The sequence below is a fragment of the Streptomyces sp. NPDC045695 genome (genome assembly GCF_056432025.1).
This window is the reverse complement of sequence record NZ_JBWKJU010000015.1, coordinates 57281-114951: the sequence shown is the minus strand read 5'-3', so window position 1 is coordinate 114951 and position 57671 is coordinate 57281. Positions and strand designations below refer to the sequence as shown.

The window sequence follows — 57671 nt, the reverse complement described above, 5'->3', positions numbered from 1 at the left end:
ACCGCCTTCTGCCAGGAGCCGTCCTCGACCATCTTCTTCAGCGCGGCGTTGACCTTGGTCTGGAGGTCCTTGTCGCCCTTTTTCAGACCGATGCCGTAGGGCTCGTCGCTCAGCTTCAGGCCGACCAGCTTGAACTTGCCCTTGTTCTTCTCCTGTGCCGCGTAGCCGGCCAGGATCGAGCCGTCGGTGGTCAGCGCGTCCACGGCCTTGTTCTCCAGGCCGGTGAGGCACTCGCTGTAGCCCGGGTACTCGCGCAGGTCGGCGTCGGGAGCAAGCTTGGTCTTGACGTTCTGCGCCGAGGTGGATCCGGCGACCGAGCACAGCTTCTTGCTGTTCAGATCGTCGGCCTTGGTGATCGAGTTGTCGTCGGCGCGGACCAGCAGGTCCTGGTGGGCCAGGAAGTACGGCCCGGCGAAGTCGACCTTGGCCTTGCGCTTTTCGTTGATGGTGTAGGTGGCGACGACCAGCTTCACGTCACCGTTCGCGAGCAGGTTCTCGCGCTCGGCGCTGACCGCCTGCTTGAACTCGATCTGGTCGGGCTCGTAGCCGAGCTCCTTGGCCACGTACGTGGCGACGTCGACGTCGAAGCCCGTGTACTTGCCGTCCGGGGTCTTCAGGCCCAGACCCGGCTGGTCGAACTTGATACCGACGACGATCTTGTCCTTGCCGCCACCGGTCGAGCCGGTGCCGCTGCTGTTGTCGCTGCTGCCGCCGCAGGCGGTCGCGGTCAGGGCAAGGGCGACGGCGACGGCCGCGGCCGCAGCGGCCTTGGAGATCTTCATGGTGAACTTCCCTCGGATGAGACGTTGTTGAACGACGAGCGACGCTTACGGCGCATGCACGGCCGACAGAAACGATTCCGGCGGTGATCCGCTTACGGATGACTACCAGACGAGACCCTCAGTGGTGCAGGATCTTCGACAGGAAGTCCTTGGCGCGGTCACTGCGCGGGTTGCTGAAGAACTGCTCGGGGGTGGCCTCTTCGACGATCTTTCCGTCGGCCATGAAGACGACCCGGTTGGCCGCGGAGCGGGCGAAGCCCATCTCGTGCGTGACGACCACCATCGTCATTCCCTCCCGGGCGAGCTGCTGCATGACCTCCAGCACCTCGTTGATCATTTCCGGGTCGAGAGCCGAGGTCGGCTCGTCGAACAGCATCACCTTCGGCTCCATGGCCAGCGCGCGGGCGATCGCCACGCGCTGCTGCTGGCCGCCGGAGAGCTGCGCCGGGTACTTGTCGGCCTGAGAGGCGACGCCCACCCGCTCCAGCAGGGCCACCGCCTTCGCGTGGGCGGCGGCCGAGTCGGTCTTGCGGACCTTGAGCTGGCCCAGCATGACGTTCTGCAGCACCGTCTTGTGCGCGAAGAGGTTGAACGACTGGAAGACCATGCCGACGTCGGCGCGCAGCCGGGCCAGCTCCCTGCCCTCCGAGGGCAGTTCCTTGCCGTCGAGCGTGATGGTGCCCGAGTCGATCGTCTCCAGCCGGTTGATGGTCCGGCACAGCGTGGACTTGCCCGACCCCGAGGGGCCGATCACCACGACCACCTCACCGCGGGCAATGCTCAGATCGATGTCCTGAAGCACGTGCAGCGCGCCGAAGTGCTTGTTGACGTTGCTCAGTACGACCAGGTCGTCCGCGGTACCGGCCGCGTCCTGTACGTCCTTGGTCACTGATACTCCGCTCATCGGCTTCTAGCTCCGTCCTCCTCGGTTGGGAGGACAGTAGTGACGAGATGCGCACAGCGTCATCACATCTGAGGGAGAATTGAGCATAACGATCCGGCTTCCCCCGGATACGCTCCGTACGCGGTGCGGCGTGGTCGACTATGAACGTGTACCGGGTCCATAACGGAAAGCGCGCCGGAGCGGAACCCGCTTGACGTGGCAGTCCGCATCGGCGTGGATGCAGGGTGGCCCTGCTCGGGCAGCCGCGGAGCGCGCCCGACGAGTGGGCCGGCCGGACGGCCGAGAACCACGACAGCACCAGAGCGAGAAGGGGAGAGGGGGACGACATGAGACTGCTGCTCGTCGAGGACGACGACCACGTCGCCGCCGCCCTGTCCGCGATCCTCGCGCGGCACGGCTTCCAGGTCACCCACGCCCGCAGCGGCGAAGAGGCCCTGCAGGCGCTGCTTCCCGCCGGCGCCCCGCCCAGTGCCGCCTCGCCCTACGGGGTGATCCTGCTCGACCTCGGCCTGCCCGACCAGGACGGCTACGAGGTGTGCGGCAGGATCCGCAAGCGCACCGCCACCCCCGTGATCATGGTGACCGCGCGGGCCGACGTGCGCTCCCGCATCCACGGCCTGAACATGGGCGCCGACGACTACGTCACCAAGCCGTACGACACCGGCGAACTCCTCGCCCGCATCCACGCGGTCGCCCGGCGCACCGGCGCCTCCGAGGAGGCGGCCAGCGGTACGTCCGACACGGTCCGCCTCGGCCCCGTCAGCATCGAGCTGCCCACCCGCCGGGTCAGCGTGGACGGCACCGACGTACCGCTCACCCGCAAGGAGTTCGACCTGCTGGCCCTGCTCGCGCAGCGGCCCGGCGTCGTCTTCCGCCGCGAACAGATCATCAGTGAGGTGTGGCGCACCAGCTGGGAGGGGACCGGGCGGACCCTGGAGGTCCACGTCGCCTCGCTGCGCTCCAAGCTGCGCATGCCCGCCCTCATCGAGACCGTCCGCGGGGTGGGCTACCGGCTCGTCGCCCCGGCGGCCCCCTAGGGGCCCTCCGCCGTGCGCGCCCGCCTGCTCCCCCTCCTCGTCGTCCTGATGGCGGGCACGCTGCTCGCACTCGGCTTCCCGCTCGCCGTGAGCCTGGCCGCCGGACAGCAGCAGCGCGTGGTGGTCGACCGCATCGACGACACCGCCCGCTTCGCCGCCCTCGCCCAGTTCGTCATCGACGCCGAGGGCTCCGGATCCACCGGCGCCGGCGAGCGCCGCGAGATGCTCCAGCTCGAACTCGCCCGCTACCAGGAGCTGTACGGCATCCGCGTCGGCATCTTCCTGCGCGACGACAACGCCATGGCCCGGTCCCCCAGCTGGTGGGAGCTCCCCCAGGCGGGAGAGGGCCGCCGCGCCTTCGAGGAGGCGCTGGCCGGGCGGCGCAGCCACGATCCGCCGCAGGTGTGGCCGTGGCAGACCCACGGCAGGCTGCTCGTCGCCTCGCCGGTCGTCCTCGACGGCGACGTGGTCGCGGTCGTCGCCACCGAATCGCCGACCGACCTCATGCGCGGCCGGATCCTGCAGGGCTGGCTGCTCATCGCGGGCGGGCTCTCCGCCGCGATGCTGGTCGCCTTCGGCGCCGCACTGCGGCTCACCAGCTGGGTGCTCAAGCCCGTGCGGACCCTGGACGCGGCCGCCCACGGCATCGCCACCGGGCGGATGAACTCGCGCGTCGCCGCCGCCGGTGGGCCGCCGGAACTCCAGCGCCTGGCCGCTTCGTTCAACGAGATGGCCGACAACGTCGAAGAGGTGCTGGAGCAGCAGCGGGCGTTCGTCGCCGACGCCTCCCACCAGCTGCGCAACCCGCTCGCCGCGCTGCTCCTGCGCATCGAGCTGCTCGCCCTCGAACTGCCCGAGGGGAACGCGGAGATCGCCTCCGTCCGCACCGAGGGCAAGCGCCTGACCCAGGTCCTGGACGACCTGCTGGACCTGGCGCTGGCCGAGCACGCCTCCGCCGAGATCAGCCTCACCGACATCGGGGCGCTGGCCGACGAACGGGTCGCGGCCTGGCGGCCGTACGCCGAGGAGAAGGGCGTACGGCTCACCCGGACGGGCCGCGCCGCCGCCACCGGCTGGGCCGACCCCATCGCCCTGTCCAGCGCGCTCGACGCCGTCATCGACAACGCCCTGAAGTTCACTCCGACGGGCGAGGAGGTCGAGGTGTCGGTCTCCGCGTCCGGGCGCAGCGTCCAGGTGGTCGTCGCCGACCGCGGTCCCGGCCTCACCCAGGACGAGCTGCTCCGCGTCGGCGACCGGTTCTGGCGCAGCGGCCGCCACCAGAACGTCAAGGGCTCCGGCCTCGGCCTGTCGATCTCCCGTGCGCTGCTCGCCGCGGGCGGCGGGTCCCTCTCGTACGAGACGAACCCGCCGCACGGGCTGCGGGTGACGGTGGCCGTGCCGCGCACCGAACCCCACGGGCCCTGACCGCTCCGGGCCGCTACCAGGCGAGGCGGGCGCGGGCCGGGGCCGAGAGGGCGTACAGCTCGTCGACGGCCCGCACCTCGAAGACGGCCTCGCGTTCCCGCCCGGCGCGCGCGACGGCGGGGAGGTAGAGCGCGGCCGCGCAGGTGCCGCCGAGGAAGCGGCGGGTGCCGTCGGGAAGGACGCGGGACACCTCGTAGTGCCGGACCGGCCCGGCCGCCCGCCGCCACGACAGCCGCAGCCAGGCCAGGTCCTCGCGCCGGGCCGAGGCGGCCACGGCCAGGGCCAGGGGCGGGGCGGGGCGGCGGGTGCGGGTCTCGTCGCGCACCGACAGGGCCCCCAGCCGCCACGCCACCGGCTCGCCGCCGAGCGCGGTGATCCGTACGGCCAAGGCGTACGCGGTGCGCCCCGCCAGGGACGCGAGGCCGGCCCGCGCCCTGTCCCAGCCCCGCCCGGTATCGGCGCCCATGGGCGTGGTCTTGAGCCAGGTGTACGGCACCGGCTCGCCGGGGGCGTCGGGCTCGCGGGTGGCCACCCCGACCTCCACCGCGACCGGGCCCGACGCGGTGGCGTGGACCAGCTCCACGACCGTACGGCGGGTCAGCGGCAGCCGCGTGCAGTGCAGGCCGATGACCGCGGGAGCGGTCAGGGCGCCCGCGACGAGCAGACTGGAGCCGCCGCGCCAGGCGTCCGCGAAGTCCAGGCCGACGTGCGGGCGCCGCCCGGCGGTGTCCACGGCCCAGCGGCGGCCCGGGAGCCGGTCCTGGAGGCCGAGGTGGTTCCACGGCGCGTCGGAGACGACTTCGCCCTCCTCGTGCCAGCGCAGCCCGTGCCCGGTGTTGAAGGAGCAGGCGAAGGGCAGCCCGGCCACGGTGGACCGGTCGGGGACGGCGGTGGCGGGGGCCCGCCAGCGGGACTCCGGCGCGGGCCGGGCCGGGTCCAGGGACTCACCCGTCCAGAACCGGTCGTCCGCGCGGTGGAAGGCGCCGGGGGAGCGGTCGGTGAGGTGGTTGCGGGTCCACTCGGGCCGGTAGAAGCCGTAGCTGACGACGTGGCCCCGGTCCCGCGGGACGATCGCGTCCCAGCGGACCGCCGAATCCCAGCCGTGGGACTCGGTGTCCACGGCCGCCCACAGCTCGTGCCGGGAGCGGCCCAGCCGGTCGGCGAGCGCGCCCGAGGCGGCCAGGGTGTCCGGGGTCCAGCGGAAGTCCACGAACACGCTGTCCGCGACCTTCCCGGTCCGGTCTTCGAAGAACTCCTGGTTGAGCGCGTTGAGGGCGCCCTGCCAGCCCACCCGGCCGGTGCAGTTCATGGCGTCGTACCAGGTGATCCGCAGGCCGTGCGGGGCGCCCGCCGCCCGCAGGGCCCGCAGGAACTCCCGCATCCGGGTGGCGAGCGCGCTGTCCCCTCCGTCCGTCTCGGCGTTGACGAACCAGCCGTCGAATCCGTATGTCCGAGCCACCCGCACGAGCCTGTCGGCGATCGGGAAGCCGCCGTCGGCGTCCCGTTGGACCAGGTCGCGCGTCCACTGGAGGTCGCCGCCGTAGGCGACGGGCGGCAGGAACACGTTGCCCAGCACCCGCACCCCGTGACGGTGCGCCGCGTCGACCACGGGCGCGTTCGGGGCGAGCACGATCCCCTCGCCGGCGGAGCCGCCCCAGAAGACGAGCTCGTCGATGTACGCCCAGTGCGTGAGCGCGTAGTAGTCGGCCGTCGCCGAGCCCTGGGCCGGATTGCCGGCGGTGGGGCCGAAGGAGACGAGGGAGGCGATCCGGGCCTGGCCGGCGCGGGCGTCCCGGTTCGCCGGGACCGGCGTGAACCGCTGCGCCAGGGGCACGGTCGCGGTGTTGTGGGCGAGGTCGGGGTCGCTCTCGGGAGTCCACTGCTTGAGCGAGCGCCACACGATCCCGGCGCCGGGGGTCCCCTGCGGGAGGGAGTCCGGGAACCAGTAGGAGGCGTACGGGGCCAGGTCGGCCGGGGTCGCGGGGGTGGGCGCGGCCTGCGCGGCGGAGGCGGGCGGGACGAGGCCGGGCGCGCCCAGCAGGGCGGCGGCCCCGGCACCGGCCCCGGCGGCCAGCACCGTACGCCGGGCCGGTGGCCGTATCGCGGTCGAAGGGTGCGGGGTACGAGCGTCGACGCCGTCGTCGTTCTCGGACATGCGGGCTCCTGCGGAGGAGAGGCGGTCGGGACGGGTGGCCTGGTTCAGCTGACGTCGTGCACGCGCAGCACCTCCGTGATGCCGCGCGCGGCAAGGTGCGCCGGGTCCTCGGCGAGCTCGGCCAGGACCACCGCGGGCCGGACCCCGTCCGCGGTGAGCGCCGCCCAGGCCTCGAAGAACGCGCCGCCCGGAGCGCACACCGACCGGCCGGGCGCCTCCTCGGCCGGCCCCACGTCCACCGCCAGCGCGGTGGACCGTACGGCGGGCCGGTGCGCGCGCCCCCGCCACTCCTCGGCGATCCGGGCGACGGCGGCGCCCGCCGGCTTGGTCCGGCGGTCGTTGGTGAGCAGGCCGAGGCCGTACTCCAGCGCCGGGAAGTCCGCGAGCTCCCGGGACACGTCATGCGAGCACCACCAGGTCACGCCCCACAGGTCCGGGCAGTCCAGGGCCGCCGCGAGCGTGGCCTCGGTGAACCGGACCGCGTGCCGAGGCCCGATCAGCGGCGCCGGGACGCCGACCTCCTGGAGCCACACCGGGCGGTGCGGGTCCGCGGCCCAGGCCTTGGAGAGCTCGATCAGATACGCGGCGTGGTGCTCGGTGGCCGTCCCGGCCGGGCCGTGGCGCTGCGCGGTGCCGTTGAACACCCAGGAGTGCACGGCAGTGGCCGCACCCAGCCGGGCCGCCTGGGCCGGGGTGAAGGGGTGCCCGTCCTGGTACCAGGCGGCGTCGTACTCGGCGTGTACGTGGAACCGTCCGGGCGCACCCCGCTCGCACGCGGCGAGCATCCGGCCCAGCCAGCGGGCGGCCTGGTCCCGCGTGACCGGCTCGGGGTCGGGGTGCGGGGTGCCGGAGAACTGGTTGATCTCGTTGCCCACCGTCATGCCCAGGAAGTTGGGCCGGCCGGTGAGGGCCGCGGCCAGCGTGCCCAGGTACGCCTCCTGTCCGGCGACCACGTCCGGGGCGGTGAAGATGTTGCGCCGGTGCCAGGTCCGGGTCCAGGCGGGGAGGAAGTCGAAGCTCGACAGGTGCCCCTGCAACCCGTCCACGGCGACGTCCAGTCCGCGTTCGGCGGCCGCGTCGACGAGCGCGACGAGCTGTTCGACGGCGCGCGGCCGGATCAGGGTCCGGTTCGGCTGGAAGAGCGGCCACAGCGGGAAGACGCGGACGTGGTCCAGCCCGAGGGCGGCGATCGAGTCGAGGTCGGCCCTGACCTCGTCGAGGTCGAAGTCCAGCCAGTGGTGGAACCAGCCGCGGGTCGGCGTGTAGTTGGCACCGAAGCGGAGCGCGTCAACGGGCACAGGACGTCCTGGAGTTCTGGGGCTCTGGAGGAATGCACCGGGCGGGCACAACCTGCCGGGGCGCCCGGGGAAAGTCAACAGGGCCTCCAGCGCACCTACTTATGCGCTTCAGTCCAGTTGACACAAGGGTTCTTCCCGTCAGATGCTGCGTGACTAATGCGCTTTAGCCGTGCCGTGCGCCTTCGCAGAGAAGTGCAGGGAAATGCGGGAAGCCCAGGGAAAGGGGCAGCGGAATTTTGGCCGCGGGGAGCCGCGGGTGGCCGCTCCGAGCTGGCGCCGGATCACGTACGGTCCGGCCGTCGCAGTCCGCATCGAAGGATGAATGAGGCAGGCCATGGCCCGCAGACCCACCATCAAGGACATCGCCCGTCGGGCGGGGGTGTCGCAGAGCGCCGTGTCCTTCGCGCTCAACGACCGGCCGGGCGTCTCGCAGGACACCCGGGCCCGGATCCGCCGCGTCGCCGAGGAACTCGGCTGGCAGCCCAACAGCGCGGCCCGCGCCCTGTCCGGCGAACGCTCCGGAGCGGTGGGGCTCGTCCTCGCCCGGCCCGCGCACACCCTGGGCGTCGAGTCCTTCTTCCTCCAGCTCGTCTCCGGCATCCAGGAGGTGCTCTCGGCCGCCCGAACCGCGCTGCTGTTCCAGGTCGTCGAGGACATCGACGCCGAGTGCGCGCTCTACCGCCGCTGGTGGGCGGAGCGGCGGGTGGACGGCGTGCTGGTCGTCGATCCCCGGACCCAGGACCCCCGCCCGGCACTCCTCGGACAGCTGGGCCTGCCCGCGGTCAGCGTCGGCGAGTGCGCGGCCTCCCCGGACCCGGCCCTCTCCGCGGACCCGGCCCTCTCCGCGGTGCGGGCCGACGACGCCGGGGCCATGGTCCAGGTCCTGGACCACCTGTACGGGCTGGGCCACCGCCGGATCGTCCACGTCGCCGGGCTGCCCGGCCTCGCCCACACGGCCCGCCGCAGGGAGTCCCTGCGCACCGAGGCCGCACGGCGCGGGCTCGGCCCCGACCGGGTGCGCTCGGTGGTCACCGACTACTCCGACGCCGAGGGCGCCGCGGCCACCCGCCGGGTCCTGGCCGAGCCGCAGCCGCCCACCGCGCTCGTCTACGACAACGACGTGATGGCCGTAGCGGGCAGCGCGGTCGCCGCCGAGCTCGGCATCCCCGTGCCGGGCCGGCTGTCGATCGTGGCCTGGGACGACTCCGCGCTCTGCCGGGTCACCCACCCCCGCCTCACCGCCCTGGTGCGCGACACCGCGGGCTTCGGACGGCTCGCCGCCGAGGAACTCCTCGCCGTCCTCGCGGGAAGCCCCGCCGGGGTCCGCACGAGCGAGCGGCCGCGACTGGAGCCTCGCGAGAGCACGGCGCCGCCCCCGGCGCATACTGAATCCTGAACCCCTCCTGGAGCCGCCACCGTGATCACCCCCACCGCCCCGTTCCCCGCACCCCGGGCCGTCGCCGCGCCCGCCGGCCTGACGGTGGCGATCGACATCGGCGGTACGAAGATCGCGGGTGCGCTGGTGCACCCCGACGGCACGATGACGGCCACGACCCGCCGCCCGACTCCCCGCGGGGTGGACGCGGACGCGGTCATGGCCGCCGTCGGGGAGGTCGTCGCCGACCTGGCGGCCTCACCGCTGTGGCCTTCGGCGGTCCGCTGCGGGATCGGCAGCGCCGGCCCGGTGGACACCTCGCGGGGCACGGTCAGCCCGGTGAACATCGGCGCGTGGCGGGCCTTTCCGGTCCAGGAGCGGGTCGCGGCGGAGCTCGCCGCGCACGGGGCCGAGCTGCCGACCGTGCTGGCCGGTGACGGCGTGGCGATGACCGCGGCCGAGCACTGGCTGGGCGCGGCCCGGGGCCATGCGAACGCGCTCTGCATGGTGGTCTCCACGGGCGTCGGAGGCGGCCTCATCCTGAACAACCAGCTCCACCCGGGCCCCACGGGCAACGCCGGGCACATCGGCCACATCAGCGTGGCCTTCGACGGCGAAGGCGAACCGTGCGCCTGCGGCGGCCGCGGCTGCGTCGAGTCGATCGCCTCCGGCACGGCGATCGCCCGCTGGGCCCTGGCCCAGGGCTGGACCCCGGCGCCGGGACCGGAGGGCTCCGGCAACGGCCGTACCCCCGACAGCGCCCGGACCCCCGCCGCAGCCCGCAACCCCTCCGGCACGCGGGACGCGACCGCCGCGGGCGTGGCCGCGGCGGCCAGCGCCGGCGACCCGATCGCCCTCGCCGCCTTCGACCGCGCGGGCCGCGCCCTCGCCGCCGCCATCGCGGCCACCGCCACCCTCGTCGAGACGGACATCGCGGTCATCGGCGGCGGGGTCGCCGCCGCCGGCGACACCCTCTTCACCCCGATCCGCACCCACCTCGCGGACTACGCCAGGCTCTCCTTCGTCGAGGAGCTCCGGGTGGTACCGGCCACCCTGGGCACCGACGCGGGACTGATCGGGGCGGCCGCGGCGGCGACGATGCTGCTGGCGCACACCCCTTCGTCGTGACCGTCAGGGCTTGACGGACCGGTAGTACCGGCGCGCGCCCTCGTGCAGGTCCAGCGGCTGGGTGTAGATCGCCGTCCGCAGGTCGACCAGCTGCGCGGCGTGCACCTCGCGCCCGACGCGGTCGCGGCTGAGGATCACCGTCCGCGTGAGCAGCTCCGTCAGCCCGGCGTCGGTCCCCTCGGTGGTCACCAGCAGGTTCGGCACGGCCACGGTCGTCACGGCGCTGGTGTTGCGCGCCCGCGCGTACGCGTCCTGCGGCATCACCGCCGTGCGGTAGTAGCCCGCGGCGCTGCCGCCCCGCTGCAGCGGCTCCACCAGGTCGCCGAGCTGCACGAGCCGGATCTGGAACCGCTCCGACAGCTCGCGCACCGCGTTGGTGGGCAGCCCGCCCGACCAGAAGAACGCGTCGATCCGGCCCGCCTCCAGCTCGCCCGGCATGGTGTCGATGCCGATGGAGACCGGCGTGATGTCCAGGGTCGGGTCCAGTCCGGCCGCGACCAGCAGCCGCTCGGAGACGAGCCGCACCCCGGATCCCGGCTGCCCGATGGCGACCCGCTTGCCCCGCAGGTCACGCGCCGACTGCACCGGGGACCCGGCCGCCGCCACCAGCTGCACGTAGTCGTCGTAGAGCCGGGCGCAGCCGCGCAGCCGCTCCGCGCCGGGCTTCTTGTCGTGCTGGTACTGGGCGACCGCGTCCGCCGTCGCCACCGTGAAGTCGGCCTCCCCCGAGGCGACCCGCTGCAGGTTCTCCCGCGAGCCCTCACTCGTCTTCAGCCGTACGTCCACCCCGGGCACGTCCCGCTTGAGCGCCTGCTCCAGCAGCTGTCCGTACCGGTGGTAGACCCCGGTCCGCGCCCCGGTGCTGAAGGTCAGCTCGCCCCGCAGCTCCTGGTCCCCGAAGGGCCCCAGCCACCAGGTCAGCAGACCGAGCAGGGCGAGTACGGCCGCCAGGACCCGCAGGGCGTGGCGCCTGCTGACACGGGGCGGTACGAGAGGCATGGCCGCGATCCTGCCACCCGCCCGCCGTCCTGTCACGGCGTGAGCCGCCCGGGGGACCGGAGGCCTTCCGCGCACCGCCTACCCTTGTTGCATGACCAGCAGCGACCGGAGCCAGGCAGTGGACGTGAAGCGAAGCTACGAGGTGCGCACCTACGGGTGCCAGATGAACGTGCACGACTCGGAGCGGCTCTCCGGTCTGCTGGAGGACGCCGGCTACGTCCGGGCGCCCGAGGGCTCCGACGGCGACGCCGACGTCGTGGTCTTCAACACCTGCGCCGTCCGCGAGAACGCCGACAACAAGCTGTACGGCAACCTCGGCCGGCTCGCCCCGATGAAGACCAAGCGCCCCGGCATGCAGATCGCCGTCGGCGGCTGCCTCGCGCAGAAGGACCGCGACACGATCGTCAAGAAGGCCCCCTGGGTCGACGTCGTCTTCGGTACGCACAACATCGGCAAGCTCCCCGTGCTGCTGGAGCGCGCCCGCGTGCAGGAGGAGGCGCAGGTCGAGATCGCCGAGTCGCTGGAGGCGTTCCCCTCGACGCTGCCGACCCGCCGCGAGTCCGCGTACGCCGCCTGGGTCTCCATCTCCGTCGGCTGCAACAACACCTGCACCTTCTGCATCGTCCCGGCGCTGCGCGGCAAGGAGGAGGACCGCCGCCCCGGCGACATCCTCGCCGAGGTGGAGGCCCTGGTCGCCGAGGGTGTTTCCGAGATCACCCTGCTCGGCCAGAACGTGAACGCGTACGGCTCCGACCTGGGCGACCGCGAGGCCTTCAGCAAGCTGCTGCGCGCCTGCGGCCAGATCGAGGGCCTGGAGCGGGTCCGCTTCACCTCCCCGCACCCGCGCGACTTCACGGACGACGTGATCGCGGCGATGGCCGAGACCCCGAACGTGATGCCGCAGCTGCACATGCCGCTGCAGTCCGGCTCGGACCCGATCCTCAAGGCGATGCGCCGCTCGTACCGCCAGGAGCGCTTCCTCGGCATCATCGAGAAGGTCCGCGCGGCGATCCCGCACGCCGCGATCTCCACCGACATCATCATCGGCTTCCCCGGCGAGACCGAGGAGGACTTCCAGCAGACCATGCACGTGGTGCGCGAGGCCCGCTTCGCGAACGCCTTCACCTTCCAGTACTCCAAGCGCCCCGGCACCCCCGCGGCCGACATGGACGGGCAGATCCCCAAGGAGGTCGTGCAGGACCGCTACATGCGCCTGGTCGCCCTCCAGGAGGAGATCTCCTGGGAGGAGAACAAGAAGCAGGTCGGCCGCACCCTGGAGGTCATGGTCGCGGAGGGCGAGGGCCGCAAGGACGGCGCCACGCACCGCCTGTCCGGCCGGGCCCCGGACAACCGCCTGGTCCACTTCACGAAGCCGCAGGCGCAGGTCCGACCGGGTGACGTGGTCACCGTGGACATCACCTACGCCGCCCCGCACCACCTGCTGGCCGAGGGCCCGACCCTGACCGTACGCCGCACCCGCGCCGGTGACGCCTGGGAGAAGCGCAACGCCGCCCCGGCCCAGCCCGCCGGTGTCATGCTCGGCATCCCGACGCTGGGCGTCCCGGCCCCCCTGCCGGCGACGACCTCGGGCTGCGCGGCGCCCCGGTAACCCGGCCGCACGCATGCGGCCGGGCGCGGGGGCGTCCTCGAGCGCCGTGGCCCCCTCGCCCGCGGCGCGCTGGCGTTAGGCTGCGGATCATGCTCGTAGCCGCTGCCGTCTGTCCCGCCCCGCCCCTGCTCGTGCCGGAGGTCGCCGCGGGGGCCGCCGCCGAACTCGGCGACGCCCGCACCGCCTGCTCCGACGCGCTGGCGGTGCTCGCCGCATCCCGGCCCGACCTGCTCGTGGTGGTGGGGGCCGCCGACGGGGAACAGTCCGGCGCCTACCTCCAGGGGGCCCGCGGCACCTTCCGCGGATTCGGCGTCGACACCGAGGTACGGCTCGGGGAGGGCGAGGAGGGGCCGCGCCCGCTCCCGGCCCCCCTGGCCGTGGGCGCCTGGCTGCTGGGGCACGCCCGGTGGGGCGCCACCCCGCTGGAGGGCCTCGCGATCGACGCCTCGCTGGACACCGCGCGGTGTCTGGAGGCGGGCCGGGAGATCGCCGAGGGAGACGAGCGGATCGCGCTGCTGGTGATGGGCGACGGCAGTGCCAAGCGGACCCTGAAGGCCCCGGGCTACCTCGACGAGCGCGCCGCCGCCTTCGACGCCGCCGTCGGACGCGCGCTGGCCGCCGCCGACGTGGCCGCCCTCGCCGCGCTGGACCCCGCCCTCGCCGCCGAGCTCCAGGCCGCCGGGCGGGCCCCCTGGCAGGTGCTGGCCGGTGCGGCCGGGGGAGCGGGCCTCGACGGGCGTCTGCTGTACGAGGAGGCTCCGTACGGCGTGGGGTATTTCGTGGCCGTCTGGTCCTGAAGGGACGCACGGGGGTCCTGACGACCCCTGGGAGTCCTGACGGGACACTGTGGGGTCCTTCCGGACGGCCTTGGGCCGCCCGGTGGCCCGCCCGGACGCTGAAGGGGCGCGGGAGCGGCCGCAGCCGCTCCCGCGCCCCTTCGCCGGGACCGCGTCAGGAAGCTGCCGGCGGCGTCGGCCCGCCGGGGGTGTCCTTGTGCGCGATCTTGCCCAGGGCGTCCTTCGCCTTGCCCGTGCCGCTCGTGATCCGGTCGCTGTACTTGCCGTGGGTCTTGGAGTCCACGGCCTTGGCCACCTTGTCCAGACCCTCGGTGATCTTGCCCTCGTTCTTCTGGGCGAGGTCGCCGACCTTCTCCTTCGCGGGAGCGAGCTTGGCCTTCAGATTGTCGAGCAGGCCCATGGGTCACCTTCCGTTGGCGGTCGCTACGTACGGGCACCCTCGCCGGCTTCGCTGTCCGCGGCCACCCCGGCCGACTGCTGCTTGGGGATCTCCACGGACTCCGCCGTGGAAACCTCCGCAACAACCGGGTCGGCCTCGGCCTCGCCGGCCGTAGCGGACTCCGCCGTCACGTCCTCGGCCACGACCTCCTCGGTCGCAACCTCGTCCTTACGACGAAAAAACCGATCAAAAACGCCCATGTCTACTCCTGTAACGGTACCCGTGTGAGTGAAGTTCCGCCTTGCCCGGACCGGCCTCCGCCGGCCATGCGCCGGGCCGGAACCTCGCCAGGGCAACGACCCCGCCCCCGCCCCGTCACGTAACTCGATCGGGTACACCCCGTGGGGTTTGCGAGACTGGGGCAGTGAGGAAAGCAGCCCCCGCAGCGCGGGTCATCGCCGTCGTAGGTCCCACCGCGGCAGGAAAGTCCGACCTGGGCGTCGCCCTGGCCCGCCATTTCGACGGCGAAGTCGTCAACGCCGACTCCATGCAGCTGTACCGGGGGATGGACATCGGCACCGCCAAGCTGACGACCGAGGAGCGCGGCGGAGTCCCGCACCACCTCCTCGACATCTGGGACGTCACCGACACCGCCAACGTCGCCGAGTACCAGCGCCTGGCCCGCCTGGAGATCGACAGGCTCCTCGCCGAGGGCCGTACGCCGGTCCTCGTCGGCGGATCCGGCCTGTACGTCCGGGGCGCCCTGGACGTCATGGAGTTCCCCGGCACCGACCCCGAGGTCCGCGCCCGGCTGGAGGACGAGCTCACCCTGCGCGGCCCCGGCGCCCTGCACGCGCGGCTCGCCGCCTCCGACCCGGCCGCCGCCCGGGCGATCCTGCCCAGCAACGGCCGCCGCATCGTCCGCGCGCTGGAGGTCATCGAGATCACCGGCCGCCCCTTCACCGCCAACCTGCCCGGCCACGAGTCCGTCTACGACACCGTCCAGATCGGCGTCGACGTCGCCCGGCCGGAGCTCGACGAGCGGATCGCGCTGCGGGTGGACCGGATGTGGGAAGACGGGCTGGTGGACGAGGTCCGCGCGCTGGAGGCCCGGGGGCTGCGGGACGGAATCACCGCCTCCAGGGCGCTCGGCTACCAGCAGGTGCTGGCCGCGCTCGCCGGCGAGTGCACCGAGGACGAGGCCCGGGCGGAGACGGTCCGCGCGACCAAGCGGTTCGCCCGCCGCCAGGACTCCTGGTTCCGTCGCGATCCGCGCGTGCACTGGCTCAGCGGGGGCGTCGCCGACCGGGGGGAACTCCCCGGGCTCGCGCAGTCGTTGGTCGAACGAGCGGTCACAGCCTGATCACGTGATGGCATCGGGACGCCCCGGGCGCCCGTTGCGGGGCCGGGGGCGTGCCATCATCAAACTCGAGCAGGTGCGGTCACCTGCGGTGAACGGCGGCGTACTGAGTCCGAGTGGGGAGGGCGCGTGGCGATGGAGGCCGGCCCTCGCGACACCGGGCGGGACGAGACCCGGCGGGAAGCGGACCCGACGCTGCTCGACGGGACCGACGGACCCGCAGGTCTCGGGCTGCCCGCCGACCCCGCGCGCCTGACCCCCGACGGCCCGGACACACCGGACTCCGCCGAGGCCGAGGCCGCCGCGGGACCCGAGTTCGAGGTCGAACTGCGCCCGCAGCGCCGCCTGCGGCTGTGGCAGATCGCCCCCATCGTGATGCTCGCCGCCGCCGGTTCGCTGATGTTCGCCTTCCCCCTCGCCTTCGAGTTCGGCGACGGCGGAGCCGTGGTCGCCATGCTCGGCTTCCTCATCAGCAGCTGCGCCGGGGGCTGGGGCATGATGGCCGCCCGCCGGGTGGGCTACACGTGGCCGGGGCTCCCGGCCCGGGGGAGCGGCCGCCGCCCCGACTGGCGCCTGACCGCGCTGTACGCCGTGGTGCTGCTGACCGTCGTCGCGCTCGCCGTGTACCGGGTCGCCCGGCTCCGCTGACCGCCCACCGGACGGTTCCGCGCCGGTGAGCAGGGGCTCGGTACCATGAACCGGTGACGCAGACCACCCTCTCCTTCCTCAAGGGCCACGGCACCGAGAACGACTTCGTGATCGTCCCGGACCCGGACAATGCCATCGAGCTGCCCCCGACGGCCGTCGCGAAGCTCTGCGACCGCCGGGCGGGGATCGGCGCGGACGGCGTCCTGCACGTCGTCCGGTCCGCCGCGCACCCGGAGGCGGCGCACCTGGCCGAGGAAGCCGAGTGGTTCATGGACTACCGCAACAGCGACGGCTCCGTCGCCGAGATGTGCGGAAACGGCGTGCGCGTCTTCGCCCGCTACCTCCAGTACGCCGGTCACGTCGAGCCCGGAGACCTCGCGGTCGCGACCCGCGGCGGCGTCAAGCGGGTCCACCTCGACAAGAGCGGCGACGTCACCGTCTCCATGGGCCGGGCGGAGTTCCCCGAGGGCGAGATCACGGTCGGCGTCGGTTCCCGCAGCTGGCCCGCGCGCAACGTGAACATGGGGAACCCGCACGCGGTGGCGTTCGTTGAAAGCCTCGACGACGCCGGGAACCTGTACACCGCCCCCGAGTTCAGCCCGGCGTCCGCCTACCCGACCGGGGTCAATGTCGAGTTCGTCGTCGACCGCGGCACGCGGCACGTCGCCATGCGCGTCCACGAGCGCGGCTCCGGCGAGACCCGCTCCTGCGGCACCGGCGCGTGCGCGGTCGCCGTGGCCGCCATCCGCCGCGACGGCGCGGACCCGGCCACCACCGGCGAACCGGTGACCTACACCGTCGACCTGCCCGGCGGCACCCTGGTCATCACCGAACACCCCGACGGGCGGATCGACATGACCGGACCGGCCGTGATCGTGGCCACGGGCCAGCTCGACGAAACCTGGCTCACCGAAACGGCTTTCGGCTGAAGCTTCCCTCTAATGGGTGATCCGTTTCACGCTGAGCGAGAGGTGGACTGCGCCACGTGGTGGGGTCGGTAACATCAGGCACCGGCCCTGAGGGCTCACCCCATGCCCGCCACCGCCGGTCGAAGCCGCCGGAGGTGCCCATGAGTGCAGAGGCCACGAACCCCGAAGCACACCCCGAAGCGCCCCCTGAGCTCCGCAGACGTGGCCGGACCAGGCTCGATCTGCGCCGGCTCGGGCGCGCGGCCCTGCTCGGGCCCACGTCCCGCCACCGGCTCCCGGACGCCATCGGCCATGTCGCGGAAGCGCACCGTGCCCACTATCCGGACGCCGATATGTCCGTTCTGCGGCGCGCCTATCTGCTCGCGGAGACCTCGCACCGCGGTCAGATGCGAAAAAGTGGTGAGCCGTACATCACACACCCCCTCGCCGTCACCCTGATCCTCGCCGAACTCGGCGCCGAGACCACGACCTTGACGGCGTCTCTGCTCCACGACACCGTCGAGGACACCGATGTGACCCTCGATCAGGTCCGGGCGGAGTTCGGGGACGAGGTCTGCTTCATCGTCGACGGCGTCACCAAGGTCGAGAAGATCGACTACGGGGCCGCCGCCGAGCCCGAGACCTTCCGCAAGATGCTCGTCGCCACCGGCAACGACGTCCGCGTGATGTCCATCAAACTCGCCGACCGGCTGCACAACATGCGCACGCTGGGCGTGATGCGCCCCGAGAAACAGGCCCGTATCGCGAAGGTCACCCGGGACGTCCTCATCCCGCTCGCCGAACGGCTCGGCGTCCAGGCGCTCAAGACCGAACTGGAAGACCTCGTCTTCGCGATCCTGCACCCCGAGGAGTACGAGAGCACCCGCGCGCTCATCGCCGCGCACGCCGGCGAACGCGACCCGCTGCCCGCCATCGCCGACTCCGTACGGGCCGTCCTGCGCGAGGCGGGCATCGCCGCCGAGGTACGGGTCCGGCCCCGGCACTTCGTCTCCGTGCACCGGATCGCCCGGACGCGCGGCGAACTGCGCGGCTCCGACTTCGGCCGCATCCTCGTCCTCGTCGGCGAGAACGCCGACTGCTACGGGGTCCTGGGCGAGCTCCACACCTGCTTCACCCCGGTGGTCTCCGAGTTCAAGGACTTCATCGCCACCCCGAAGTTCAACCTCTACCAGTCGCTGCACACCGCCGTCGCCACGCCCGAGGGCCACGTCGCCGAGGTCATCGTGCGGACCCGGCAGATGCACCGCGTCGCGGAGGCCGGTGTGGTCGCGCTCGGCAACCCGTACGCCATGGGGACGCCCGACCCGGCCGCGGACCCGGACGAGGAGCGGGTGGACCCCACCCGGCCCGGCTGGCTGAACCGGCTGCTCGACTGGCAGCAGTCCGCGCCCGACCCCGACACCTTCTGGAGCGTGCTGCGCGCGGAGCTGGCACAGGACCGGGAGATCACCGTCTTCCGGGCGGACGGGGGCACCCTGGGCCTGCCGGCCGGGGCCAGCTGCATCGACGCCGCCTACGCGCAGCACGGCGAGGCGGCCCACGGCTGTATCGGCGCCCGGGTCAACGGGCGCCTGACCTCCCTGTCCTGCGTACTGTCCGACGGGGACACCGTTCAACTGCTCCTCGCGCACGACGCCACCTCGGGACCGGCCGCCGAATGGCTGGACCACGCGCGGACCCCCGCCGCCCGGCTCGCCATCAGCACCTGGCTCGAAGCCCATCCCGGCCGGGCGATGTCCACCACCACGGCCGCACGGGCGCCGCTGTCGGTGATCGGGGCCCGGGGCGGCGGGGCCAACGCGGTCGCCGACCTGCCCGACGCGCCCGTGCGACTGGCCGGCTGCTGCACGCCGGTGCCGCCGGACGCCGTCGCCGGGTTCGTGGTCCGGGGCGGGGCCGTCACCGTGCACCGCATCCACTGCGCGGCGGTGGCGCAGATGCGCGCGGTGGGCCGCACCTCCGTCGCCGTCCACTGGCGGGCCACGGCGGACTGCCGGGTCACCCTGCTCGCTGAATCGTTCGGCCGCCCGCACCTGCTGGCCGACCTGACCGAGGCCATCGCCCGCGAAGGGGTCGAGGTCGTCTCCGCGACCGTGGAACCCCCCGTCGAGCAGCGGGTCCGGCACAGCTACACCCTCCAGCTGCCCGACGCGGCCGGGCTGCCCGCGCTGATGCGGGCGATGCGGGACGTGCCGGGCGTGTACGACGTCAGCCGGGTCTAGCGGGTCGGGAGGGGCTTCGCGTGTCACCGGGCGGCGCCGGAAGGTCCCGTTCGGGTGGACCCGTCGCGCGCCGTGCGCGGCCGTGCGGCGGGCGCTGGTAAGCGGTGGGGGATGCAGCTCTCCTCCGCGCGCCTGCGCGCCGCCCTGCTCGCCGCGGCCTCCCTGACCCTCGTAGCCGCCGTACTGCCCCCGCCGAAGCCGCTGGGCATCGGCGACCGGCTCTTCCCGGAGCTCGGGAACCCGGGCTACGACGTCCTCTCGTACGACCTGTCCTTCGCCTACAAGGACAACCGGACCCCGCTCGACGCGGTCACCGTGATCGACGCCCGGGCGCTGGAGCCGCTGGAGCGCATCAATCTGGACTTCACCCACGGCACCGTGGCGTCCGCCGAGGTCAACGGGAAGCCGGCGCGGTTCGAGAGCGCGGGGGAGGACCTCGTACTGACCCCCGCACAGCCGGTCCCGGACGGCATGCCGCTGCACATCACCGTCCGGCACACCAGCGACCCGCGCGGGCGCGGGGACGGCGGCTGGGTGCCAACCGAGGACGGCCTCGCCATGGCCAACCAGGCGGACGCCGCCCACCGGGTCTTCCCCTGCAACGACCACCCCGCCGACAAGGCGTTCTTCACCTTCCGCATCACCGCCCCGGCCGGGCTCACGGCCGTCGCCAACGGGACGCCGGCGCTCCCCGCCCTGCGGTTCGGTCCCTCGACGACCTGGACGTACAAGACCCGGCACCCGATGGCCACCGAGCTGGCCCAGGTCTCCGTCGGCCGTTCGGCCGTGGTCCACAGCACCGGACCGCACGGGCTGCCCCTGCGGGACGTGGTGCCCGCCGCCGACCGGGAGAAGCTGGCCCCGTGGCTGAAGAAGACCGCGGGCCACGTGGCGTGGATGGAGGAGCGCGTCGGCCGCTACCCCTTCGAGAACTACGGCGTACTGATCGCCGGGGCGTCCACCGGCTTCGAGCTGGAGACGCAGACCCTCTCGCTCTTCGAACGGAGCCTGTTCGCGGGCGAGGGCTACCCCGAGTGGTACGTCGAAGCCGTGATGGTCCACGAGCTCGCGCACCAGTGGTTCGGCGACAGCGTCACCCCGCGGACCTGGTCCGACCTGTGGCTCAACGAAGGACACGCCACCTGGTACGAGGCCCTGTACGCGGACGGGCTCGGCAAGTACTCCCTGGAGCGGCGCATGCGCGAGGCGTACCAGCGCTCCGACCAGTGGCGCGCGGCGGGCGGGCCCCCCGCCGCCCCGAAGGCCGCCGCACCCGGCGAGAAGATCGGGCTGTTCCGGCCGGTGGTCTACGACGGGGCCGCACTGATCCTCTACGCGCTGCGCCAGGAGATCGGCCTCCAGGCCTTCGACCGCGTCGAGCGGCGCTGGGTCGCCGAAGACCGGGACGGCGTCGCCGGCACCGACGACTTCGTACGCCTGGCCTCGCAGGAGGCGGGCCGGGACCTGACGGCCTTCCTCAAGCCCTGGCTGTACGGGAAGACGACCCCCGCGATGCCCGGGCACCCGGAGTGGAGCGGGACCGCGCCCGCCCAATAAAGCGTGTGACCGGCGGGGAGCGGGCATGTCACCATCGACGGGCCGTTCGGGGAATCCCCGGACGGTGTGACACGTTGGACAGGACAGTCAACGTGACACTGCTATTCGAATCGACGTAAGGATCCAATGACCTCCTCTTCTTCCCCTTCCCAGGACGCGCGGGACGCACAGGACCCCCAGGACGTGCGCGACGCGCAGAGCTTCACCGAGAGCCTTCGGGCCGATGCCCTGATGGAAGAGGACGTCGCCTGGAGCCACGAGATCGACGGAGACCGGGACGGCGAGCAGTTCGAACGCTCGGAGCGCGCGGCCCTGCGCCGCGTGGCCGGCCTCTCCACCGAGCTCGAAGACGTCACCGAGGTCGAGTACCGCCAGCTGCGCCTGGAGCGGGTCGTGCTCGTCGGTGTCTGGACCTCGGGCACGGTGACCGACGCGGAGAACTCCCTCGCGGAGCTCGCCGCCCTCGCCGAGACGGCGGGCGCCCTCGTGCTCGACGGTGTGATCCAGCGCCGCGACAAGCCCGACCCGGCCACGTTCATCGGCTCGGGCAAGGCGCGCGAGCTGCGTGACATCGTCATGGAGAGCGGCGCGGACACCGTCGTGTGCGACGGAGAGCTCAGCCCCGGCCAGCTCATCGCCCTCGAAGACGTCGTCAAGGTCAAGGTGGTCGACCGCACCGCCCTCATCCTCGACATCTTCGCCCAGCACGCCAAGTCCCGAGAGGGCAAGGCGCAGGTCGCGCTCGCGCAGATGCAGTACATGCTGCCGCGCCTGCGAGGCTGGGGTGCCTCGCTGTCCCGTCAGATGGGTGGCGGCGGCGGTGGCGGCATGGCCACCCGAGGCCCCGGTGAGACCAAGATCGAGACGGACCGGCGACGGATCCGCGAGAAGATGGCGAAGATGCGCCGGGAGATCGCGGAGATGAAGACCGGCCGTGACATCAAGCGGCAGGAACGGCGCCGCAACAAGGTGCCCTCGGTCGCCATCGCCGGTTACACCAACGCCGGCAAGTCCTCGCTGCTCAACCGCCTCACGGGCGCGGGCGTGCTGGTGGAGAACGCGCTGTTCGCCACCCTCGACCCGACCGTGCGCCGGGCCGAGACGCCGAGCGGCCGGGTCTACACCCTGGCCGACACGGTCGGCTTCGTCCGACACCTGCCCCACCACCTGGTCGAGGCGTTCCGCTCCACGATGGAGGAGGTCGGGGACTCCGACCTCATCCTGCACATCGTGGACGGCTCGCACCCCGCGCCGGAGGAGCAGCTGGCGGCGGTGCGCGAGGTGATCCGCGAGGTCGGTGCGGTGAACGTGCCGGAGATCGTGGTGATCAACAAGGCGGACGCCGCGGATCCGCTCGTCCTGCAGCGGCTGCTGCGGATCGAGCGGCGCTCCATCGCCGTCTCGGCGCGGACGGGCCAGGGCATCGAGGAACTCCTCGCACTCATCGACTCCGAGCTGCCGCGGCCCGAGGTCGAGGTGGAGGCCATGGTCCCGTACACGCGGGGCTCGCTAGTGGCCAAGGCGCATGCCGAGGGCGAGGTGATCTCCGAGGAGCACACCCCGGACGGCACCCTGCTCAAGGCGCGGGTCCACCAAGAGCTGGCGGCGGACCTCGCTCCGTACGCACTCGCCAAGCGCTGAGCTCGACCCAGCGGTGACGAACCGAGGCCCCCTGCGCTGCGCAGGGGGCCTCGGTCGTCGTCAGTACTGCCTGCCTGTTTGCCGTTCCGGCTCCGCGGCTACTTGAACTTGCGGCTGACGGCGTCGAAGACGCCCTTCGCCTCCGGACCCAGCCGGGGCCCGGCCAGCCAGCCCGCCTTGGCCGGGCCGATCGAGGTGTTCGACACCAGCGCCGGCTTGCCGTCGGCGCCCGCCGCGACCCAGCCGCCACCGGAGGAACCGCCGGTCATGGTGCAGCCGATGCGGTACATCGCCGGGTCGGTCGCATTCAGGGACAGACGGCCCGGCTTGTCCGTGCACTGGAAGGCCTTCTGGCCGTCGAACGGAGCCGCGGCCGGGTAGCCCGTCGCCGTGATGCTCGCGACCTTCGCCGCGGCCGGAGCGGCGAACTCCACCGGAAGCGCCGAACCGACCGTCTCCTCCAGGGACTTCCCGCTGCCCTTCTCAGGCGTCACGTGCAGCACGGCGAAGTCGTACGGGGCACCCGCGCCGCCGGTCGGACCGCCCGTCGCGATCCACTGGTCGGAGGTCTGCGCCCAGTCGCTCCACCAGACGCCGTACGGAGCCACCTGCTCGCGGGGCGCGCCCTTGAGCTGCGCCGACGGCTTGCCCGCGTTGTTGTAGGACGGGACGAAGGCGATGTTGCGGTACCAGCCGCCGGACTTGCCCGCGTGCACGCAGTGGCCGGCCGTCCAGACCATGTTGGACTTGCCGGGGTGCGCCGGGTCCTTGACCACGGTCGCCGAACAGACCATCGACCCCTCGGGGCCGTCGAAGAAGACCTTGCCGGACTCGGGCACGCTCTGGTGGTAGGGCGGGTTCGCCGCCTTGGCCGTCACCGGCGCCGGGGTCGGGTCGGAGGCGCCCTGGTCCTTGCCCGCGTCCGGGTCGACGGCCGGGCGCTGCGGCTGCTCGGCGTCACGCATGCGGTCCGGGTCCCACAGGTCCTCGATGATCGGGTTGATGTAGTCGCCCGCCTCGCGCAGCCAGTCCTCCTTCTTCCAGTTCTTCCACGCACCCCCCTTCCACTTCTCCAGGTCGATGCCGTGGGCCTTGAGCTTGTCCCTGAGCTGGTCCGGGATCTTGATCCCGTCCGTGCCCGGACTGGTCGCCGCCACGGTCGGCTTGGCGTCGCCGCCGGCCTCCCCGTCGCCGGGGCCGCAGGCCGCTGCGGTCAGCGCGAGCGCGGCCGCGCACAGGATCGCGGTGACCGGTCGGATCGGTCGCATGTCGTTCGTCCCCCTGGTGGTGTCAAGGCGTGGAGTGCAGCCCCCCACTATGCCGCTGCCGCCCAGGACGACACAGGCCGGGGCCGCGGTTCCTCGCTCCCGGCCCTTACGGGGCAAGGATCTTGGGCCCACCCGTGATCCGTCGCCGTCACCGTCGTTGGTACGTACGGGGGACGGGGGGCAGCGTTCGTGTTCGAGACGCGATCCGGAAGAGCAATCAGTGCGGGAGGACCGACACTCGTGGCTTTGACCGAGCCGGCCGCGGCGGCGGCCGCGACACAGACCCCGCCACACGTACCGCCGCAGGCAGACCGGGTACCAGGTCCCGGCGGCGGTGGCGCCGACGGGATCCTGCGCAGGCAGTCCCAACGGGAGTCCGCCGCGCGGACGTACGCGCGCTCCCTGCCCATCGTCCCGGTACGGGCCCGCGGGTTGACCATCGAGGGAGCCGACGGGCGCCGCTACCTCGACTGCCTCTCCGGCGCCGGCACCCTCGCCCTGGGGCACAACCACCCGGTGGTGCTCGAAGCCATCCGCGGCGTACTGGACTCGGGGGCGCCGCTGCACGTGCTGGACCTGGCGACCCCGGTCAAGGACGCCTTCACCACCGAGCTGTTCGCCAACCTGCCGCCCGCGCTGGCCGACGACGCGCGCATCCAGTTCTGCGGGCCGGCCGGCACGGACGCCGTGGAGGCCGCCCTCACCCTGGTCCGCACCGCGACCGGGCGCCGCGGGCTGCTGGCCTTCACCGGGGCCTACCACGGGATGACCGCCGGGGCCCTGGGCGCCTCGGGGGGCGCCCCGGACGTACGGGTGACCCGGCTGCCGTACCCGCAGGAGCTGCGCTGCCCGTTCGGCGTCGGGGGACCCGAGGGCGCCGAATTGGCCGCGCGCTGGACGCAGAACCTGCTGGACGATCCCAAGGGCGGGGTACCCGCCCCCGCTGCCATGATCGTCGAACCCGTGCAGGGCGAGGGCGGGGTCATCCCCGCCCCGGACGCCTGGCTGCGCCGGATGCGGGAGATCACCGCGGCGCGGGGGATCCCGCTGATCGCCGACGAGGTGCAGACCGGGGTGGGCCGGACCGGCGCCTTCTGGGGGGTCGACCACGCGGGGGTGGTGCCCGACGTCATGGTGCTGTCCAAGGCGATCGGCGGCAGTCTGCCGCTCGCGGTGATCGTGTACCGGTCGGGCCTGGACGTCTGGGGCCCGGGGGCACACGCGGGTACCTTCCGCGGCAACCAACTGGCCATGGCCGCCGGCACCGCGACGCTCGCCTTCGTGCGCGAGAACCGGCTCGCCGAGCGCGCCGCGACCCTGGGTGAGCGGATGCTGACGGCCCTGCGGGACCTGGCCTCCCACCATCCCTGCATGGGCGAGGTTCGGGGGCGGGGCCTGATGCTCGGCGTCGAACTCGTCGATCCCGACACCGGGGCCGCCGCACCGGCCCTCGCCACGGCCGTCCGCCAGGAGTGCCTGGACCGAGGTCTGATCGTCGAACTCGGCGGACGCCACGGCGCCGTCGTGCGCCTGCTCCCCCCGCTGACCCTGACCGACGAGCAGGCCGCGGCGGTCCTCGACCGCCTGGCCGACGCCATCCCGGCCGCCGCCGCCCGGACCCACTGACCCGCCACCCCGAGGACCCGCGATGTCAGACCCGCACCAGTCCACCCCCACCCCCCTTCCGAACCCTCCGGCCGCACCCCCGCCAACGCCGGCCCCCACCCCGCCCCTGCCACCGGCGCACCCGCAGCCCGCGCCGGCCCCCGCCCGGCCACAGGCATCGGCGCACCCGGAGCCCGCGCCGGCCCCCACCCCGCCCCAGCCACCGACGCACCCGCAGCCCGCGCCGGCCCCCGCCCGGCCACAGGCATCGGCGCACCCGGAGCCCGCGCCGGACCCCGCCCGGCCACAGGCATCGGCGCACCCGGAGCCCGCGCCGGACTCCGCCCGGCCGCAGGCATCGGCGCACCCGCAGTCCGCGCCGGACCCCGCCCGGCCGCAGGCATCGGCGCACCCGGAGCCCGCGCCGGCCCCCGCCGGGCCGCAGGCATCGGCGCGCCCGGAGCCCGCGCCGGCCCCCGCCGGGCCGCAGGCATCGGCGCAGCCGGATCCCGTCCCCGACTCGGCCGGGCAGCCGACGCCTCCGCGTGCCGCCACACAGGCCCCTGCCCCGGGGCAGCCGTCACCCCCGCTGGCCACCGCGTCCGCGCCCGCCCTCGCGTGGCAGGCCCCGAGCCCGGCCACGCCGTCACCGGCCGCGCCCCCGGGCACGCCGCGCGGCGACACCCCTCGCGCCGGGGACCCCGGGCGCGCCCCCGCGTCGGCAGCCGCTGCCCGCGATGCGCACGGCGCCGCAGCGGACCCGGCTCCCGGGCGGGCGCCGACCTCGGCAGCCGGTGCCCGCGAAGCGCACGGCGCCGCTGCGGATCCGGCTACCGAGCCGCGCTCCGGCACGCCGACCCAGCCCGCCGCGGCCATGCCGGAGCCGCCGCCACCGGCCGCGGCGAGCGCGCTCGGCGCACCGCTCCAGCAGGGCCCGGCCGTCGGCGCTGAAGCGGCAGCCACCGTGCCGCGGCAGAAGGACGGCACCCCCAGACCCCGGACCGGCTGGAAGAGCCCCGCCCGACCGGCTCCAGCCGCGCTGCCCGACCTCCTGAACCACCCCGACCCGGCCATCGCCGCCGAGGCGGCAGCGGTGGAGAACCTGCTGCGGTGCTGGGTCCGCGAAGCCGGACTGGGCCGCCCCGACGGCCCGGCCGGAGCCCCGCTGCGCATCCCGCTCCCCGCCTCCGGCACCGCCCTGCGCGTCGCAGTCCGCCACTGGTCTCCCGCCGGCTGGCACCGCTTCGGCCCGGCCCGGCTCGAAGGCGCACCCGCCACCGCACCCGACCTGGACGCCGTCACCCTCGCCGCGCTCATCTCCCGCGAGGGCGTGAGCGGTGGCCAAGGCAACGCCGACCTCGTCGGACGGGTCGCCGACTCGGTGCGCCGTACCACCGAGTTCATCGCCGACCGCCGAGAACGCCCCACCGCCCCGGCCCCCGTGGACGGGGACCTCTTCCTCACCGCCGAACAGTCACTCCTTCTCGGTCACCCCTTCCAACCGGACCCGAAGAGCCGCGAAGGACTCTCCGAGACCGAAGTCCGCCTCTACTCACCCGAACTCCACGGCTCCTTCCCCCTGCACTGGGTCGCGGTCGAACCCGCCGCGCTCGCCACCGAATCGGCCTGGACCGAGCGCGGCCGCCCCGTCTGCGCCGCACAGCTCCTCGGCCGCCTCGCCCCCGGACTGCCGGTACCCGACGGCGCCACCCCCCTTCCCCTGCACCCCTGGCAGGCCAGCGACCTGCTTCAGCGCCCTGCCGTCACCGCCCTGCGTGACGCCGGACTCCTGCACGACCTGGGCCCGTACGGCGCGCCCTGGTACCCCACCTCCTCCGTTCGCACCGTCCACCGACCCGGCGCCCCCGCCATGCTCAAGCTCTCCCTGGGCCTGCGCATCACCAACTCCCGCCGGGAGAACCTCCGCAAGGAACTCCACCGCGGTGTGGAGGTGCACCGGCTGCTCCGCACCGGTCTCGCCGAGCAGTGGCAGACGGCCCACCCCGGCTTCGACATCGTCCGCGACCCCGCCTGGGTCGCCGTGGACGCCCCGGACGGCACCCCGGTCCCCGGCCTCGACGCCCTGCTGCGCCACAACCCCTTCCGCTCGGGCGACGACGCCGTCTGCATCGCCGCGCTCACCTCTCCCCGCCCATGGCCCGGCCGGACCACCATGACCTCCCGCCTCGCCGAGATCGTCTCCGGCCTCGCCGCCGCCACCGGACACACCACGTCCGCCGTCGCCGCCGAGTGGTTCCTGCGCTACCTCGACCACGTGGTCCTGCCGGTCCTCGCCTTCGACGCGCTCGCCGGTATCGCCCTGGAAGCGCACCAGCAGAACACCCTGGTCCTCCTCGACCCGGCCGGCTGGCCGATCGGCGGCCGCTACCGCGACAACCAGGGGTACTACTTCCGCGCATCCCGCCGCGCGGAGCTGGAGCGCCGGCTTCCCGGTATCGGCCGACACAGCGACACCTTCGTCTCCGACGACGTCACCGACGAACGCTTCGCCTACTACCTCGGCATCAACAACGTGCTCGGGCTCATCGGTGCCTTCGGATCCCAGCGCCTCGCCGACGAACGCGTCCTCCTCGCCGCCTCCCGCCGCTTCCTCGCCAAGGCCGCGAACCTCGGCCCGCTTCCCACGCGGCTGCTCGACTCACCGACCCTGCGCTGCAAGGCAAACCTGCTCACCCGCCTGGGCGGTCTCGACGAGCTGGTCGGCCCCGTCGACACCCAGTCCGTCTACGTCACCCTCGCCAACCCCCTTCACCATTGACGCGTCGGAGCTGACGCGGAGAAGAGCCCCGATGCGCTCCACCGACGAAACACGCCTCAACGCCGACCTGTTGCCCCAGCTCGCCGAGGCGGACCTGCTCGACTCCCCGGCCACCTGGGGCGGCGTCCCCACGCACGCCGGAGCCTTCCGCCTCGAACCGGTGCGACCGGAGCGCGACCTGGAGCTCGTCGCCCGCTGGATGAACGATCCAGAGGTGGCCGCCTATTGGGAGCTCGCCGGCCCCGCCGCCGTCACCGCCGCCCACCTGCGCGCCCAGCTCGACGGAGACGGCCGCAGCATCCCCTGTCTCGGCCTCCTCGACGGCACGCCGATGAGCTACTGGGAGATCTACCGGGCCGACCTCGACCCGCTTTCCCGGCACTACCCGGCGCGCCCCCACGACACCGGTATCCACCTGCTCATCGGAGACGGCACGAACCGGGGGCGTGGTCTGGGCACGACCCTGCTGCGAGCCGTCGCCGACCTGGTCCTCGGCAACCGCCCCCGCTGCACACGCGTCATCGCGGAACCGGACATCCGCAACACCCCCTCCGTATCAGCCTTCCTGAGCTCCGGCTTCCGCTGTTACGCGGAAATCGACCTACCCGAGAAGCGCGCCGCCCTGATGGTCCGGGAGCGGGCGCTTCGCAATCTCCTCTGAGTGCCGCCCCGCATGCCCTGCCGTCGTCGCCGCTTCGCACCTCTCCCTTCGAAAACTCTGCGTCGCGCAGCAAAGTTCCCGATCTTCGAGGAGTCCCGTGCCGAACGTCCCCACCGCCCCCGACTCGGCGGAACCCGCCGTGCCGCAGTCACCCCAGGACCCCCGCACACCGCCCGAGCTCACCCGGGCGACCTGGGACCGCGCCGCGCGCCGCCTGCTCGCCAAGATGCTGGAAGAGTTCGCCTACGAGGAGATCATCCGCCCCGCCCCCGCGCGGGCCGCCGCCGGTGACGCCTGGACCCTGACCCTGGACGACGGCAGCAGTCTCGGCTTCCGGGCGCGCCGCCGCTCGTACGGCAGCTGGGACGTCGCCCCGGACACCATCACCCTCACGCCGCCGCTGCCCCCAGCCGCCCCGCCCTCCCCAGCCACATCCGCCAGCCCAACCGCCCTCGGCAGCCCCTCCGCCCTCGGCAGTCCCACCGTCTTCGGCGACCCGTACGCCTTCCTCATCCGCGCCCGCTCCCTCCTCGGCCTCGACGGCCCCACGCTCGGCCACCTCGTCCGCGAGCTCAGCGCCACACTCGCCGCCGACGCCCGGATCGAGCACACCGCCCTCACCGCCGACGTCCTCGCCGACCTCGACTACGCGGCCCTGGAAGGCCACCAGAGCGGCCACCCCTGGCTCGTCCTGAACAAGGGCCGTATCGGACTGTCTTCCTCCGACACCGCCGCCTGGGCCCCCGAGGCCCGCACCCGCCAACGCCTGCCCTGGCTCGCCGCCCACACCTCCCTCGCCGCCTACCGCGGCACCGGCGGCCTCGAGGATCCGGCCCGCCTCTACTCCGCCGAGCTCGACCCCGTCACCCGCACCGTCTTCGACCAGGCCCTGCGCGACCGCGGCCTCGATCCTCTGCGCTACCTCTACTTCCCGGTGCACCCCTGGCAGTGGGACGAGGTGGTCCTGCCCCTCTTCGCGCCCGCCCTCGCCTCCGGCGCGCTCGTACCGCTCCCCGCGGACCCCGACCAACGGCTGCCCCAGCAGTCCATCCGCACCTTCCTCAACCTCAGCCGCCCGGACCGGCACAGCGTCAAGCTCCCGCTCTCCGTCTTCAACACCATGGTCTGGCGCGGTCTGCCCTCCGACCTCGCCCTCGCCGCGCCCGCCGTCACCGCCTGGATCCACTCGCTGCGCGACGCCGACCCCTTCCTCCGCGACGAATGCCGCGTCGTCCTGCTCGGCGAGGTCGCCTCCGTCACCGTCCGCCACCCCGTCTACGACGAGCTCCCCGAGGTCCCGTACCAGTACAAGGAGCTCCTCGGCGCGATCTGGCGCGAGCCCCTCACGGGCCTCCTCGCCCCCGGCGAACGCGCCCGTACGCTCGCCTCGCTCCTCCACACCGATCCGCGCGGCCGGTCCTTCACCGCCGAGCTCGTCGCGCGGTCCGGGCTGGCGCCCGCCGTCTGGCTGCAGCGGCTCTTCGCCGCGCTCCTGCCCCCGCTCCTGCACTTCCTCTACCGCTACGGCACCGTCTTCTCCCCGCACGGCGAGAACGCCATCGTGATCTTCGACGAGCACGACGTCCCGGTCCGGCTCGCGGTCAAGGACTTCGTGGACGACATCAACATCAGCGACGAGCCGCTGCCCGAGCTGGACTCCCTGCCCGACGAGGTCCGGGCCGTCCTGCTCACCGAGCCCGCCGACTTCCTGCCCCAGTTCATCCACTCCGGGCTGTTCGTCGGCGTCTTCCGCTACCTCGCGGCCCTGTGCGAAGACCGCCTCGGCGTCCCGGAGGGCGACTTCTGGTCCCTCGTGCGGGCCGAGATCCTGCGCCACCAGGCCCGCTTCCCCGAGCTCAAGGACCGCTACGAGCTCTTCGACCTGCTCGGAGAACGCATCGGCCGGCTCTGCCTCAACCGGAACCGGCTCTACGAGGACGGCTACCGCGATCGTCCCGACCGCCCTCACGCGGTGCAGTACGGCACCGTGCACAACCCCTTGTACCGGCCATGAATCCTCGGGGGTGTGCTCACTGTCGGTGGCGCCCCGTAGGGTTGGCAGTGCTATGACGAAGCCCTCCCTCCCCGACCTGCTGCACGCCGCCGTCTCCGCCGTCGGCGGCACGGAGCGCCCCGGCCAGGTGGCCATGGCCGAAGCCGTCGCCGAAGCGATCGACGACAGCTCCCACCGGCTCATCCAGGCCGGCACCGGCACCGGCAAGTCCCTCGGCTACCTGGTGCCGGCCCTCGCCCACGGCGAGCGCGTGGTCGTGGCCACCGCGACCCTCGCCCTCCAGCGCCAGCTCGTCGAGCGCGACCTGCCCCGGACGGTGGACGCACTGCATCCGCAGCTGCGCCGCCGCCCGCAGTTCGCCATGCTCAAGGGCCGGTCGAACTACCTCTGCCTGCACCGTCTGCACGAGGGTGCTCCGCAGGACGAGGAGGAGGGCCTCTTCGACCAGTTCGAAGCGGCCACCCCCACCAGCAAGCTCGGCAAGGACCTGCTGCGCCTGCGCGACTGGGCCGACGAGACGGAGACCGGCGACCGCGACGATCTGACACCGGGCGTCTCGGACAAGGCCTGGTCGCAGATCTCCGTCTCCTCCCGCGAGTGCCTGGGCGCGACGAAGTGCGCGTACGGAGCCGAGTGCTTCGCGGAGGCCGCCCGCGAGCGCGCCAAGCTCGCGGACGTGGTCGTCACCAACCACGCGCTCCTGGCCATCGATGCCATCGAGGGCGCCCCGGTGCTGCCCCAGCACGAGGTGCTGATCGTGGACGAGGCCCACGAGCTGGTCTCCCGGGTGACCGGGGTCGCCACCGGCGAGCTCACCCCCGGGCAGGTCAACCGGGCCGTGAAGCGTGCGGCCAAGCTGGTGGACGAGAAGACCGCCGACGCCCTGCAGACCGCCTCGGAGTCCTTCGAGAGGGTCATGGAGCTGGCGCTCCCGGGCCGCCTGGAAGAAGTGCCCGAGGACCTCGGCTACGCACTGATGGCGCTGCGCGACGCCGCGCGCAACGTCATCTCGGCGATCGGTTCGACCCGCGACAAATCCGTCCAGGACGAGGACGCCGTCCGCAAGCAGGCCCTGGCCGCGGTGGAAGGCGTCCACGGGGTGGCGGAGCGGATCACGAACGGATCCGAGTTCGACGTCGTCTGGTACGAGCGCCACGACCGCTTCGGTGCCACCCTCCGGGTCGCCCCCCTGTCCGTGTCCGGCCTGCTGCGGGAGAAGCTGTTCGCGGACCGCTCCGTCGTCCTGACCTCGGCCACCCTCAAGCTCGGCGGCGACTTCAACGGGGTCGCGGCCTCGCTCGGCCTGTCGCCCGAAGGGGTCGAGGGGGACGACGTACCGGTCTGGAGGGGCCTGGACGTCGGCTCGCCCTTCGACTACCCGAAGCAGGGCATCCTGTACGTCGCCAAGCACCTGGCCACGCCGGGCCGCGAGGGGACCCGCGGCGACATGATGGACGAGCTCGCCGAGCTGATCGAGGCGGCCGGCGGGCGCACCCTGGGGCTCTTCTCCTCCATGCGCGGCGCCAAGGCGGCCGCCGAGGAGCTGCGCGGGCGGCTCGACCACCCGATCCTGCTCCAGGGCGAGGAGACACTGGGTGAGCTGATCAAGGCGTTCGCGGCCGACCCGAAGACCTGCCTGTTCGGGACGCTCTCGCTCTGGCAGGGCGTGGACGTGCCCGGGCCCAGCTGTCAGCTCGTGGTGATGGACAGGATCCCGTTCCCGCGCCCCGACGACCCGCTGATGAGCGCACGGCAGAAGTCGGTGGAGGAGCACGGCGGCAACGGCTTCATGGCCGTCGCGGCCACGCACGCCGCTCTCCTGATGGCCCAGGGTGCGGGCCGTCTCGTGCGGGCCACCGGCGACAAGGGCGTCGTCGCGGTCCTGGACCCGCGGCTGGCGACGGCCCGGTACGGGAGTTTCCTGCGCGCCACGCTGCCGGACTTCTGGTACACCACGGACCGCAACCAGGTCCGTCGCTCCCTGGCCGCGATCGACGCGACGGCCCAGGCCGACGGGAAGTAGCCGACGGGAAGGCCCGGCGGCGGCCCGACCGGCCCCGGGCACACAACAACCCCCGGGACCGGCGCAGTGGATCCCGGGGGTTGACTGGAGGCGGCGGGGTCAGACCCGACGCAGTACCGCGACGACCTTGCCGAGGATGGTCGCCTCGTCACCGGGGATCGGCTGGTAGGCGGCGTTATGCGGGAGGAGCCACACGTGGCCGTCCTCGCGCTTGAAGCGCTTGACGGTGGCCTCGCCGTCCAGCATCGCGGCGACGATGTCCCCGTTCTCCGCGACCGGCTGGCGACGGACGGTGACCCAGTCGCCGTCACAGATGGCGGCCTCGATCATCGAGTCCCCGACGACCTTGAGGACGAAGAGCTCGCCGTCCCCGACGAGCTGGCGGGGGAGCGGGAACACGTCCTCGACCGACTCCTCGGCGAGGATCGGACCGCCGGCCGCGATCCGGCCGACCAGGGGAACGTAGGAGGCGGCGGGCTTGCCGGTGGTGTCCGTGGGCTGCGAGCTCGGCTGGTCCGAGCCGCGCACCTCGTAGGCGCGGGGGCGGTGCGGGTCACGGCGCAGGAAGCCCTTGCGCTCCAGGGCCATCAGCTGGTGCGCCACCGACGACGTGCTGGACAGGCCGACCGCCTGACCGATCTCCCGCATCGACGGCGGGTAACCCCGGCGCTGCACGGAGTCCCGGATGACCTCGATGACCCTCCGCTGCCGGTCCGTGAGCCCCGAGCTGTCGGCGCGGATGCCTGGAGGTCGACCTGGCAGCGAGCGTGCGGGGCGTACTACGGGCTCCGCGTCCGGATTCAGGTGTGCGTCGTTCATGGCATGCACCGGCTCAAGTCGGCTCTGGGAGCGGTTCTGGGCAGTGATGGCGGCACTGTCTGCGGTCGTGGTCACGGCGGCCCCTCTCGAAATGTTCTCCCTAGCTGGACAACGGTAGTTGCTTTCGAAAGGTTGCGCCAAACACACGTTCGAGTGAAAAATCGCAGATCGCCCTGCGTGGGCATATCGCGGAGTGTATGGACGATCGGTTCGTCGAACGCCGGTTCGGCTCGGCGCCTGCCGCTTACGCTACCCTTCCCGGTCGGATCGCGACCGGCCGGGGCCGCGTCCAGTGTGGCACTGCCGGGCCTCGTATCCGGCTATCGGACGCCGCGACACGCGCGGCCCCGCAAATGCACCACAACCCAAGATCTAGTGGTTGGATGAGCGCGGCCGCCCAGAACTTGTGGTCCCCGGGTCTGCTGAGGCTCCTGGGATCGCATATGCTGGTGGCTGCTTCACGAGCCCCCGGCAGAGCGCGTCCCTGTCGTTCAGGGGCCCCGTGAGGTGATTCAGTCGTGCCAAGAGGGAGGGTGAGGGAACCATGCACTGCCCCTTCTGCAGGCACCCCGACAGCCGCGTCGTCGACAGCCGCACCACGGACGACGGCACGTCGATCCGCCGGCGCCGTCAGTGCCCCGACTGCTCCCGTCGCTTCACGACGGTGGAGACGGCCTCGCTGATGGTGATCAAGCGCAGCGGGGTGACCGAACCCTTCAGCCGTACCAAGGTCATCTCCGGCGTGCGCAAGGCGTGCCAGGGGCGGCCGGTCACCGAGGACGCCCTCGCCAAGCTCGGCCAGCGGGTCGAGGAGGCGGTGCGCGCCACCGGGAGCGCCGAGCTGACCACCCACGACGTGGGTCTGGCCATACTCGGCCCGTTGCAGGAGCTCGACCTGGTCGCGTACCTGCGCTTCGCGTCCGTTTACAAAGCGTTCGACACCCTTGAAGACTTCGAGACCGCCATCGTGGAACTGCGCGAGCAGCGGCCTCACCCTGATGAGCGCGAGCTCGGCGGGACCGCTCCGGTCCCCGTGCCCGCCTCCGCCGCCGACTGACCGGACGGCCCGCGTCGCACCGCATGCGCAGCGCGACACGGGCCGGTCAGTCAGGCGAAGAAGCGTAGAAACCGAATCACAGCACCGTGCCGCGGAATAGCGCTGGCACTTTAGGGCGTTTTTGCCCGCATATGGGAGGCCTGGCATGACAGAGACGGCGAGCAGCTCGGCACGTGGTTCCCGCGCCAAGGGAACCAAGGCTGCCAAGGGCGGCCTGCGTATCGAGCGCATCCACACCACCCCCGGCGTGCACCCCTACGACGAGGTGAGCTGGGAGCGCCGTGACGTCGTCATGACCAACTGGCGCGACGGCTCGGTCAACTTCGAGCAGCGCGGCGTCGAGTTCCCCGACTTCTGGTCGGTGAACGCGGTCAACATCGTCACCAGCAAGTACTTCCGCGGCGCGGTCGGCACCCCGCAGCGCGAGACCGGCCTGAAGCAGCTCATCGACCGGATCGTGAAGACGTACACGAAGGCCGGCGAGGACTACGACTACTTCGCGTCGCCCGCCGACGCGGAGATCTTCGAGCACGAGCTGACCTACGCCCTCCTGCACCAGATCTTCAGCTTCAACTCCCCGGTGTGGTTCAACGTCGGCACCCCCCAGCCGCAGCAGGTCTCCGCCTGCTTCATCCTGGCCGTCGACGACTCCATGGAGTCGATCCTCGACTGGTACAAGGAAGAGGGAATGATCTTCAAGGGCGGCTCCGGCGCCGGCCTGAACCTCTCCCGCATCCGCTCCTCCAAGGAGCTCCTCTCCTCCGGCGGCAACGCCTCCGGGCCCGTCTCCTTCATGCGCGGCGCCGACGCGTCCGCCGGAACGATCAAGTCGGGCGGCGCCACCCGCCGCGCGGCCAAGATGGTCGTCCTGGACGTGGACCACCCGGACGTCGAGGCCTTCATCGAGACCAAGGTGAAGGAGGAGGAGAAGATCCGCGCCCTGCGCGACGCGGGCTTCGACATGGACCTGGGCGGCGACGACATCACGTCCGTCCAGTACCAGAACGCCAACAACTCCGTCCGCGTGAACGACGAGTTCATGACGGCCGTCGAGAACGGCACCAAGTTCGGCCTGCGCGCCCGCATGACCGGTGAGGTCATCGAGGAGGTCGACGCCAAGGCGCTCTTCCGCAAGCTCGCCGAGGCCGCGTGGGCCTGCGCCGACCCGGGCATCCAGTACGACGGTGTGATCAACAACTGGCACACCTGCCCCGAGTCCGGCCGCATCACCGCGTCCAACCCGTGCAGCGAGTACATGCACCTGGACAACACGTCCTGCAACCTCGCCTCGCTCAACCTGATGAAGTTCCTCAACGACGACGGCAAGGGCAACCAGTCCTTCGACGCCGAGCGCTTCTCCAAGGTCGTCGAGCTCGTCATCACCGCGATGGACATCTCCATCTGCTTCGCGGACTTCCCGACGCAGAAGATCGGCGAGAACACCCGCGCCTTCCGCCAGCTGGGCATCGGCTACGCCAACCTCGGCGCCCTGCTGATGGCCACCGGCCACGCGTACGACTCGGACGGCGGCCGCACCCTCGCCGCCTCGATCACCTCGCTGATGACCGGTACCGCGTACAAGCGCTCCGCCGAGCTGGCCGCGATCGTCGGCCCGTACGACGGCTACGCCCGCAACGCCGAGTCGCACAAGCGCGTCATGAAGCAGCACGCCGACGCCAACGCCGTCGCGCCGCGCACCGAGGACCTGGACAAGACGATCTGGGCCGCGGCCACCGAGGCCTGGCAGGACGTCCTGCGCCTCGGCGAGAAGAACGGCTTCCGCAACTCCCAGGCCTCCGTCCTCGCGCCGACCGGCACCATCGGTCTCGCGATGTCCTGCGACACCACCGGTGTCGAGCCGGACCTGGCGCTGGTCAAGTTCAAGAAGCTCGTCGGCGGCGGCTCGATGCAGATCGTCAACGGCACCGTCCCGCAGGCCCTGCGCCGCATGGGATACCAGGAAGAGCAGATCGAGGCGATCGTCTCCCACATCGCCGAGCACGGCGTGGTCGTCGACGCCCCGGGCCTGAAGCCCGAGCACTACTCGGTGTTCGACTGCGCCATGGGTGAGCGTTCCATCTCCGCGATGGGCCACGTCCGCATGATGGCCGCGATCCAGCCCTGGATCTCCGGCGCGATCTCCAAGACGGTCAACATGCCGGAGACGGCGACCGTCGAGGAGATCGAGGAGATCTACTTCGAGGCCTGGAAGCTGGGCGTCAAGGCGCTCGCGATCTACCGCGACAACTGCAAGGTCGGCCAGCCCCTCTCCGCCAAGAAGAAGGAGGAGGAGAAGGAGGAGGTCACCGCCAAGACGGAGGAGACCATCCGCGCCGCCGTCGAGAAGGTCATCGAGTACCGCCCCGTCCGCAAGCGCCTCCCCAAGGGCCGCCCGGGCATCACCACCTCCTTCACGGTAGGTGGCGCCGAGGGCTACATGACCGCCAACTCCTACCCGGACGACGGTCTGGGCGAGGTCTTCCTGAAGATGTCCAAGCAGGGCTCGACCCTTGCGGGCATGATGGACGCCTTCTCGATCGCCGTCTCGGTCGGCCTGCAGTACGGGGTGCCGCTGGAGACCTACGTCTCGAAGTTCACCAACATGCGCTTCGAGCCGGCCGGCATGACGGACGACCCGGACGTGCGGATGGCGCAGTCGATCGTCGACTACATCTTCCGCCGCCTGGCGCTGGACTTCCTGCCCTTCGAGACCCGCTCCGCCCTCGGCATCCACACCGCCGAGGAGCGCCAGCGCCACCTGGAGACCGGCTCCTACGAGCCCCTCGAGGACGAGCTGGACACCGAGTCGCTGGCGCAGTCGGCCCCGCTCGCCGCGGTGCCGTCGGCCCCGCAGCCGGTCGCGGCCGCCCCGGCCACCCCGGTCCCGGCCCCGAAGACGGCGCACAGCAACGCCGAACTGGTCGAGATGCAGCTCGGCGTCTCCGCCGACGCCCCGCTCTGCTTCTCCTGCGGTACGAAGATGCAGCGCGCCGGCTCCTGCTACATCTGCGAGGGCTGCGGCTCCACCAGCGGCTGCAGCTGACACAGGCCCAGGCGCTCGCCTCGGTCGCAGTGTCCGGCGTAGCCGGCTGACCAGCAGCGCACGGAGGGGGCCGGCCGAAAGGCCGGCCCCCTTTGCCGTGGCCGTCCTACCGCCGCGGCGGCCCGCGGTTTCGACGAATCCGGTCCGGGTGAATGGCTGGCCCTGCTCGTCCCGCTCGCCCGGGAGTTCGGGCTTCGGTCGCCCGAGCGGGATGCGGCGGAACTGGTGCGGATCCACCGCACCGGGGACTGACCGGGGCCGCGCCGGGCCCGTACGATGGCGCAGTGCTGGTCAAGTGGATTCGCTGCACGGTGACGGACCGACGCGGGTTCGAGCGCGGACAGCGAAAATGGGCGGGGCTGCCGGGCGAGCCGGGATTCCGGGGGCAGGGCGGCGGCTGGAGCCGGGGCCGGCAGGGGGTCGCGCACGTCTTCGCGTTCTGGGAGAGCCGCTCCTTCTACGACTCCTTCATGGCGCGCTCGCACGACCGGCTGGCCGCGGCTCAGAACGGCACCTACACCGACCTGCGGGTGACGCTCTTCGACCACCGCTTCGACGTGAAGACCGGTTTCGAGCCCCGCTTCACCGATGCCGACGTCGTGCGGGTCGCGCACACCCGGGTCCGCGAGGGCCGGGTCGACCACTTCGCGCTCATGCAGGAGAAGGTGTGGAATCCGGCCATGGCGGGGTCGCCCGGCATGGTCCGCGGGCTGTTCGGGGAGGCGCCCGGCCGCGAGTTCCTGGTGCTGTCGATGTGGCACGCCGCGGCCGAGCACGGCAAGTACCGGCAGGAGCGCGTCGAGCGGCTCTCCCTGCGGGCGCAGATCCAGGCCGACGTGGAGGCGCTCACCGGGGACGTCGTCGACCTCGAACCCTCCTGGACGGTATGACCGTACGACGACCGCCAGGCGGACCGGCGTGCCCGGTCGGCCGTCCGGCCGATGGCCGAATAGGGTCGTGAGATGGTTCGACCACGGCGCATCGTCCTTGTCCGGCACGGGGAATCGGAGGGAAACGCCGATGACTCGGTGTACGAGCGGGAGCCCGACCACGCCCTGCGGCTGACCCCGAAGGGACGCGAGCAGGCCGCGGCGGTCGGTGAGCGGCTGCGCGAGCTGTTCGGCGACGAGACCATCAGCGCCTACGTCTCCCCCTACCGCCGGACCCTGCAGACCTTCCGGGAGCTGCGCCTGGACCCCAGGCGGGTCCGGATGCGCGAGGAGCCCAGGCTGCGCGAGCAGGACTGGGGGAACTGGCAGGACCGGGACGACGTACGGCTGCAGAAGGCCTACCGGGACGCCTACGGGCACTTCTTCTACCGGTTCGCGCAGGGCGAGTCGGGTGCCGACGTGTACGACCGGGTCGGCTCCTTCCTGGAGAGCCTCTATCGCAGCTTCGAGGCCCCGGACCACCCCGAGAACGTACTCCTGGTGACGCACGGGCTGACGATGCGGCTGTTCTGCATGCGTTGGTTCCACTGGTCGGTGGCCGAGTTCGAGGCCCTGTCCAATCCCGGCAACGGAGAATTCCGGGTGCTCATGCTGGGTCCGGACGGCCGGTACCGGCTGGACCGCCCATTTGAACGCTGGACCACACCCGAGCCCTACGACCTGGACGGCTAGAGTGGCCCGCGATGACCCCTCATTCCACTCCCGAACGGCGCTACGCACGCGCCATGTCCAGCCTCCGCGGGCTGGCGCTGGGTGACGCCCTGGGCTCCCAGTACTTCGTCCCCGCCAACTACCCGCTCCTCAAGCGACGTGAACTGCCCTCCGGCACCCAGACCTGGCAGTGGACCGACGACACCGAGATGGCCTGCTCGGTGGTGGCCGTCCTGGCCGAGCACGGCCGCATCGACCAGGATGCGCTCGCGCTCTCCTTCGCCCACCACCACGACTTCGACCGGGGCTACGGGCCCGCGGTGAACCGGATGCTGCGGCTGGTGCGGAACGGGGAGGACTGGCGGACCCTGGCCGCCGAGCTGTTCAACGGGCAGGGTTCCTGGGGCAACGGCGCCGCCATGCGCATCGCGCCGCTGGGCGCCTGGTACGCCGACGACCCCGAGCAGGCCACGCACCAGGCGGAGATCTCCGCCTACACCACCCACCAGCACCGCGAGGCCGTGTGCGGGGCGATGGCCGTCGCCGCGGCCGCCGCGCTGGCGGCGGCCGGGGACCGTCCGCCCCAGGCCGCCGACCTGCTGGACGGCGTGATCGCACTGGTGCCGCGCAGCGCGGTGGGGGCCGGGCTGCGGCGGGCGCGGGACATGCTGGACTACGACGACGCGACCACGGTCGCGGCGGTCCTGGGCTGCGGGCGCCGCACCAGCGCCCACGACACGGTGCCCTTCGCACTGTGGTCGGCGGCGCGTTCGCTGGAGGACTACGAGCGGGCGTTCTGGACGACCGCACAGGTGGGCGGCGACGTCGACACGACCTGCGCGATCGTCGGCGGGGTGCTGGGCGCGCGCGGGGACGCGGTGCTTCCGGCCGCGTGGCTGGCGCGCACGGAGGCCCTGCCGGCCTGGCTGCCGGAGGCGGCGGCCGCGTAAGGCTGGCCAAGGGCGTCCGGAGAGTCGGCCGCCCGAGGCGAAATCGTCCGTTCCGATTGTCACGGTCCTGCCACAGACCGATTTTGAGCCTGTTCAAAACTGCATCGCACCGGCCTACTCTGTCGCTGCGCCGCCCCCACCCGAACGACGGGGCGGCCGATAGGGGAGGGGACCCGATGTCAGACAACACAGGTGGGCCGGACGAGGCGCAGCAGCCTCAGGCCGCTGCGAAGCCCGAGGCCACTGCCGAGCCCGAGGCCGCCGCGAAGCCCGAGGCCGCCGCGAAGCCCGAGGCCGCCGCCCAGGCGCCCATGGACGCCGCCGCGTGGCAGGCCTGGCAGGCGCAGCAGCAGTGGCAGCGCAACGCCGCCGGGGCGAGGGCCGGCGCGCGCCCCGCCGGCTCGCCCGGGTGGTCCACGCTGGTGCGCCCCGCCGAGGCCGCGCCCGTGCCGACCGCGACCCTCGTCGCCGCCCTCGTGGCCGGTCTCGCCGCCGCACTGCTCCTCGGTGACGGGCTGGGCCCCGGCCTCCTGCTCGCGGTGGTGCCCGCGGTCGCCGCGGCCTACGCCGCCGCCCGCTCGGCTCGCCGTACGGCCCGCCCGTGGACCGTGGTCTGGGCGATCGGCTGCCTGGCACTGCTCGCCGTACCCGCGCTGCGCGACTCCGCGTGGCCGTCGACGCTCGCGATCCTGTCGGCCGTCCTGCTGGGCGCACTGGCCCTGCACGGCAGCCGCACCTGGCCCGGCGTCCTGCTCAGCCCGCTCGGATTCTTCGACTCCGCCGTGTCCGGGCTGGCCTGGGCCCTGGTCGGACTGCGGTCGCGCGGCGGGGTCAGCAAGGAGCGCTGGCTCCCCGTGGCCAAGGCGGGCGGGGTGGCCGTGGTCCTGCTGGTGCTCTTCGGCGCACTGTTCGCCTCCGCCGACGCCGCCTTCGCCGATCTCCTCGGCGGCCTGATGCCCGACGTGTCGGTCGAGGACGGGCCCATCCGGTTCCTGCTGTTCGTCCTCGGCGCGCTCCTCGCGCTCGCCGCCGCCCGCACCGCCGCGGCCCCGCTGCGCTGGGACCGGATCAAGGTGACCCCGGGCAAGCCGCGCTCCCGGGTCGAATGGGCGCTTCCGCTCGTCGTGCTCAACCTGCTCTTCGCCGGTTTCAACGCCGTCCAGCTGGCCGTCCTGTTCGGCGGCTACGACAAGGTCCTGGAGAGCACCGGCCAGACCTACGCCGAATACGCCCGGCAGGGCTTCTGGCAGCTCCTCTGGGCCACCCTGCTCACCCTCGCCGTGATCGCGCTCGCCCTGCGCTGGGCCCCGCGCGACGGAGCGGGCGACCGCCGGTTCGTCCGCGTCGTGCTGGGCGTGCTGTGCGCGCTGACCCTGGTCGTGGTCGCCGCCGCGCTGCGCCGCATGGACCTCTACGTGGACGCGTACGGGCTGACCAGGCTGCGCGTGTCGGTGGCGGCGATGGAGCTGTGGCTCGGGCTGGTCATCGTACTGATCATGGCGGCCGGGGTGTTCGGCGCGCGCTGGCTGCCCCGCGCGTTCGCGGGCAGTGCGGCGGTCGCCGTGCTGGTCTTCGGCCTGCTGTCCCCGGACGGGATGGTGGCCGAGCGCAACGTGGCCCGCTTCGAGAAGGACGCGAAGATCGACCTGGCCTACTTCCAGTCCCTGTCGGCGGACGCCGTGCCCGCCCTGGACCGGCTGCCCGAGCCCCAACGCTCCTGCGCCCTGCGTGGGATCAACGACGAGATGTCCCGGGCCGGGGACATCCCCTGGTACGCCATGAGCCTGGGCGAGTACCGGGCCCGGCAGATCCTGCGCGAGCGCCCGGTGACGGCCCCGTACGACACGTGCTCGCGCCTGGGCACCTTCGGCAGCCGCACCGAGTACTAGGCCGGAGCGCGTACGAGGGCCCGGGCCGCGGGGAATCCCCCACGGCCCGGGCCCTCGCTCGTACGCGCGCTGCGGCGGGTCGCCCTCAGGCGGCCGGACCGGCCTTCGCGGCGGCTCCGGCCAGGGACTCCAGGTCGCTCTTGCGCACCCGGATCACCAGCACGGCGGTGGCCAGGGCGAGTCCGGCCATCGCGACGGCGGCGAGGAACGCGGTGGAGATTCCCTGCGCGAGCACCAGGTCCCCCCAGGGGTCGGGCAGCTGCCGGGTCTGCTGGAAGGCGGCCAGCTGGCCCGGATCCGCCTGCGCCATGAAGGCCGGGACCTGCTTTTCGGCCTCGGTGCGGCTGGCGGTGCCGAAGACGGTGACCAGGATGGACAGGCCGAGCGAGCCGCCGACCTGCTGGCTGGCGTTGAGCAGCCCGGACGCCGCGCCGGCCTCGTGCGGCGCCACTCCGGAGACGGCGGTAAGGGTGAGGGTCACGAAGTTGAGGCCCATGCCGAAGCCGAAGAGCAGCATCGGACCGAGCACCCCGGAGAGGTAGGAGCTGTCGGTCTGGAGGAAGGTCAGCCAGATGAGCCCGGTTCCCGTGAGCGAGGATCCGAGGACCATGAAGGGCTTGGGGCCGAAGCGCGGCAGGAAGCGCTGCGAGAGGCCGGCGGCGGTGACGATGGCGACCGTCACGGGCAGGAAGCCCAGCCCGGCCTGGATGGGCGAGAAGCCCAGGACGTTCTCCACGAACTGCACGATGAAGAAGAACATGCCGAACATCGCGGCGGCGAGGCCGAGCATGATCACGTAGGTGCCGGTGCGGTTGCGTTCGGCGAACATGCGCAGCGGGACGATCGGCTCGGGGGCCCGTGACTCGATGAAGACGAAGAGCCCGAGCAGGACCAGCGCCGCCGCGAAGGAGCCGAGCGTGAGCGAGTCGCGCCAGCCCTCCTCCGACGCACTGATGAACCCGTAGACGAGCGAGGCCATGCCGCCGGTGGACGCGACGGCTCCGGCGATGTCGAAGCGGCCGGGGTGGCGCTCGGACTCGCTGATGTAGAGCGGGGTCAGGACCGCGATCAGCACGCCGATCGGCACGTTGACGAAGAGGACCCAGCGCCAGTCCAGCCACTCGGTCAGCATCCCGCCGGCCAGCAGGCCGATCGCGCCGCCGCCCGCGGAGACGGCGGCGAAGACCCCGAAGGCCCGGTTGCGCTCGGGTCCTTCGGCGAAGGTCGTGGTGATCAGGGCGAGCGAGGTCGGGGAGGCGATGGCGCCGCCGACCCCTTGCAGGGCGCGGGCGGCGAGCAGCTGCCAGGGCTCCTGGGCGAAGCCGCCGAGGAGGGAGGCGAGGGTGAAGAGCAGGATGCCGGTCAGGAACACCCGGCGTCGGCCGAGGATGTCACCGGCGCGCGCGCCGAGCAGCAGCAGCCCGCCGAAGGTGAGGGTGTAGGCGCTGAGCACCCAGGAGAGGTCGGTGGTGCTGAAGCTGAGGGCGCTCTGGATGTGCGGAAGGGCGATGTTCACGATCGTCGCGTCGAGGACGACCATGAGCTGGCATGCGGCGATGACGGCGAGCGCCACTCCGGGGCGCCCCTCCCGGCGTGCCGCGCCCGGTATCCGGGGTGTGGAGAGTTGAGAAGTCGTCACTGAGGATCCCCCCAAAGTGAAATAGTGAACGTGTTCGTTCACTACGGGGCTACCGTAGGAGTCCGGCGTTAGGGAACGCAAGCGTTCTCTAACGCCGACATCGTGCGTTGTGGTCGCAGGGACCGGTCGGGAGGTGGGGAGATGGTGGATTCGCGCTGGTCGGCGGGGGCGTCGGTGCGCAGGCGGGGTCCCGAACTCGAACGGGCGATCCTGGACGCCGCGTTGGAACAGTTGAGCACCGTCGGCTGGAACGCGCTGACGATGGAGGGCGTGGCGGCCGGCGCGCAGACCGGCAAGGCCTCGCTCTACCGCCGGTGGGCGTCGAAGGCGGACCTGGTGGACGAGGCGCTGCGGACCGGGCTGCCGCGGATCGGTGAGATTCCCGACCGGGGTTCGATCCGCGAGGACCTCCGGCTGCTGTGCGTGCGGATGCGGGACGTCATGCACTCGCGTGCCGGGCAGGCCTTGCGGTCGGTGCTTCACGAATGCGACCCCGTGCATGCGGAGCGGTTCCACGGGGTCATCCTGTCCGGGGTGCACGAGCCGGCCCAGGTGTTGATCAGAGAGCTGATCCGCCGGGGAATCGAGCGGGGTGACGTCCGGCCGGACGCGACGGGTCCGTTCGTCGTGGACGTCATTCCGGCGATGCTGATGTACCGCGCGAAGGTGTGCGGTAGCGAATGGGCGGATGCCGAGATCGCTGAGCTGATCGACGGGGTGATGGTGCCGCTGCTCAGGGTGTGAGCCGCGCCGGTCCTGCCGCGGGGCGCTCGGAGCGCGCCGCGCCCCGGGGGCGGACGCGGGCGCGGCCCGGGCCGGGGTGTGCAGTCGGCCCGGGGCGGCGTAACCTTGCTCGCGCCATGCCGTACGAAGCACCCACCCACACCGTCGAACGCTCCCTCCGTGCAACCACCGGCGCCAAGGTCATCGCCGGGGTCGACGAAGTCGGACGAGGGGCCTGGGCCGGTCCCGTCACCGTGTGCGCGGCGATCACCGGCCTGCGTCGGCCGCCCGAGGGACTCACCGACTCCAAACTGCTCACCCCCAAGCGCCGTGACGCCCTCCTCGACGTCCTGGAGGGCTGGGTCACCGCGTACGCCCTCGGGCACGCCTCGCCCGAGGAGATCGACGAACTCGGGATGACGGCCGCCCTGCGGCTCGCCGCGGAGCGTGCGCTGCACGCCCTTCCGGTGCGGCCCGACGCGGTGATCCTCGACGGCAAGCACGACTACCTCGGCCCGCCCTGGAAGGTCCGCACGGTGATCAAGGGCGACCAGTCCTGCATCGCGGTCGCGGCGGCCTCGGTCATCGCCAAGGTCCGGCGCGACCGCATGATGGCCGAACTCGCCGAACAGGGCGCCGGGCTCGCCGACTTCGCCTTCGCCGCCAACGCCGGGTATCCCTCGCCCGTGCACCGGGCGGCGCTGGAGGAACTGGGGCCCACCCCCTACCACCGGCTCTCGTGGGCGTACCTCGACGCGCTGCCCCGCTGGCGCCACCTCAAGAAGGTGCGCCGCAGCGAGGAGTTGACGGAGCTGGAAAACGGAGGCCAACTCGGCTTCGATTTCTGATCGCACCCCTGTGCCACCGCCGGTACGTTTCGTACCGTTGTTTGATAGATATCACGTCACGCCTCTCACACCCGCCATCGAGGAGCCTCAGATTCACGAGAGTGCCCAGGGTCCCCGCGTCACGCCGGCCGCGAGCCGCACCGCGCAGACCCCCCGCCCCGTACCTGGTCCGCGTCCCGCCGCCGTCCCGCGGCCCGGACGCCCCGGCCCGGCCCGGCCCGCACCGCCCGCACCGCGTGCGCAGCAGGCCGCCGCCGGATCCGTTCCCGCAGCCCCGGCTGCCCCCACCACGCCGTCCGTCTCCGCGGCGGTGCCGCAGATCCAGCTGATCCCGGCCTCCGCCGAGGGTGCGCTGGACGCGGCCGAAGAGGCCGTCGACCTGCTGCTCGACACCGGGCGCGCGCCCGGCGACATCCTGGTGCTCACCACCGGCGACCCGCACCCGTGGGCCGCGCACGAGCTGTCCTTCGGCGAGGCCGCCTACTGGGGCCTGCACGACGCCGGGGACGACGTCTTCTACGCGGACGCGGCGCAGGTCCAGCGTGCCGCCGGCCGTCCCGTCGTGGTCTTCGCGGCCAATGGCGGAGCGGCCGACACGGTCGCGGGCAGCCTGCCGGTCGCGCTCACCCGGGCGGGTGCGCTGCTGATCGTGTGCGGCGACCCGCAGCAGATCAACTCCGTGCTGGGTGCGGGCGTCTGACGCCCTGTACGCCAGTACGCGGGAGGGGCGGGGCGGGCCTTGAGCCGGCCCCGCTGAAGCCCTGGAGCTGATCTGCCGGACGCACGTCCCCGCCCGTCCGCCCCCGTAGGCACCTGCCGGCCGGGCGGCGGTACGAGGGTCAGCGCGGCGGCAGTACGAGGGTCAGCGCGCCGCGGTCCGGCGCAGGGCCTCGACCGAGCCGCCGCCGGTGTGCAGGGCGAGCGGGGAGAACTCCGCCACGGTGTCGCCGAGGCGCTGCGGACGGGAGTCCGAGCCCGGCCGCCGGCCGCCGCGGCCCTCGCCCAGTACCTGCCAGCCGCCGCGGGTCAGCGTGATGTACGCGCCGCAGCGCAGCCCGTGCAGGGTGCAGGCGTCCCGCAGCCCCCACATCCACGCCCCGTCCTCCTCGGTCCACCGCTCGTCGCCCTCGCGGCAGTAGAGCAGCACCGCCGTCCGTACCGGGGTGCGGCGCCGCAGGTCGTGCGGGAGGACCCGGCGCAGCCGGGACAGCAGGGCGTTGCGGTAGTCCCAGCCGTCGGCCGAGACCGGCCGCTGCACGAAGGAGGCGCTCGCCACGAGCTGTTCCTCCGGGCCGAGCACGGCGATCACCGCGGTCGAGGGCACCGGGCTGTGCCGGGAATGCAGGCCGCTGACGACCTCGCGGGGATTGCGGAGCAGCGGAATGCCCGCAGCCGTCCATTCGGCCGGTTCCAGCAGCCGGCCGTGCCGGCTGGCGCCGCCGGTGGTCGTTGCCAGGGACGTGGTCGAGGGCGGCGCATATCCGAAGGTCACGGTCCTCCCTTCGGGTACACGCCCGTCGACGGGCACGGCTGGAGTTGGGCGCGCCGCAGCGCGGCCCAGGAGAGTGCCGAGGAGCCGAGCGGGAGCACTCCAATTCTCGCGTGGCGGGCGAGCGTGCGGCAACGAGCAATTGATGGCGCCGACCGGAATTCGCCGGTATGCCGTTCATATCCTTGCCCCGCCACGCCGGTGATGACGCACATGCGGCCGGTCCCGGGTGGAAGCCGTCCCCCGCCGTCCCCACAGCCCCCCGCCGTCCCCGTCTTCTCCCCCGTCCCGTCCCCTCCCGTCCCCGCCGTCCGCCGTGCCCGCCGCGCGGCCGGGGCACCGTACGGCAGCGGTCGTCACACAGGGTGAATTGGCCGATTGTCCTTGCCATCGGGTTGCATGGGGGCATGGACAACCTGGAGCTCCGCGCCGAAGCCGATGCCATCCTCGCTGAGCTCGTCGGTGCCCCGCGGGGCTCGGCGCGGTTGCGGGAGGACCAGTGGCAGGCGGTGGCCGCCCTGGTGGAGGACCGCCGGCGCGCGCTGGTGGTGCAGCGCACCGGCTGGGGCAAGTCGGCGGTGTACTTCGTCGCGACCGCGCTGCTGCGCCGGCGTGGCGCGGGCCCCACGGTGATCGTCTCCCCGCTGCTGGCGCTGATGCGCAACCAGGTCGACGCGGCGGCGCGCGCCGGTATCCAGGCGCGCACGATCAACTCCGCCAACCCGGAGGAGTGGGACACCATCTACGGGGAGGTCGAGCGCGGCGAGACCGATGTCCTCCTCGTGAGCCCCGAGCGCCTCAACTCGGTGGACTTCCGCGAGCAGGTGCTGCCCAAGCTCGCGGCCACGACCGGTCTGCTGGTGGTCGACGAGGCGCACTGCATCTCCGACTGGGGCCACGACTTCCGCCCGGACTACCGCCGGCTGCGCTCGATGCTCGCCGATCTCGCCCCCGGAGTGCCGGTCCTGGCCACGACCGCGACGGCCAACGCGCGGGTCACGGCGGACGTGGCCGAGCAGCTGGGGACCGGGGGCGGGGGTGCGCTGGTGCTGCGCGGCCCACTGGACCGGGAGAGCCTGCGGTTGGGCGTGCTCGTCCTGCCGGACGCCGCGCACCGGCTGGCATGGCTGGGTGAACGGCTCGGGGACCTGCCCGGCTCGGGGATCATCTACACGCTGACGGTGGCGGCGGCCGAGGAGGTCGCGGCGTTCCTGCGCCAGCGCGGCTATCCGGTGTCGTCGTACACCGGGAAGACGGAGAACGCCGACCGGTTGCGGGCGGAGGAGGACCTGCTGGCGAACCGGGTGAAGGCGCTGGTGGCGACCTCCGCGCTGGGCATGGGCTTCGACAAGCCGGACCTCGGCTTCGTGGTGCACCTGGGGTCGCCCTCGTCCCCGATCGCCTACTACCAGCAGGTGGGGCGTGCGGGGCGCGGCGTGGACCACGCCGACGTGCTGCTGCTGCCGGGGCGGGAGGACGAGGCGATCTGGGCGTACTTCGCTTCGGTGGGCTTCCCGCCCGAGGAGCAGGTGCGGCGCACGCTGGCGGTTCTGGAACAGGCGGGGCGTCCGCTGTCGCTGCCCGCGCTGGAGCCGTTGGTGGACCTGCGGCGCTCGCGGCTGGAGACGATGCTGAAGGTCCTGGACGTGGACGGGGCGGTCAAACGCGTCAAGGGCGGCTGGACCGCCACCGGCGAGCCGTGGGCGTACGACGCCGAGCGGTACGCGTGGGTGGCCCGGCAGCGGGCGGCGGAGCAGCAGGCGATGCGGGACTACGTGGCGACCACGGGGTGCCGGATGGAGTTCCTGCAGCGGCAGCTCGACGACGAGAAGGCGGCCCCGTGCGGCCGCTGCGACTCCTGCGCCGGGCCCTGGCTGGATCCCGCCGTCTCGCCCGGCGCCCTCGCGGGCGCGGCGGGCGAGCTGGACCGGCCGGGCGTCGAAGTCGAGCCGCGCCGGATGTGGCCGACGGGGATGTCCGCGGTGGGGATCGACCTCAAGGGCCGCATCCCCGAAGGGCAGCAGGCGGCCGCCGGGCGCGCGCTGGGAAGGCTGTCGGACATCGGCTGGGGCAACCGGCTGCGCCCGCTGCTGTCGGAGCAGGCCGCGGACGGCCCGGTTCCGGAGGATGTTCTGGCCGCGGTCGTGACGGTCGTGGCCGACTGGGCGCGCTCGCCGGGCGGCTGGGCCGGGGGCGGCCCCGACGCGATGGCGCGCCCGGTGGGGGTCGTCGCCATGCCCTCGCGCACCCGCCCGCAGCTGGTGGCCTCCCTGGCCGGGGGCCTGGCCCGGATCGGCAGGCTGCCGCTGCTGGGCAGCCTGGCCTACACCGAGCAGGCCGGCGACCACGCGCCGCACCGCAGCAACTCCGCGCAGCGGCTGCGGGCCCTTGCCGCTTCGTTCACGGTGCCCGAGGAACTCGCCGCAGCCCTGGCAGCCACCCCCGGTCCCGTCCTGCTCGTCGACGACTACACCGACTCGGGATGGACCCTGGCCGTGGGCGCACGCCTCCTTCGCGGGGCCGGAGCCGACCGGGTGCTGCCCCTGGTCCTCGCCCAGGCCGGCTAGTACGTCGGCACGGGCGCGGCGCCGACACCGCGTCACCCCCTGGACCATGCCTGGTCTTCCCGGGAGCCATATAACCCTGTCCCACTGACGACGCGCCGCTGCCGCCCTCGGCCTGTGGATGTTGAAGCGTCAATGGTTATCCACAGGGCTTTCGGGATCGGATCGGCCGCGGGACCTTCGTGTCATGACGAACGATCACACCTCACGCCCCCCGTCCGACCGGCCTTCCCTCAGCCCGGCCGGAGCCGCCACCGACCCACAGATCACCCTGCGCAGCCCGGCCGAACTGGCCGACGCGCTGCCCTACATGCTCGGTTTCCACCCGACCGACTCCCTCGTCATGGTCGCGGTGCACGGCGAGGGCGGGCGCTTCGGCGGCCGTCTGCGCGTGGGCATTCCCGCCACCCCCGCGGAGTGGGAGGACACCGCCCGGCAGGTCGCCGACTGCCTGATCCGCGGCAGTGAACGACGCGAGGGCAAGCCCGACGGCATCGTCGTCTTCCTCTGCCAGGAGCCGCGCGGGGAGGAGAGCGGCCAGCGGGTGATGACGCGCCTGCGGCCGCTCGCCCAGCGGATCCGGCTGGCCTGCGGCGCCCTGGACGTCCCGGTACTGGAGGCCCTGTGCCTGTCGGCGGGACGGTTCTGGTCCTACGTCTGCCCCGACGAGCGGTGCTGTCCGGCGGAGGGCAGCCGGCTGGCCGCGGTCGGCACCTCGGTGATGGCCGCGGCGGCCACCTTCGCCGGGCTCCAGGTCCGGGGCTCCCTCAAGGAGATCGAGAACAGGCTGGCGCCGCTGCGCGGGCCCGTGGCCGAGGAGACGGAACGGGCCCTGGACCGGGCTGCCAACGCCCTGATGCCGAGGATCCTCGACGGGGCCACCCGCGAGGAGGTCGGCGCCGAGACCATCGCCCTGGCGCAGGCGCTGCTGCGCCGCCTGACCCTGGCCCCGCCCGTCGAAGGCGGTCCGCTCGCCGACGACTGGGACGACGCCCTCCTCGGCCATGACGAGGCGGCCTCGCTGATCCTCGGCCTCCAGGACCGCGAGATCCGGGACATCGCGGCCGAGTGGATGGAGGACGAGGAGGCGGCCCCCGCCCTGCGGCTCTGGCGGGCCCTCGCCCGGCGCTGTGTCGGGGCCTACGGCGAGCACGCCGCGGCTCCCCTCACCCTCGCCGGCTGGGTCTCCTGGTCCACCGGGGACGAGCCGACCGCCCGGATCGCCCTGGGCCTGGCCTTGCGGGCGGACGCCGACTACCGCTTCGCGCAGCTGCTCCACCACGCGTGCAACGAAGGGATCGACCCCGAGGGACTGCGCCAGTGCCTGCGCGAGGAGCGAGCGCGCCGCAAGCCCCGGCGCGCGCGCTCCTCGGACGGTACCCGCCCGCCCGGCCGACGGGCCCGGACGGCGCCCCGCCGCGGGCCCCGCCGCACCGCAGGGAGCGAGCAGTGAACGCCCGCCGGCTCACGCACCTGACCCCGCGGCGGCGGCACTGCGGCGTCCCGGGCGTGACCCGGGCGGGGGTGGAGGCGTTCAGCTGGGGGGCGGTGGGTGCCCGGCCACGCCGCCGCCCCGCTGAACCGACCGGAGCGCAGACAAGGCGACGCATGTCTCACCCCGCACCTCCCCGCCCACCCGGCGTGCCCCACGCCCGCAGGACCGAACTGCCGCCCGTGCACGGAGCCGTCATCTGCGTCGCCGCGCCCTGCCTGGTCATCTCGCCGGAGCACGGCCAGTTGACGGGGCGGGGGATCGACGGGATCTACCGGTCCGGGCGTCGGCTGCTCTCGCGCTGCGTGCTGCGCGTCGGCGGCCGGGACCCGGTCGCCGTCCAGGGACGCAGCCTCGGCGCGGACCGGGCCTCCTTCACCGCGACGGTACGCACCGGCGCGGACCCCGGCCCCGACCCGGACATCGGTGTGGAACGCGTCCGGCACGCAGACGGCACCGAGCGGATCACCCTGCGCAGTTTCACGTCCCGGCCGGTACGCCTCCCGGTCGAGGTCCTCCTCGGCACCGACCTGGCCGAACTGGCCGCCGTGGCCGCCGGCCGGGCCGGGCCGGAGCTCCCCGCCGGGGTACACGCCGCCGGGCTGCGCTGGAGCACCGGCGAGGCGCAGGCCGTCACCGCCGCCGATCCGCCGCCGGACGACGCGCTGGCCTCGGCCGGGCTGCTGCGCTGGCAGCTCGAACTGGGCCCCGGCGAATCCCGCACCATCGAGCTGCGCACCACACCCGACCGCGCGGTGCGTGCCTTGGCGGGGCAGGCGGCGAACCCGCTGGCCGGCGCCCGGGCCGAGGGAGACGACCCGAGGGCCGAGGCGTGGTTCCGGACCAGCGTCGAGGACCTGGGCGCGCTGCTCCTGCGGGATCCGGAGCAGCCGGGCGACGCCTTCGCGGCGGCGGGGGCGCCCTGGCGGCTGGGCCTGGCCCCGGCCGAGTCGCTCTGGGCGGCCAGGATGGCGCTGCCGCTCGGCACCGCTCTCGCCGCGGCCACCCTGCGCGTCCTGGCCCGGACCCAGACCGACGGGGGCGGGGCCGACGCCGGGAAGATCCCCGGCCCGCTGCGCGGAGCAGGCCCGCAGCTCCCTCCGGGATGCACCGGCACCGAGGCGACCCTGGCCTTCCCCGCGGTGCTCGCCGAAGCCCGGCTCTGGGGCATGCCGGAAGAGGAGGTGGCCCTCCTGCTCCCGGCCGCCGAGCGCTGCCTCGACTGGCTGCGTGTTGCTTTGGGTGAGGACGGTTTCCTGGCCGACCCCGTCCCGGGTCCCCGGCGCTGCGAGACCCAGGCCCACGCCCACCGGGCCGCCGTCCTCGGCGCGGATCTCCTCGCCGCCTGCGGGCGCCCCGGCGCCGCGGAGTGGCGGGAGCGGGCGGCCGCGCTGCGGGAGCGGTTCCGGGCCGGCTTCTGGATCGACGGCCCGGACGGCGGCCGCCCCGCCGCGGCCCTGCACCCCGACGGACGGCCGCTGCCGCGGTTGACGGGCGCCGCCGCCCACCTGCTCGACACGGGACTGCTCGGAGGCGGCCGGCTCGCGCCGGGGCTCCTGGACCGGGCCCGCACCGAGCAGTTGGCCCGGCTGCTCGGAGCCCCCGCCATGGATTGCGGATGGGGGCTGCGGAGCATGGCCGTCAAGGAGCCGGGACACAACCCGTACGGCCACCGCTCGGGCGCGGTGCGGGCGTACGAGAGCGCGGTGGCCGTGGCGGGACTGGCGCAGGCGGGCTTCGAGAAGGAGGCCGCGGGCCTGCTGCGGGGCCTGCTGGACGCAGCGGAGGCCTTCGGGTACCGGCTGCCGGAGATGTTCGCGGCCGAGCAGCGCACCGCCGGCAGCGCCCCGATCCCGCACCCGGCGGCCTGCCGCCCGGCCGCGGTGGCAGCGGCGGCGGGGGTACACGCACTGACCGCCCTCGCCGGGATCCGGCCCGACGCACCCTCGGGCACGGTGGCCCTGGCCCCCCTCGCCAACGCCCCCCTCGGCGCGCTGCGGCTCTCGGGGCTGCGCGTCTCGGGAGAGCCCTTCGCCGTCCGGATCAGCCGGCTCGGCCTCGGCATGGTGGAGGAGGCCGCGGATGCGCTCCAACTGGGCGGCTGAGAGAAGTCTTGTGGATCAGGTCGGGTCGGGGCGCGGTGCCGGGCGCCGCGAGCCTGGCGCGATCCCCGGGGCGAGCCCTGGGGCCGTGGCCGGACAGGCTGGTCGGCGAGGTGCCGCCAGGCCTCGGAACAGTGCCTTCAAGGTCACCAAAGCGCTGTTTATCGTCAGGCAGACGACTATGATCGCGGCATGTCGCCCTACGACCCGTCGGCCTTCCCGCCCTTTGCCGTCACCGTCGACCTGGTCGCGCTCACCGTGCGGCGCCACGCGCTCTGCGCGCTGGTCATCAGACGGGGTGAGCAGCCGTTCCAGGGCCGCTGGGCGCTGCCCGGTGGATTCGTCCGCGGGGACGAGGACCTGGCGGCGGCCGCCGCCAGGGAGCTCGCCGAGGAGACCGGGCTGTGCGCCCACGACCCCGCCCTGCCGGGCGCGGGCACCGGGGCCCACCTCGAACAGCTGGCGACCTACGGCGATCCCAAGCGCGATCCGCGGATGCGTGTCGTCAGCGTGGCGCATCTGGTGCTGGCTCCGGACCTGCCGGCCCCGCGGGCCGGGGGAGACGCCAACAGCGCGCGCTGGGCCCCCGTCGACGAGCTGCTGGCCGCCGCCGACGAGGGCGCCGCGGGACTCGCCTTCGACCACGCGCAGATCCTCGCCGATGGCGTCGAGCGAGCCCGCTCGAAGATCGAGTACTCCTCGCTGGCCACGGCCTTCTGCCCGCCCGAGTTCACCGTCGGCGAGTTGCGCCGGGTCTATGAGGCCGTCTGGGGAGTGGCCCTGGACCCGCGGAACTTCCACCGCAAGGTCACCGGCACCCCCGGGTTCCTGGTGCCGGCCGGGGGGACGACGACCCGTCAGGGCGGGCGTCCGGCCCAGCTGTTCCGCGCGGGCGGGGCGACCCTGCTCAATCCGCCGATGCTGCGTCCGGAAGTCTGACACCGCGCCACGCGCGCCCGCGCCGGACCCGCCCCCGCCGCCGGACGTGACGGCACGGTCGGCCTACTGTCGGACCGGTTGCGCCGAAAATCGGACATATCGCGTTATCTTGCTTGCGGTACTCACCCTGCCGCAGAGCGGTCTCACCCCCCGCGAGAGAAGCGATGCTCCAGGCCATCGGAATCACCAGCAACCCCCGTCCCGACGCCCCGCCCCTGGTGGACGACCTCACCTTCGAGGCCCGCCCGGGCACCGTGACCGCCCTGCTCGGCGAGCCGGGATCGGGCAAGACCACCGCGCTGCGGCTCATGCTCGAACTCGAACCGGGCCGAGGCGTCACCTACTTCCGCGGCCGCCCGCTGCACCGGATCCCGCACCCCGGCCGTGAGGTCGGCGTGCTCCTCGGCGACGTCCCCGGCAATCCGTCGCGTACCGTCCGCAACCAGCTGCGGATGCTCTGCGCCGCCGCCGGAGTGCCGGCCTCCCGGGCCGCCACGATGATGGACGTCGTCGGCATCGGCGGCCTGCGGGACCAGCCGCTGGGCTCGCTGTCGCTCGGCATGGAACGCCGGGTCGCGCTCGCCTCGGCGCTGCTCGCCGATCCGTGCACCCTGCTCCTGGACGAGCCCGGCGCCGGACTCTCACCCCGCGAACGGGGCTGGCTGCACGGGCTGCTGCGCGGCCACGCCGCCCTCGGCGGAGCGGTGCTGTTCACCACCGACGACGCCAAGGAGGCCGCCCGCAGCGCCGACCGCGTCATCAGCATCGCGGCGGGCCGGCTCGTCGCCGACCAGGACGCCGCGGAGTTCGCCCGGACCAGGCTGCGGCCGCGGGTCGCCGTGCGCACCCCGCACGCGGCCCGGCTCGCCGACGTACTGGGCCGCGAGGCCCGCGCCGCGCAGCGCTCGGTGGAGATCGTCGAGGAGAGCGGCAGCCGCCTGTCGGTGTACGGCAGCAACTGCGCCGAGGTCGGCGAGGCGGCGTTCCGCCACGGCGTGCTGGTCCACCAGCTCGCCGACGAGACGGGGGCCGCGGGCGCCCCGCCCGCGCCCGTCCCGCAGGCCCGCGCCTCCGGGGGCCCGCCGGAGCGCGGCGAGGCCTTCGCCGGGGTACCCGGCAGCCGCCCCGGCCGCGCCCGCTCCCGGCAGCCGGCCTCGGCCGTGCGCCGGGTGGGCGGGCCGCTCAGGCCGCTGCGCTACGAGGTGCTCCGGGTCTTCGGCACGGCCACCCCCGTCCTCACCGCCGCCCTCGTCGTCGCCGTCTCGGTCCTCACCGCCCTGGTGCTGGCCCGGGTGGGGCAGACCCCGCAGAACAGGCTGCTCGCCGCCTGGCCGCAGCTGCTGCCGCTGCCGCCCGCAGCCCTCGGCGCGGGACTGCTCGGCGCGCTGGCCTTCGGCGAGGAGTACCGCTACCCCGCGCTCGCCGCCGACCGGGGCACCGTGCCCCGTCGGATGGGGCTGCTCACCGCCAAGCTCGTGGTCTGCGCCACCCTCGCCCTGCTGATGGGAGCCCTGGCCGTGGCGGCCGACGCCGCCGCCCTCGCCCTGGTCTTCGACAGCGGTCCCCTGCGCACCCCGGCGCAGTGGCTGGCGCCGGCCGTGAGCTGGGCCGGGCTGCTCATCGGCTGCGCCTGGGCCGGAGTCCTGGCCTCCGGGGTCTTCCGGTCCGCCACCGCGGGACTGGCGGCGGTGCTCGCCGTACCGGTGGCGGTGGTTCCGCTGGTGCGCCGGGTGCTGGAAGGCTCGTCCGCGTACCCGGTGACCGGTCTCGCGGCCCGGCTGCGCGGCCTGACCTGGGGGCAGTGGCCGCCGGAGGCGGACCGTCTGCTCGTAGGGGTGCTGCGCGTGATGGCCCAACCCGTCGGCACCGCACTGGTGTTGTCGCTGATGGTCCTGTTGTGCGCCTATGGGTTCACCGGACTGCGCAGCAGGGTCCGTTGGTGATCATTCCGGTGCGTGAGTGATCACGGACGGGACCGTTGCGGTCCGTGTCGCATGAAGCGGACCGCAACTCCCCGCAATAGGCCCGGTTCTTTACGATAAGTCGTCAATTGCGTAGGTGGCACCGATCACCCTTTCGTGTGCTTTTCACCAAAGACCTCAAGGGTCATCGAGGCACGGCCGACAAAGGATTCGTGAGTACCCTTGCGCACACCATGATGACCGCCGCCCGCCACGCCGACTCCGGCCTCGCCGGCCCGGGCGAACTCGACCGCTACCCCTACGCGGAGACCCCGGGGTCCGACCGCGTCGGAGCGCCCCGCTGGGACGGCGCCGACGTCGAGCTGAGCCGCGTGGGCCGCCGCGCGGCAGGCAGCCGCGGACGCGGACTGCACGGCCAACTCGTCCAGCAGCTCGGCCAGATGATCGTCTCCGGCGACCTCGGAGCGGACCGCCCACTGGTCCCTGAGGAGATCGGCCAGCGCTTCGAGGTCTCCCGTACGGTCGTCCGCGAATCGCTGCGGGTCCTGGAGGCCAAGGGCCTCGTCAGCGCCCGCCCCAACGTCGGCACCCGGGTCCGCCCGGTCGCCGACTGGAACCTGCTCGATCCCGACATCATCGAGTGGCGCGCCTTCGGCCCCCAGCGCGACGACCAGCGCCGCGAACTCGGCGAGCTCCGCTGGACCATCGAACCCCTCGCCGCCCGCCTCGCCGCCGGCCACGGCCGGCCGGACATCCAGCAGCGCCTCGCCGACATGGTCGAGATCATGGGCCACGCCCTGGGCCAGGGTGACTCGATCACCTTCGCGCGCGCCGACAACGAGTTCCACGCGCTGCTCATCCAGGTCGCCGGCAACCGCATGCTGGAGCACCTCTCCGGCATCGTCTCCGCCGCGCTCCAGGTCTCCGGCAGTCCGATCACGGCCTGCGACCGCCCGAGCGAGACCTGCGTCGCGCACCACGCGCGGATGGTCGAGGCCATCGCCGCGGGTGACGCGCTGGGCGCCGAGAACGCGATGCGTCAGCTCCTGACCGTTCATCCGGAGGTCGAGCGCGTGGTTCCCGCCCCGCGCGAGCACTGACGGGCGGATGCGCGGGGGAGTGGGGGTGTACGACGTGTCGCCGGGCCCGGTCGGGTCCGGCGACACCCGTGTGGAGGCCCCGGAAGGGCTCGGACACCCGGATATGACCTTATAAGCGGCGTTCGTCCATACGGGGTGTGACTCGGGACACCAAGATTGGGCGTAACGCTACGCGAGGTCACGCGATGACCTAAGAGGTGATGGCCGACGGAGGGAAGACAGCAGCCCTTGGGGATGCTGTGCAGCTCCCCGGCCCCTGCCCGCGCCGCCGGCCCATCCCCGGTCGGAGGTCGTCGGCTCCGGTCCAGCACCACCAGGCCCGGGGTCGGAAGCCGTTTCCATCGTTCCGAGAGGTTGTTCGTGTCGGCCAGCACATCCCGTACGCTCCCGCCGGAGATCGCCGATTCCGAGTCTGTGATGGCGCTCATCGAGCGGGGCAAGGCCGAGGGGCAGATCGCCGGCGATGACGTGCGTCGGGCCTTCGAGGCTGACCAGATTCCTGCGACCCAGTGGAAGAATGTTCTGCGCAGCCTCAACCAGATCCTCGAGGAAGAGGGTGTGACGCTGATGGTCAGTGCCGCGGAGTCGCCCAAGCGCACCCCCCGCAAGAGCGTCGCAGCGAAGAGCCCGGCCAAGCGGACGGCCACCGAGCCCGTCGCCAAGAAGACGGCGGCGAAGACGACGGCAGCGAGCACCTCGGCCGCCACCGCGGCCCCGGCGGCCGAGACGGCGGACGCGCAGACCCCGGACGCCCTGGCGCAGGATCCCGGAAGCGAGCCCACGGCCAAGAAGACGGCGGCGAAGAAGACCGCTGCCAAGAAGGCCGCGCCCGCCAAGAAGGCAGCCGCCAAGAAGACGGCCGCCAAGAAGACCGCCGCCAAGAAGGACGCCGACGAGGC

44 protein-coding genes (2 of these 44 running past the window's edge) are annotated in these 57671 nt (G+C 73.1%); 33 read left to right on the top strand and 11 right to left on the bottom strand.

What is annotated here, in order from left to right; all coding sequences use genetic code 11:
* On the bottom strand, nucleotides 1-782 hold the 5' portion of the coding sequence (locus AC07DU_RS24205) for a glutamate ABC transporter substrate-binding protein (RefSeq protein WP_479113526.1). The gene continues 67 nt to the left of window position 1, outside the view; 782 of the gene's 849 nt are visible here — the first part of the coding sequence; it begins with the start codon at nucleotides 780-782; the stop codon falls past the left edge of the window.
* A gap of 118 nt (nucleotides 783-900) precedes the next feature.
* Nucleotides 901-1686 carry an amino acid ABC transporter ATP-binding protein gene (locus AC07DU_RS24200; RefSeq protein ID WP_360892566.1) on the bottom strand — a complete coding sequence of 262 codons (786 nt, stop codon included), beginning with the start codon at nucleotides 1684-1686 and terminating at the stop codon, nucleotides 901-903.
* Between the two features lie 326 nt (nucleotides 1687-2012).
* On the opposite strand from AC07DU_RS24200, the gene AC07DU_RS24195 reads away from it, so the two are divergent.
* Together AC07DU_RS24195 and AC07DU_RS24190 are read left to right on the top strand one after the other, a co-directional pair.
* Nucleotides 2013-2723, top strand: a complete 711-nt coding sequence (locus AC07DU_RS24195) for a response regulator transcription factor (RefSeq protein ID WP_479032469.1) — start codon at nucleotides 2013-2015, stop codon at nucleotides 2721-2723.
* A gap of 12 nt (nucleotides 2724-2735) precedes the next feature.
* Nucleotides 2736-4148, top strand: coding sequence for a sensor histidine kinase (locus tag AC07DU_RS24190; protein WP_479032467.1), 1413 nt, complete (start codon nucleotides 2736-2738; stop codon nucleotides 4146-4148).
* Nucleotides 4149-4161: 13 nt separating this feature from the next.
* Here the strand turns inward: AC07DU_RS24190 and AC07DU_RS24185 are convergent, their stop codons facing one another.
* The gene (locus AC07DU_RS24185; RefSeq protein WP_479113524.1) at nucleotides 4162-6303 is read right to left on the bottom strand and encodes an endo-beta-N-acetylglucosaminidase; all 2142 of its coding nucleotides are present in this window, start codon (nucleotides 6301-6303) and stop codon (nucleotides 4162-4164) included.
* Nucleotides 6304-6347: 44 nt separating this feature from the next.
* Nucleotides 6348-7601: a glycoside hydrolase 5 family protein gene (locus AC07DU_RS24180; protein WP_479113522.1), complete on the bottom strand. Its 1254-nt coding sequence runs from the start codon at nucleotides 7599-7601 to the stop codon at nucleotides 6348-6350.
* Between the two features lie 334 nt (nucleotides 7602-7935).
* Between AC07DU_RS24180 and AC07DU_RS24175 the strand changes: the two genes are divergently transcribed.
* Entirely contained in the window at nucleotides 7936-8997 is a 1062-nt protein-coding gene (locus tag AC07DU_RS24175) for a LacI family DNA-binding transcriptional regulator (protein ID WP_479113520.1), read from the top strand.
* 21 nt (nucleotides 8998-9018) lie between these two features.
* Nucleotides 9019-10104 (top strand): ROK family protein, encoded by a 1086-nt coding sequence (locus AC07DU_RS24170; protein WP_479032455.1) that lies wholly within the window; start codon nucleotides 9019-9021, stop codon nucleotides 10102-10104.
* Nucleotides 10105-10107: 3 nt separating this feature from the next.
* Here the strand turns inward: AC07DU_RS24170 and AC07DU_RS24165 are convergent, their stop codons facing one another.
* Nucleotides 10108-11103: a TAXI family TRAP transporter solute-binding subunit gene (locus tag AC07DU_RS24165; RefSeq protein WP_479113518.1), complete on the bottom strand. Its 996-nt coding sequence runs from the start codon at nucleotides 11101-11103 to the stop codon at nucleotides 10108-10110.
* Nucleotides 11104-11194: 91 nt separating this feature from the next.
* Between AC07DU_RS24165 and miaB the strand changes: the two genes are divergently transcribed.
* The gene (gene miaB / locus AC07DU_RS24160; RefSeq protein WP_360892546.1) at nucleotides 11195-12712 is read left to right on the top strand and encodes a tRNA (N6-isopentenyl adenosine(37)-C2)-methylthiotransferase MiaB; all 1518 of its coding nucleotides are present in this window, start codon (nucleotides 11195-11197) and stop codon (nucleotides 12710-12712) included.
* Nucleotides 12713-12801: 89 nt separating this feature from the next.
* Nucleotides 12802-13509, top strand: coding sequence for a class III extradiol dioxygenase subunit B-like domain-containing protein (locus tag AC07DU_RS24155; RefSeq protein WP_479113516.1), 708 nt, complete (start codon nucleotides 12802-12804; stop codon nucleotides 13507-13509).
* Between the two features lie 154 nt (nucleotides 13510-13663).
* On the opposite strand, the gene AC07DU_RS24150 is transcribed toward AC07DU_RS24155, so the two are convergent.
* Entirely contained in the window at nucleotides 13664-13909 is a 246-nt protein-coding gene (locus tag AC07DU_RS24150; protein WP_360892540.1) for an antitoxin, read from the bottom strand.
* Nucleotides 13910-13932: 23 nt separating this feature from the next.
* Nucleotides 13933-14091: a gliding motility protein gene (locus tag AC07DU_RS24145; protein WP_479113514.1), complete on the bottom strand. Its 159-nt coding sequence runs from the start codon at nucleotides 14089-14091 to the stop codon at nucleotides 13933-13935.
* 221 nt (nucleotides 14092-14312) lie between these two features.
* Between AC07DU_RS24145 and miaA the strand changes: the two genes are divergently transcribed.
* From miaA to hflX, 6 genes are all read left to right on the top strand, one after another.
* Nucleotides 14313-15251, top strand: a complete 939-nt coding sequence (gene miaA, locus AC07DU_RS24140) for a tRNA (adenosine(37)-N6)-dimethylallyltransferase MiaA (protein WP_360892534.1) — start codon at nucleotides 14313-14315, stop codon at nucleotides 15249-15251.
* A gap of 132 nt (nucleotides 15252-15383) precedes the next feature.
* A complete protein-coding gene (locus AC07DU_RS24135) occupies nucleotides 15384-15896 on the top strand; it encodes a hypothetical protein (protein WP_479113559.1) in 513 nt (170 codons plus the stop codon).
* Nucleotides 15897-15949: 53 nt separating this feature from the next.
* Nucleotides 15950-16825 (top strand): diaminopimelate epimerase, encoded by an 876-nt coding sequence (dapF, locus tag AC07DU_RS24130; RefSeq protein WP_479113512.1) that lies wholly within the window; start codon nucleotides 15950-15952, stop codon nucleotides 16823-16825.
* A gap of 140 nt (nucleotides 16826-16965) precedes the next feature.
* Complete coding sequence (locus AC07DU_RS24125; RefSeq protein ID WP_360892528.1) at nucleotides 16966-19047, top strand: RelA/SpoT family protein; 2082 nt, start codon at nucleotides 16966-16968, stop codon at nucleotides 19045-19047.
* A gap of 111 nt (nucleotides 19048-19158) precedes the next feature.
* Complete coding sequence (locus tag AC07DU_RS24120; RefSeq protein WP_479113510.1) at nucleotides 19159-20604, top strand: M1 family metallopeptidase; 1446 nt, start codon at nucleotides 19159-19161, stop codon at nucleotides 20602-20604.
* A 126-nt stretch (nucleotides 20605-20730) separates the two neighbouring features.
* Nucleotides 20731-22245, top strand: coding sequence for a GTPase HflX (gene hflX, locus AC07DU_RS24115; protein ID WP_479113508.1), 1515 nt, complete (start codon nucleotides 20731-20733; stop codon nucleotides 22243-22245).
* A gap of 98 nt (nucleotides 22246-22343) precedes the next feature.
* Here the strand turns inward: hflX and AC07DU_RS24110 are convergent, their stop codons facing one another.
* The gene (locus AC07DU_RS24110) at nucleotides 22344-23513 is read right to left on the bottom strand and encodes a trypsin-like serine peptidase (protein WP_479032439.1); all 1170 of its coding nucleotides are present in this window, start codon (nucleotides 23511-23513) and stop codon (nucleotides 22344-22346) included.
* Nucleotides 23514-23753: 240 nt separating this feature from the next.
* On the opposite strand from AC07DU_RS24110, the gene AC07DU_RS24105 reads away from it, so the two are divergent.
* The 5 genes from AC07DU_RS24105 (at nucleotide 23754) to AC07DU_RS24085 (ending at nucleotide 32595) form a co-directional block, all read left to right on the top strand.
* Entirely contained in the window at nucleotides 23754-25139 is a 1386-nt protein-coding gene (locus AC07DU_RS24105) for a diaminobutyrate--2-oxoglutarate transaminase family protein (protein ID WP_479113506.1), read from the top strand.
* Nucleotides 25140-25992: 853 nt separating this feature from the next.
* Nucleotides 25993-27897, top strand: coding sequence for an IucA/IucC family protein (locus tag AC07DU_RS24100; RefSeq protein WP_479113504.1), 1905 nt, complete (start codon nucleotides 25993-25995; stop codon nucleotides 27895-27897).
* 31 nt (nucleotides 27898-27928) lie between these two features.
* The gene (locus AC07DU_RS24095; protein ID WP_479113502.1) at nucleotides 27929-28558 is read left to right on the top strand and encodes a GNAT family N-acetyltransferase; all 630 of its coding nucleotides are present in this window, start codon (nucleotides 27929-27931) and stop codon (nucleotides 28556-28558) included.
* Nucleotides 28559-28655: 97 nt separating this feature from the next.
* Nucleotides 28656-30572: an IucA/IucC family protein gene (locus AC07DU_RS24090; protein ID WP_479113500.1), complete on the top strand. Its 1917-nt coding sequence runs from the start codon at nucleotides 28656-28658 to the stop codon at nucleotides 30570-30572.
* A gap of 52 nt (nucleotides 30573-30624) precedes the next feature.
* Nucleotides 30625-32595, top strand: a complete 1971-nt coding sequence (locus AC07DU_RS24085; RefSeq protein WP_479032424.1) for an ATP-dependent DNA helicase — start codon at nucleotides 30625-30627, stop codon at nucleotides 32593-32595.
* A gap of 99 nt (nucleotides 32596-32694) precedes the next feature.
* Here AC07DU_RS24085 and lexA read toward each other — a convergent pair whose 3' ends face one another.
* Complete coding sequence (gene lexA / locus AC07DU_RS24080) at nucleotides 32695-33489, bottom strand: transcriptional repressor LexA (RefSeq protein WP_360892508.1); 795 nt, start codon at nucleotides 33487-33489, stop codon at nucleotides 32695-32697.
* Between the two features lie 469 nt (nucleotides 33490-33958).
* Between lexA and nrdR the strand changes: the two genes are divergently transcribed.
* The 6 genes from nrdR (at nucleotide 33959) to AC07DU_RS24050 (ending at nucleotide 41954) form a co-directional block, all read left to right on the top strand.
* Complete coding sequence (gene nrdR / locus AC07DU_RS24075) at nucleotides 33959-34471, top strand: transcriptional regulator NrdR (protein WP_360892504.1); 513 nt, start codon at nucleotides 33959-33961, stop codon at nucleotides 34469-34471.
* A gap of 145 nt (nucleotides 34472-34616) precedes the next feature.
* Complete coding sequence (locus tag AC07DU_RS24070; RefSeq protein ID WP_453371884.1) at nucleotides 34617-37514, top strand: vitamin B12-dependent ribonucleotide reductase; 2898 nt, start codon at nucleotides 34617-34619, stop codon at nucleotides 37512-37514.
* A 284-nt stretch (nucleotides 37515-37798) separates the two neighbouring features.
* Nucleotides 37799-38404, top strand: a complete 606-nt coding sequence (locus tag AC07DU_RS24065; RefSeq protein ID WP_030709623.1) for a YdbC family protein — start codon at nucleotides 37799-37801, stop codon at nucleotides 38402-38404.
* Between the two features lie 72 nt (nucleotides 38405-38476).
* Nucleotides 38477-39136, top strand: a complete 660-nt coding sequence (locus tag AC07DU_RS24060) for a histidine phosphatase family protein (RefSeq protein ID WP_453371883.1) — start codon at nucleotides 38477-38479, stop codon at nucleotides 39134-39136.
* An 11-nt stretch (nucleotides 39137-39147) separates the two neighbouring features.
* The gene (locus AC07DU_RS24055) at nucleotides 39148-40065 is read left to right on the top strand and encodes an ADP-ribosylglycohydrolase family protein (RefSeq protein WP_360892496.1); all 918 of its coding nucleotides are present in this window, start codon (nucleotides 39148-39150) and stop codon (nucleotides 40063-40065) included.
* 176 nt (nucleotides 40066-40241) lie between these two features.
* Nucleotides 40242-41954, top strand: coding sequence for a DUF4153 domain-containing protein (locus tag AC07DU_RS24050; RefSeq protein WP_479113497.1), 1713 nt, complete (start codon nucleotides 40242-40244; stop codon nucleotides 41952-41954).
* A gap of 85 nt (nucleotides 41955-42039) precedes the next feature.
* Here AC07DU_RS24050 and AC07DU_RS24045 read toward each other — a convergent pair whose 3' ends face one another.
* Nucleotides 42040-43593 carry an MFS transporter gene (locus tag AC07DU_RS24045; protein ID WP_479113495.1) on the bottom strand — a complete coding sequence of 518 codons (1554 nt, stop codon included), beginning with the start codon at nucleotides 43591-43593 and terminating at the stop codon, nucleotides 42040-42042.
* Between the two features lie 141 nt (nucleotides 43594-43734).
* Here AC07DU_RS24045 and AC07DU_RS24040 point away from each other — a divergent pair, with 141 nt between their 5' ends.
* From AC07DU_RS24040 to AC07DU_RS24030, 3 genes are all read left to right on the top strand, one after another.
* Nucleotides 43735-44337, top strand: a complete 603-nt coding sequence (locus AC07DU_RS24040; RefSeq protein WP_479032409.1) for a TetR/AcrR family transcriptional regulator — start codon at nucleotides 43735-43737, stop codon at nucleotides 44335-44337.
* A gap of 116 nt (nucleotides 44338-44453) precedes the next feature.
* Nucleotides 44454-45164, top strand: a complete 711-nt coding sequence (locus AC07DU_RS24035) for a ribonuclease HII (RefSeq protein ID WP_453371880.1) — start codon at nucleotides 44454-44456, stop codon at nucleotides 45162-45164.
* A gap of 37 nt (nucleotides 45165-45201) precedes the next feature.
* On the top strand, nucleotides 45202-45864 hold the full coding sequence (locus AC07DU_RS24030; protein WP_360892485.1) for a hypothetical protein: 663 nt from the start codon (nucleotides 45202-45204) through the stop codon (nucleotides 45862-45864).
* 162 nt (nucleotides 45865-46026) lie between these two features.
* Here AC07DU_RS24030 and AC07DU_RS24025 read toward each other — a convergent pair whose 3' ends face one another.
* Complete coding sequence (locus AC07DU_RS24025) at nucleotides 46027-46656, bottom strand: hypothetical protein (protein ID WP_360892482.1); 630 nt, start codon at nucleotides 46654-46656, stop codon at nucleotides 46027-46029.
* 404 nt (nucleotides 46657-47060) lie between these two features.
* On the opposite strand from AC07DU_RS24025, the gene AC07DU_RS24020 reads away from it, so the two are divergent.
* From AC07DU_RS24020 to AC07DU_RS23990, 7 genes are all read left to right on the top strand, one after another.
* Nucleotides 47061-49220 carry a RecQ family ATP-dependent DNA helicase gene (locus AC07DU_RS24020; protein ID WP_360892480.1) on the top strand — a complete coding sequence of 720 codons (2160 nt, stop codon included), beginning with the start codon at nucleotides 47061-47063 and terminating at the stop codon, nucleotides 49218-49220.
* Between the two features lie 184 nt (nucleotides 49221-49404).
* Nucleotides 49405-50670 carry a DUF4192 domain-containing protein gene (locus tag AC07DU_RS24015; RefSeq protein WP_479113492.1) on the top strand — a complete coding sequence of 422 codons (1266 nt, stop codon included), beginning with the start codon at nucleotides 49405-49407 and terminating at the stop codon, nucleotides 50668-50670.
* A gap of 155 nt (nucleotides 50671-50825) precedes the next feature.
* Nucleotides 50826-52814, top strand: a complete 1989-nt coding sequence (locus AC07DU_RS24010; RefSeq protein WP_479113490.1) for an amylo-alpha-1,6-glucosidase — start codon at nucleotides 50826-50828, stop codon at nucleotides 52812-52814.
* Between the two features lie 189 nt (nucleotides 52815-53003).
* Nucleotides 53004-53750 (top strand): NUDIX hydrolase, encoded by a 747-nt coding sequence (locus AC07DU_RS24005; protein WP_360892471.1) that lies wholly within the window; start codon nucleotides 53004-53006, stop codon nucleotides 53748-53750.
* A 164-nt stretch (nucleotides 53751-53914) separates the two neighbouring features.
* The gene (locus tag AC07DU_RS24000) at nucleotides 53915-55693 is read left to right on the top strand and encodes an ATP-binding cassette domain-containing protein (protein ID WP_479113488.1); all 1779 of its coding nucleotides are present in this window, start codon (nucleotides 53915-53917) and stop codon (nucleotides 55691-55693) included.
* A gap of 191 nt (nucleotides 55694-55884) precedes the next feature.
* The gene (locus tag AC07DU_RS23995; protein ID WP_360892465.1) at nucleotides 55885-56772 is read left to right on the top strand and encodes a FadR/GntR family transcriptional regulator; all 888 of its coding nucleotides are present in this window, start codon (nucleotides 55885-55887) and stop codon (nucleotides 56770-56772) included.
* A gap of 360 nt (nucleotides 56773-57132) precedes the next feature.
* Nucleotides 57133-57671, top strand: partial view of an RNA polymerase sigma factor gene (locus tag AC07DU_RS23990; protein WP_479113486.1) — the 5' end (the start) only. The gene runs 1051 nt beyond the window's last position; only the first 539 of its 1590 coding nucleotides appear in the window; the start codon lies at nucleotides 57133-57135; the stop codon falls past the right edge of the window.

Bases quoted from the DNA above. Each gene is read 5' to 3' on its own strand.
- AC07DU_RS24055 (WP_360892496.1), top strand. From the start codon at position 39,148: ATGACCCCTCATTCCACTCCCGAACGGCGCTACGCACGCGCCATGTCC.
- AC07DU_RS24010 (WP_479113490.1), top strand. From the start codon at position 50,826: ATGTCTCACCCCGCACCTCCCCGCCCACCCGGCGTGCCCCACGCCCGC.
- AC07DU_RS24155 (WP_479113516.1), top strand. From the start codon at position 12,802: ATGCTCGTAGCCGCTGCCGTCTGTCCCGCCCCGCCCCTGCTCGTGCCG.
- AC07DU_RS24150 (WP_360892540.1), bottom strand. From the start codon at position 13,909: ATGGGCCTGCTCGACAATCTGAAGGCCAAGCTCGCTCCCGCGAAGGAG.
- AC07DU_RS24070 (WP_453371884.1), top strand. From the start codon at position 34,617: ATGACAGAGACGGCGAGCAGCTCGGCACGTGGTTCCCGCGCCAAGGGA.
- AC07DU_RS24100 (WP_479113504.1), top strand. From the start codon at position 25,993: ATGCCGGAGCCGCCGCCACCGGCCGCGGCGAGCGCGCTCGGCGCACCG.
- miaB (WP_360892546.1), top strand. From the start codon at position 11,195: ATGACCAGCAGCGACCGGAGCCAGGCAGTGGACGTGAAGCGAAGCTAC.
- nrdR (WP_360892504.1), top strand. From the start codon at position 33,959: ATGCACTGCCCCTTCTGCAGGCACCCCGACAGCCGCGTCGTCGACAGC.
- AC07DU_RS24085 (WP_479032424.1), top strand. From the start codon at position 30,625: ATGACGAAGCCCTCCCTCCCCGACCTGCTGCACGCCGCCGTCTCCGCC.
- AC07DU_RS24050 (WP_479113497.1), top strand. From the start codon at position 40,242: ATGTCAGACAACACAGGTGGGCCGGACGAGGCGCAGCAGCCTCAGGCC.
- AC07DU_RS24165 (WP_479113518.1), bottom strand. From the start codon at position 11,103: ATGCCTCTCGTACCGCCCCGTGTCAGCAGGCGCCACGCCCTGCGGGTC.
- AC07DU_RS24035 (WP_453371880.1), top strand. From the start codon at position 44,454: ATGCCGTACGAAGCACCCACCCACACCGTCGAACGCTCCCTCCGTGCA.
- AC07DU_RS24185 (WP_479113524.1), bottom strand. From the start codon at position 6,303: ATGTCCGAGAACGACGACGGCGTCGACGCTCGTACCCCGCACCCTTCG.
- AC07DU_RS24005 (WP_360892471.1), top strand. From the start codon at position 53,004: ATGTCGCCCTACGACCCGTCGGCCTTCCCGCCCTTTGCCGTCACCGTC.
- AC07DU_RS24135 (WP_479113559.1), top strand. From the start codon at position 15,384: ATGGAGGCCGGCCCTCGCGACACCGGGCGGGACGAGACCCGGCGGGAA.
- AC07DU_RS24195 (WP_479032469.1), top strand. From the start codon at position 2,013: ATGAGACTGCTGCTCGTCGAGGACGACGACCACGTCGCCGCCGCCCTG.
- AC07DU_RS24040 (WP_479032409.1), top strand. From the start codon at position 43,735: ATGGTGGATTCGCGCTGGTCGGCGGGGGCGTCGGTGCGCAGGCGGGGT.
- AC07DU_RS24015 (WP_479113492.1), top strand. From the start codon at position 49,405: ATGACGAACGATCACACCTCACGCCCCCCGTCCGACCGGCCTTCCCTC.
- AC07DU_RS24120 (WP_479113510.1), top strand. From the start codon at position 19,159: ATGCAGCTCTCCTCCGCGCGCCTGCGCGCCGCCCTGCTCGCCGCGGCC.
- AC07DU_RS24110 (WP_479032439.1), bottom strand. From the start codon at position 23,513: ATGCGACCGATCCGACCGGTCACCGCGATCCTGTGCGCGGCCGCGCTC.
- AC07DU_RS24175 (WP_479113520.1), top strand. From the start codon at position 7,936: ATGGCCCGCAGACCCACCATCAAGGACATCGCCCGTCGGGCGGGGGTG.
- hflX (WP_479113508.1), top strand. From the start codon at position 20,731: ATGACCTCCTCTTCTTCCCCTTCCCAGGACGCGCGGGACGCACAGGAC.
- AC07DU_RS24020 (WP_360892480.1), top strand. From the start codon at position 47,061: ATGGACAACCTGGAGCTCCGCGCCGAAGCCGATGCCATCCTCGCTGAG.
- AC07DU_RS24000 (WP_479113488.1), top strand. From the start codon at position 53,915: ATGCTCCAGGCCATCGGAATCACCAGCAACCCCCGTCCCGACGCCCCG.
- AC07DU_RS24060 (WP_453371883.1), top strand. From the start codon at position 38,477: ATGGTTCGACCACGGCGCATCGTCCTTGTCCGGCACGGGGAATCGGAG.
- AC07DU_RS24125 (WP_360892528.1), top strand. From the start codon at position 16,966: ATGAGTGCAGAGGCCACGAACCCCGAAGCACACCCCGAAGCGCCCCCT.
- AC07DU_RS24095 (WP_479113502.1), top strand. From the start codon at position 27,929: ATGCGCTCCACCGACGAAACACGCCTCAACGCCGACCTGTTGCCCCAG.
- AC07DU_RS24200 (WP_360892566.1), bottom strand. From the start codon at position 1,686: ATGAGCGGAGTATCAGTGACCAAGGACGTACAGGACGCGGCCGGTACC.